Source organism: Bacillus sp. HY001, from assembly GCF_007558965.1.
GTDB classification, from domain to species: Bacteria; Bacillota; Bacilli; order Bacillales; family Bacillaceae_G; genus Bacillus_A; species Bacillus_A mobilis.
This window is the reverse complement of sequence record NZ_VLTE01000031.1, coordinates 1-57,671: the sequence shown is the minus strand read 5'-3', so window position 1 is coordinate 57,671 and position 57,671 is coordinate 1. Positions and strand designations below refer to the sequence as shown.

Annotated in this window: 62 protein-coding genes, 3 other RNA genes and 2 riboswitches; of the genes, 10 read left to right on the top strand and 55 right to left on the bottom strand. The window is 36.0% G+C overall.

Annotation, left to right across the window (positions count from 1 at the left end):
• Positions 1-161: 161 nt before the first annotated feature.
• From FOT98_RS15800 to FOT98_RS15780, 5 genes are all read right to left on the bottom strand, one after another.
• On the bottom strand, positions 162-1,028 hold the full coding sequence (locus FOT98_RS15800) for a 5'-3' exonuclease (protein WP_048527107.1): 867 nt from the start codon (positions 1,026-1,028) through the stop codon (positions 162-164).
• A gap of 131 nt (positions 1,029-1,159) precedes the next feature.
• Positions 1,160-1,885 (bottom strand): P-type ATPase actuator domain-containing protein, encoded by a 726-nt coding sequence (locus tag FOT98_RS15795; protein WP_063263214.1) that lies wholly within the window; start codon positions 1,883-1,885, stop codon positions 1,160-1,162.
• A 343-nt stretch (positions 1,886-2,228) separates the two neighbouring features.
• Positions 2,229-2,394, bottom strand: a riboswitch (M-box (ykoK) riboswitch).
• Between the two features lie 127 nt (positions 2,395-2,521).
• A complete protein-coding gene (locus FOT98_RS15790; protein WP_000606861.1) occupies positions 2,522-2,908 on the bottom strand; it encodes a DUF350 domain-containing protein in 387 nt (128 codons plus the stop codon).
• Positions 2,901-4,139 carry a glutathionylspermidine synthase family protein gene (locus tag FOT98_RS15785; protein ID WP_063263215.1) on the bottom strand — a complete coding sequence of 413 codons (1,239 nt, stop codon included), beginning with the start codon at positions 4,137-4,139 and terminating at the stop codon, positions 2,901-2,903. Before FOT98_RS15785 ends, FOT98_RS15790 begins: the two co-directional genes overlap by 8 nt.
• Positions 4,140-4,142: 3 nt before the next feature.
• On the bottom strand, positions 4,143-4,454 hold the full coding sequence (locus FOT98_RS15780; protein WP_063263216.1) for a hypothetical protein: 312 nt from the start codon (positions 4,452-4,454) through the stop codon (positions 4,143-4,145).
• 82 nt (positions 4,455-4,536) lie between these two features.
• Here FOT98_RS15780 and FOT98_RS15775 point away from each other — a divergent pair, with 82 nt between their 5' ends.
• The gene (locus FOT98_RS15775; RefSeq protein ID WP_063263217.1) at positions 4,537-4,986 is read left to right on the top strand and encodes a hypothetical protein; all 450 of its coding nucleotides are present in this window, start codon (positions 4,537-4,539) and stop codon (positions 4,984-4,986) included.
• Between the two features lie 175 nt (positions 4,987-5,161).
• Here FOT98_RS15775 and ssrS (FOT98_RS15770) read toward each other — a convergent pair.
• The 5 genes from ssrS (FOT98_RS15770) to FOT98_RS15750 form a co-directional block, all read right to left on the bottom strand.
• Positions 5,162-5,345: non-coding RNA, 6S RNA (gene ssrS, locus FOT98_RS15770), on the bottom strand.
• A 21-nt stretch (positions 5,346-5,366) separates the two neighbouring features.
• Positions 5,367-5,549, bottom strand: a non-coding RNA gene (gene ssrS / locus FOT98_RS15765) — 6S RNA.
• A gap of 116 nt (positions 5,550-5,665) precedes the next feature.
• On the bottom strand, positions 5,666-6,499 hold the full coding sequence (locus FOT98_RS15760; protein WP_061679492.1) for a sulfurtransferase: 834 nt from the start codon (positions 6,497-6,499) through the stop codon (positions 5,666-5,668).
• Between the two features lie 2 nt (positions 6,500-6,501).
• Positions 6,502-6,774, bottom strand: coding sequence for a YpbS family protein (locus tag FOT98_RS15755; protein ID WP_000451820.1), 273 nt, complete (start codon positions 6,772-6,774; stop codon positions 6,502-6,504).
• A gap of 30 nt (positions 6,775-6,804) precedes the next feature.
• Positions 6,805-7,263 (bottom strand): GNAT family N-acetyltransferase, encoded by a 459-nt coding sequence (locus FOT98_RS15750; protein WP_063263218.1) that lies wholly within the window; start codon positions 7,261-7,263, stop codon positions 6,805-6,807.
• Positions 7,264-7,335: 72 nt separating this feature from the next.
• Between FOT98_RS15750 and FOT98_RS15745 the strand changes: the two genes are divergently transcribed.
• On the top strand, positions 7,336-7,590 hold the full coding sequence (locus FOT98_RS15745; RefSeq protein WP_000369740.1) for a DUF3931 domain-containing protein: 255 nt from the start codon (positions 7,336-7,338) through the stop codon (positions 7,588-7,590).
• 3 nt (positions 7,591-7,593) lie between these two features.
• Here FOT98_RS15745 and FOT98_RS15740 read toward each other — a convergent pair whose 3' ends face one another.
• Entirely contained in the window at positions 7,594-11,253 is a 3,660-nt protein-coding gene (locus tag FOT98_RS15740; RefSeq protein ID WP_063263219.1) for a dynamin family protein, read from the bottom strand.
• A gap of 549 nt (positions 11,254-11,802) precedes the next feature.
• On the opposite strand from FOT98_RS15740, the gene FOT98_RS15735 reads away from it, so the two are divergent.
• Positions 11,803-12,966: a DUF418 domain-containing protein gene (locus FOT98_RS15735; RefSeq protein ID WP_063263220.1), complete on the top strand. Its 1,164-nt coding sequence runs from the start codon at positions 11,803-11,805 to the stop codon at positions 12,964-12,966.
• Positions 12,967-12,981: 15 nt separating this feature from the next.
• On the opposite strand, the gene pbuX is transcribed toward FOT98_RS15735, so the two are convergent.
• The 3 genes from pbuX to FOT98_RS15720 form a co-directional block, all read right to left on the bottom strand.
• Complete coding sequence (gene pbuX, locus FOT98_RS15730) at positions 12,982-14,304, bottom strand: xanthine permease PbuX (RefSeq protein WP_061679496.1); 1,323 nt, start codon at positions 14,302-14,304, stop codon at positions 12,982-12,984.
• A gap of 3 nt (positions 14,305-14,307) precedes the next feature.
• Positions 14,308-14,901 carry a xanthine phosphoribosyltransferase gene (locus tag FOT98_RS15725; RefSeq protein WP_000866491.1) on the bottom strand — a complete coding sequence of 198 codons (594 nt, stop codon included), beginning with the start codon at positions 14,899-14,901 and terminating at the stop codon, positions 14,308-14,310.
• A gap of 105 nt (positions 14,902-15,006) precedes the next feature.
• Positions 15,007-15,108: riboswitch (purine riboswitch) on the bottom strand.
• A 116-nt stretch (positions 15,109-15,224) separates the two neighbouring features.
• Positions 15,225-15,971, bottom strand: a complete 747-nt coding sequence (locus FOT98_RS15720) for a type I methionyl aminopeptidase (protein ID WP_063263221.1) — start codon at positions 15,969-15,971, stop codon at positions 15,225-15,227.
• 588 nt (positions 15,972-16,559) lie between these two features.
• Between FOT98_RS15720 and mphL the strand changes: the two genes are divergently transcribed.
• Positions 16,560-17,456: a macrolide 2'-phosphotransferase MphL gene (mphL, locus tag FOT98_RS15715; protein ID WP_063263222.1), complete on the top strand. Its 897-nt coding sequence runs from the start codon at positions 16,560-16,562 to the stop codon at positions 17,454-17,456.
• A 39-nt stretch (positions 17,457-17,495) separates the two neighbouring features.
• Here mphL and FOT98_RS15710 read toward each other — a convergent pair whose 3' ends face one another.
• The 10 genes from FOT98_RS15710 to FOT98_RS15665 form a co-directional block, all read right to left on the bottom strand.
• Positions 17,496-17,966: a GNAT family N-acetyltransferase gene (locus FOT98_RS15710; protein WP_063263223.1), complete on the bottom strand. Its 471-nt coding sequence runs from the start codon at positions 17,964-17,966 to the stop codon at positions 17,496-17,498.
• 46 nt (positions 17,967-18,012) lie between these two features.
• The gene (gene ypwA, locus FOT98_RS15705; RefSeq protein ID WP_063263224.1) at positions 18,013-19,530 is read right to left on the bottom strand and encodes a carboxypeptidase; all 1,518 of its coding nucleotides are present in this window, start codon (positions 19,528-19,530) and stop codon (positions 18,013-18,015) included.
• A 100-nt stretch (positions 19,531-19,630) separates the two neighbouring features.
• Positions 19,631-21,568 (bottom strand): ATP-dependent DNA helicase, encoded by a 1,938-nt coding sequence (locus FOT98_RS15700; protein ID WP_000493698.1) that lies wholly within the window; start codon positions 21,566-21,568, stop codon positions 19,631-19,633.
• Between the two features lie 138 nt (positions 21,569-21,706).
• Entirely contained in the window at positions 21,707-21,889 is a 183-nt protein-coding gene (locus FOT98_RS15695) for a DUF3921 domain-containing protein (RefSeq protein ID WP_000376898.1), read from the bottom strand.
• A 61-nt stretch (positions 21,890-21,950) separates the two neighbouring features.
• Entirely contained in the window at positions 21,951-23,090 is a 1,140-nt protein-coding gene (locus FOT98_RS15690) for a THUMP domain-containing class I SAM-dependent RNA methyltransferase (protein WP_000521229.1), read from the bottom strand.
• A gap of 180 nt (positions 23,091-23,270) precedes the next feature.
• Positions 23,271-23,661: RNase P RNA component class B (gene rnpB / locus FOT98_RS15685), an RNA gene on the bottom strand.
• 87 nt (positions 23,662-23,748) lie between these two features.
• Positions 23,749-24,087, bottom strand: coding sequence for a cell division regulator GpsB (gene gpsB, locus FOT98_RS15680; RefSeq protein ID WP_000622425.1), 339 nt, complete (start codon positions 24,085-24,087; stop codon positions 23,749-23,751).
• Between the two features lie 97 nt (positions 24,088-24,184).
• Positions 24,185-24,739 carry an SLOG family protein gene (locus FOT98_RS15675; protein WP_063263225.1) on the bottom strand — a complete coding sequence of 185 codons (555 nt, stop codon included), beginning with the start codon at positions 24,737-24,739 and terminating at the stop codon, positions 24,185-24,187.
• A 56-nt stretch (positions 24,740-24,795) separates the two neighbouring features.
• Positions 24,796-25,236, bottom strand: coding sequence for a CotD family spore coat protein (locus FOT98_RS15670; protein ID WP_063263226.1), 441 nt, complete (start codon positions 25,234-25,236; stop codon positions 24,796-24,798).
• Positions 25,237-25,391: 155 nt separating this feature from the next.
• Positions 25,392-25,895: a YppG family protein gene (locus FOT98_RS15665; RefSeq protein ID WP_063263227.1), complete on the bottom strand. Its 504-nt coding sequence runs from the start codon at positions 25,893-25,895 to the stop codon at positions 25,392-25,394.
• A 177-nt stretch (positions 25,896-26,072) separates the two neighbouring features.
• On the opposite strand from FOT98_RS15665, the gene FOT98_RS15660 reads away from it, so the two are divergent.
• A complete protein-coding gene (locus FOT98_RS15660) occupies positions 26,073-26,264 on the top strand; it encodes a YppF family protein (RefSeq protein WP_000242661.1) in 192 nt (63 codons plus the stop codon).
• A gap of 24 nt (positions 26,265-26,288) precedes the next feature.
• On the opposite strand, the gene FOT98_RS15655 is transcribed toward FOT98_RS15660, so the two are convergent.
• Together FOT98_RS15655 and FOT98_RS15650 are read right to left on the bottom strand one after the other, a co-directional pair.
• Entirely contained in the window at positions 26,289-26,633 is a 345-nt protein-coding gene (locus FOT98_RS15655; protein ID WP_061679504.1) for a YppE family protein, read from the bottom strand.
• A 15-nt stretch (positions 26,634-26,648) separates the two neighbouring features.
• Positions 26,649-26,891, bottom strand: a complete 243-nt coding sequence (locus tag FOT98_RS15650) for a hypothetical protein (RefSeq protein WP_063263228.1) — start codon at positions 26,889-26,891, stop codon at positions 26,649-26,651.
• 85 nt (positions 26,892-26,976) lie between these two features.
• Between FOT98_RS15650 and FOT98_RS32935 the strand changes: the two genes are divergently transcribed.
• Positions 26,977-27,153, top strand: coding sequence for a phage portal protein (locus tag FOT98_RS32935; protein ID WP_080467831.1), 177 nt, complete (start codon positions 26,977-26,979; stop codon positions 27,151-27,153).
• A 157-nt stretch (positions 27,154-27,310) separates the two neighbouring features.
• Here the strand turns inward: FOT98_RS32935 and FOT98_RS15645 are convergent, their stop codons facing one another.
• Positions 27,311-28,336: a DUF2515 domain-containing protein gene (locus tag FOT98_RS15645; RefSeq protein WP_063263229.1), complete on the bottom strand. Its 1,026-nt coding sequence runs from the start codon at positions 28,334-28,336 to the stop codon at positions 27,311-27,313.
• A gap of 103 nt (positions 28,337-28,439) precedes the next feature.
• Here FOT98_RS15645 and recU point away from each other — a divergent pair, with 103 nt between their 5' ends.
• Positions 28,440-29,042: a Holliday junction resolvase RecU gene (recU, locus tag FOT98_RS15640; RefSeq protein WP_000155592.1), complete on the top strand. Its 603-nt coding sequence runs from the start codon at positions 28,440-28,442 to the stop codon at positions 29,040-29,042.
• A gap of 66 nt (positions 29,043-29,108) precedes the next feature.
• Positions 29,109-31,814: a PBP1A family penicillin-binding protein gene (locus FOT98_RS15635; protein WP_063263230.1), complete on the top strand. Its 2,706-nt coding sequence runs from the start codon at positions 29,109-29,111 to the stop codon at positions 31,812-31,814.
• A gap of 20 nt (positions 31,815-31,834) precedes the next feature.
• Here FOT98_RS15635 and FOT98_RS15630 read toward each other — a convergent pair whose 3' ends face one another.
• From FOT98_RS15630 to panB, 10 genes are all read right to left on the bottom strand, one after another.
• Positions 31,835-32,353: a YpoC family protein gene (locus FOT98_RS15630; protein WP_063263231.1), complete on the bottom strand. Its 519-nt coding sequence runs from the start codon at positions 32,351-32,353 to the stop codon at positions 31,835-31,837.
• Between the two features lie 3 nt (positions 32,354-32,356).
• On the bottom strand, positions 32,357-33,004 hold the full coding sequence (gene nth, locus FOT98_RS15625) for an endonuclease III (protein WP_000933021.1): 648 nt from the start codon (positions 33,002-33,004) through the stop codon (positions 32,357-32,359).
• A 15-nt stretch (positions 33,005-33,019) separates the two neighbouring features.
• Positions 33,020-33,727 (bottom strand): DNA replication protein DnaD, encoded by a 708-nt coding sequence (gene dnaD, locus FOT98_RS15620; RefSeq protein ID WP_061679509.1) that lies wholly within the window; start codon positions 33,725-33,727, stop codon positions 33,020-33,022.
• Positions 33,728-33,848: 121 nt separating this feature from the next.
• Positions 33,849-35,036, bottom strand: a complete 1,188-nt coding sequence (gene aspB, locus FOT98_RS15615; RefSeq protein ID WP_000761547.1) for an aspartate transaminase AspB — start codon at positions 35,034-35,036, stop codon at positions 33,849-33,851.
• An 18-nt stretch (positions 35,037-35,054) separates the two neighbouring features.
• Positions 35,055-35,558, bottom strand: coding sequence for a cell wall elongation regulator TseB-like domain-containing protein (locus tag FOT98_RS15610; protein ID WP_061679510.1), 504 nt, complete (start codon positions 35,556-35,558; stop codon positions 35,055-35,057).
• Positions 35,559-35,565: 7 nt separating this feature from the next.
• A complete protein-coding gene (locus FOT98_RS15605; RefSeq protein WP_061679511.1) occupies positions 35,566-35,736 on the bottom strand; it encodes a YpmA family protein in 171 nt (56 codons plus the stop codon).
• Positions 35,737-35,986: 250 nt separating this feature from the next.
• Entirely contained in the window at positions 35,987-38,791 is a 2,805-nt protein-coding gene (gene dinG / locus FOT98_RS15600) for an ATP-dependent DNA helicase DinG (protein ID WP_063263232.1), read from the bottom strand.
• 128 nt (positions 38,792-38,919) lie between these two features.
• Positions 38,920-39,303 (bottom strand): aspartate 1-decarboxylase, encoded by a 384-nt coding sequence (gene panD, locus FOT98_RS15595; protein WP_061679513.1) that lies wholly within the window; start codon positions 39,301-39,303, stop codon positions 38,920-38,922.
• Positions 39,304-39,315: 12 nt separating this feature from the next.
• Positions 39,316-40,164, bottom strand: a complete 849-nt coding sequence (gene panC / locus FOT98_RS15590; RefSeq protein WP_063263233.1) for a pantoate--beta-alanine ligase — start codon at positions 40,162-40,164, stop codon at positions 39,316-39,318.
• Positions 40,164-41,000, bottom strand: coding sequence for a 3-methyl-2-oxobutanoate hydroxymethyltransferase (gene panB, locus FOT98_RS15585; protein ID WP_000853116.1), 837 nt, complete (start codon positions 40,998-41,000; stop codon positions 40,164-40,166). Before panB ends, panC begins: the two co-directional genes overlap by 1 nt.
• Positions 41,001-41,408: 408 nt before the next feature.
• Between panB and FOT98_RS15580 the strand changes: the two genes are divergently transcribed.
• Positions 41,409-41,798, top strand: a complete 390-nt coding sequence (locus FOT98_RS15580; protein WP_063263234.1) for a cupredoxin domain-containing protein — start codon at positions 41,409-41,411, stop codon at positions 41,796-41,798.
• A gap of 179 nt (positions 41,799-41,977) precedes the next feature.
• On the opposite strand, the gene FOT98_RS15575 is transcribed toward FOT98_RS15580, so the two are convergent.
• From FOT98_RS15575 to FOT98_RS15545, 7 genes are read right to left on the bottom strand one after another with little or no spacing between them, the layout of a single operon-like run.
• Positions 41,978-42,958 (bottom strand): biotin--[acetyl-CoA-carboxylase] ligase, encoded by a 981-nt coding sequence (locus FOT98_RS15575; protein WP_001192030.1) that lies wholly within the window; start codon positions 42,956-42,958, stop codon positions 41,978-41,980.
• Entirely contained in the window at positions 42,943-44,136 is a 1,194-nt protein-coding gene (locus FOT98_RS15570; protein ID WP_063262240.1) for a CCA tRNA nucleotidyltransferase, read from the bottom strand. The genes FOT98_RS15575 and FOT98_RS15570 overlap by 16 nt, the downstream gene beginning before the upstream one ends.
• Positions 44,123-45,268 carry an N-acetyl-alpha-D-glucosaminyl L-malate synthase BshA gene (gene bshA / locus FOT98_RS15565; protein ID WP_061677790.1) on the bottom strand — a complete coding sequence of 382 codons (1,146 nt, stop codon included), beginning with the start codon at positions 45,266-45,268 and terminating at the stop codon, positions 44,123-44,125. Before bshA ends, FOT98_RS15570 begins: the two co-directional genes overlap by 14 nt.
• The gene (gene bshB1 / locus FOT98_RS15560; RefSeq protein ID WP_061677791.1) at positions 45,265-45,969 is read right to left on the bottom strand and encodes a bacillithiol biosynthesis deacetylase BshB1; all 705 of its coding nucleotides are present in this window, start codon (positions 45,967-45,969) and stop codon (positions 45,265-45,267) included. Before bshB1 ends, bshA begins: the two co-directional genes overlap by 4 nt.
• An 11-nt stretch (positions 45,970-45,980) precedes the next feature.
• Positions 45,981-46,376 (bottom strand): methylglyoxal synthase, encoded by a 396-nt coding sequence (locus FOT98_RS15555; RefSeq protein ID WP_000684763.1) that lies wholly within the window; start codon positions 46,374-46,376, stop codon positions 45,981-45,983.
• A 14-nt stretch (positions 46,377-46,390) separates the two neighbouring features.
• Positions 46,391-47,191, bottom strand: a complete 801-nt coding sequence (gene dapB / locus FOT98_RS15550) for a dihydrodipicolinate reductase (RefSeq protein ID WP_061677792.1) — start codon at positions 47,189-47,191, stop codon at positions 46,391-46,393.
• Positions 47,191-47,532: a nucleotide pyrophosphohydrolase gene (locus tag FOT98_RS15545; protein WP_002108639.1), complete on the bottom strand. Its 342-nt coding sequence runs from the start codon at positions 47,530-47,532 to the stop codon at positions 47,191-47,193. Before FOT98_RS15545 ends, dapB begins: the two co-directional genes overlap by 1 nt.
• Positions 47,533-47,884: 352 nt before the next feature.
• Between FOT98_RS15545 and FOT98_RS15540 the strand changes: the two genes are divergently transcribed.
• Positions 47,885-48,766 (top strand): YitT family protein, encoded by an 882-nt coding sequence (locus FOT98_RS15540; protein WP_061677793.1) that lies wholly within the window; start codon positions 47,885-47,887, stop codon positions 48,764-48,766.
• Between the two features lie 28 nt (positions 48,767-48,794).
• Here the strand turns inward: FOT98_RS15540 and FOT98_RS15535 are convergent, their stop codons facing one another.
• From FOT98_RS15535 to FOT98_RS15485, 11 genes are all read right to left on the bottom strand, one after another.
• Positions 48,795-49,436, bottom strand: a complete 642-nt coding sequence (locus FOT98_RS15535) for a uracil-DNA glycosylase (protein ID WP_063262239.1) — start codon at positions 49,434-49,436, stop codon at positions 48,795-48,797.
• 99 nt (positions 49,437-49,535) lie between these two features.
• Positions 49,536-50,219: a zinc metallopeptidase gene (locus FOT98_RS15530; protein WP_073517780.1), complete on the bottom strand. Its 684-nt coding sequence runs from the start codon at positions 50,217-50,219 to the stop codon at positions 49,536-49,538.
• Positions 50,220-50,320: 101 nt separating this feature from the next.
• Positions 50,321-51,109, bottom strand: coding sequence for a sporulation protein YpjB (gene ypjB / locus FOT98_RS15525; RefSeq protein ID WP_061677795.1), 789 nt, complete (start codon positions 51,107-51,109; stop codon positions 50,321-50,323).
• A 107-nt stretch (positions 51,110-51,216) separates the two neighbouring features.
• Complete coding sequence (gene lit, locus FOT98_RS15520) at positions 51,217-51,903, bottom strand: lipoprotein intramolecular transacylase Lit (RefSeq protein WP_063262238.1); 687 nt, start codon at positions 51,901-51,903, stop codon at positions 51,217-51,219.
• Between the two features lie 25 nt (positions 51,904-51,928).
• On the bottom strand, positions 51,929-52,519 hold the full coding sequence (gene lhaT, locus FOT98_RS15515) for a lipoprotein heptaprenylglyceryl N-acetyltransferase LhaT (protein WP_116758367.1): 591 nt from the start codon (positions 52,517-52,519) through the stop codon (positions 51,929-51,931).
• Between the two features lie 121 nt (positions 52,520-52,640).
• Positions 52,641-53,408, bottom strand: coding sequence for a menaquinol-cytochrome c reductase cytochrome b/c subunit (gene qcrC, locus FOT98_RS15510; RefSeq protein WP_000554603.1), 768 nt, complete (start codon positions 53,406-53,408; stop codon positions 52,641-52,643).
• A gap of 43 nt (positions 53,409-53,451) precedes the next feature.
• Positions 53,452-54,126 carry a menaquinol-cytochrome c reductase cytochrome b subunit gene (gene qcrB, locus FOT98_RS15505; RefSeq protein ID WP_000932700.1) on the bottom strand — a complete coding sequence of 225 codons (675 nt, stop codon included), beginning with the start codon at positions 54,124-54,126 and terminating at the stop codon, positions 53,452-53,454.
• Positions 54,127-54,639, bottom strand: coding sequence for a menaquinol-cytochrome c reductase iron-sulfur subunit (gene qcrA, locus FOT98_RS15500; protein ID WP_001290420.1), 513 nt, complete (start codon positions 54,637-54,639; stop codon positions 54,127-54,129).
• Between the two features lie 143 nt (positions 54,640-54,782).
• A complete protein-coding gene (locus tag FOT98_RS15495; protein WP_061677797.1) occupies positions 54,783-55,238 on the bottom strand; it encodes a YpiF family protein in 456 nt (151 codons plus the stop codon).
• Between the two features lie 154 nt (positions 55,239-55,392).
• Positions 55,393-55,929 carry a ReoY family proteolytic degradation factor gene (locus FOT98_RS15490; protein WP_001095929.1) on the bottom strand — a complete coding sequence of 179 codons (537 nt, stop codon included), beginning with the start codon at positions 55,927-55,929 and terminating at the stop codon, positions 55,393-55,395.
• A gap of 73 nt (positions 55,930-56,002) precedes the next feature.
• Positions 56,003-57,265, bottom strand: a complete 1,263-nt coding sequence (locus FOT98_RS15485) for a tetratricopeptide repeat protein (protein ID WP_063262237.1) — start codon at positions 57,263-57,265, stop codon at positions 56,003-56,005.
• Positions 57,266-57,671: the final 406 nt, after the last annotated feature.

The window sequence follows — 57,671 nt, the reverse complement described above, 5'->3', positions numbered from 1 at the left end:
GGATAAAAGATAAAGTATTATCTGGTTGCCCTTATAATAATTGATTGTTGTGAATTCTATTTGAACTTCATATGAAAATTCCGTTTATTTTCTGACAACTTTGTGAACACGCAAAAAAAGAAAGACCGATTCATTTTACTTATAATCGGTCTTTCTAGTATTTATAGCATATTGATTAATATTTCAGGTCTTCCCCAATTCATTTCTTCACAAACGAATCTAAGTTTTTCTTCATCCATTGTGTGTAATCCTTCTTCTAGTGAACATGAAATTGGAACTTCACAGTGAATTTGCGCTAATTGTAATGAAATATTTAAGTTCTCTAAATCACTTTCAATCTTTGTACGCTGCGCTTTCGTTAATGATGCTACATTTTCTAGTACAGTTGCTACTGTTCCGTGCTCTTGAATCAGTTTATACGCTGTTTTTTCACCGATACCTTTTACACCTGGGTAATTATCGCTCGTATCTCCCATGAACGCTTTCGCATGCACGATTTGCCAAGGCTCCACACCTTTTTCTTCCATGATTTTCTCTGGTGTATAATATTCGTAATTTCCGATACCTTTGCGCAAGAGCATAACTGTAACGTTCTTATCAACAAGCTGAAGTAAATCCGTATCGCCTGTTAAAATATATACTTCTGCTTCATTACAGTATTGTTTTGCAAGCGTACCGATACAATCATCCGCTTCATACCCTTTCATACCGATAACTGGAATAGACAATTTCGCAGTCATTTCTTGTACTAAATCAAATTGCGGAATTAATTCTTCAGGCGGCGCTGCACGATTCGCTTTATAATTTGAGAACGATTCTGTTCTAAATGTCGTACTACCCATATCCCAGCATGTTACGATATGTGTCGGTTCAATTGCTTGCATAGCTGTTAATAAATGTTTCATATAACCATGAATCCCGTTTGTAGGGGTACCATCTTGTCGTTTCATAAATTGTCCGTAGACACTTGTTGCGTAAAAAGCACGAAATAGTAGTGCCATACCATCAACTAATAATACTTTTTTCATAATCCCTCTCCTACTACAAAAAATAATAACCCCACGTCATCACGTAAGGTTATATAAATAGATTACCATTCTACGTTTTTTCAACTTTGTCTATTATACATTGTTTTTGTATATTTAGCATCATTTACACATTAAGACATTCTACTACAACAAGTATGAAGAATTCCTGAATACGTATTTTTCCCAGTCGAAACAACTACAGCCTTTGCATTTCCGCCAACAATATACGTCCCTTTGAAACATACATTTTCAAGTTCAAGTGGATTGTAGTCTTTCATTCGTTTTAAAGGAATAAATCTTTTGCGCTCAAGGTGATAGCAGCTTTCAAATTTCTCAATATTTGTATCTTTTCCTGTTAGCACAGATTCATTTACTAATAAATCATTCGCGTAAATGATACGTACATCTGCTGGTACTATATCACCTTCTGAAAGAAAAATCATATCACCAGGAACAAGCTCTTGTACTGGCAAATTCATCATTTTTAATTCACCGTTTAACCCTGTTACACTAGAACACTCTACTCGAGACACGGTAATTTTCTCACATTGTGATCCATCACGCACATGTTGTTTTGAAAAACCTGGAATCATTCCACTTAGCTTCATCATTACTTCCGCAATACGCGCTCTTTTTGAAGTTAATTCATTTCGGCCGTATACTTGAATACGTTTTTGTGCCTCTTTCATAGATAATCCGTCTCTTGTTGTTTTAAAATATGCAAATACAGATTTTACATCTCTCGTTGCGATTTCAATTAATAAATCTTTATTTTTTTGAAGCATTGTTTGTTCTTTCATTGATTTTTTACTTAATTTATATGACGTGTTACCCACAGTTTTGTTTGCATATAACATATTATCGTCTCCTCCTGTACAACATAGGAAGAAACGCTTTGTTTCTCAATTTATCCACTTTACCGTAACAGTGTCTAGCGCTTAAACATGCATATAAACGCTACATTATGATAAATATAGAGGGAGGAACAAGTCGTTTCCTGCCTACATCATATATTTTTGAATTGAAGTATATGGGTAACGGAACCGAGTCAGAATTTGACATGCTCCTCACCTCCTCGTTTAATTTTATAGTTTATACTATGAAATTACTCATAGCTTTGTAACAAAAAGACCCTTACTCCGAAAAGAGTAAAGGTCATGACATACACAAATAAACGATTCCTAATACAATTAGAAATCTACGGACCTCTCCCTCGCCGAGTTTTAGCACTGTATAGCATAGGTACATTACCAGCTACGTTAAGAAAAACCTTAATTCGATCATTCCTGTTGACCCATTGGCGTCTCTCGACATTTTTGGGCAGTAGCATTTCTCTATACAGGAGCCTCACCTAACAGAGACTTATTTTTTATTACATAGAAAATGTTACTCTTATTTAAAATAGATGTCAACAGTAGCCTACAATTTTTTCAAACGGTATGGCAAACTAACATATATAAAAATAAAAAACTTTACGTTTGAACGTAAAGTTTTTAATAAGTTATACAACCTGCAATTACAATCCCAATGGAAAGTGATAAAAACATAAGAAACAGACCGACTGCTTGATTATCTTCTTCAAGACTTTTGTTTATATTAAAGCGTGGTGTAAGCCATTCCGCTAAATAATAAACAATAATTTGAGCCAAAATACCAACTGCTCCCCACGAAACCATATCAAGAAGTGAGATGGAATTAGCTGCTGTCGAATATAAAACAATAGCTAACCCAAGTAATCGCCCTCCAAGTACATAGCTTACCGCCTTATTTCCTTGAGCCATTAACTTAAATTCTTTTACTTTCGTTGTCACTTCCATCAGGAAAAGACCAATGCATAAAAGTCCCAGTGTTACTGCTAAATATAATAAAAAATTAATCATATACTTTCCTCCTTTTTATTCCTACCGGTAAATAGTACGATTCATTCCCCGTAATTTTTTCCCCAGCGCGAATACCGATACTACTTGCTTTTCCAGCAATTAAAAACGAACCAAACACATACGACAGTTTCTCCATCCCTTTCTCTGTTTCCAAGGATACGACTGGAAGTTCTATATATTTTTGAAATATCGGCAGTGACGCTTTATACGTTTGGTGTGCATTTTGCATCATAATATTTTCGTCCTTATCTCGAACGGTAATTGTGTCCCCTTCCCTACCAAATGAAGGTTTTTGAACGAAAGAACCTTTTCCTACAAATACATCTCGTTCTAAATATGTAGGTAACATATATTCTTTAATCCACTGTTGTTCCTCATTTGTATAAAAGGCCTCTTCTTCTGCTAATCCCCAAATTAGACACTGAATTGATTTGGGCTGAAGTAAAAATGCTGACAAAGGATTTATTATAAAAAGCTTTCCCGCTTTTACAAGTTGCAACAGTTCCACACCTACCAAGTCTCCTGTTTCAGGATCTTGATCCTCAATTAAATCTTCTATCGGATATGTTTGACGATATAAAACATCAATCGGTACTCCATCGCTATCCACTAAAGCATCTTTTGTAATTCTAAGTTCTGAAATTGGCACTACTTTATTTTCAACATGGCATAACTGACTCAAATACATAGTCGTATTCCAATCCTCAATATGTTCATGATGTGCTGTAAAAACAACATTTGGGTTATCTATTCCCTTTGTCGCTTCCATAACGGCTTTTGTAACACCAGAAGATAGCAATCGTTCTTGATCCAAGTTTGGATTATCGTAGCCTAGTTTTTCGCAAACTTTGCCATTCATTTGAAAGCATTCCATAATAAAAGTTGGCGTATCACTATTAAACTCAAGCATTTTAATTTGGTTATCATCAGTTAAAACAAAATCAAATCGTGAAATAACAGATTCAGGATATAATCCTTTCATTCTAATGAACGTTAAGCTCGCAGGAGGAAAACCAAGTTCAAGAAGCTGTTCGTCACTTAAATTACGCAAAAGCCTAGCAGTCTTAAAAAATATTTTCCCCATTCGTTCAGTTGCTACTTGTAATTGTTTCATAGTCTCATTTGTTATAGAGAAAACATGAAACAAACTATACTCACATTCATATAAATCCGACCAGAAATTCGGATATTTCGAATAAAACTCTTTTCGTTCTCTTATGTATTGCGACATATGTTAGCCCCCAAATCCTCCCTTTGAACCGCTCCCAATTCCACCTTTAAATTCCGCAGACGATTGATACGATTTAAACGCCGATGAATTTTTAAAAGCGGATTTATTTTGATAGTATCTCCCACCATAGAAGTAATGCCCACGATAACCTGAACTACTATCATCACACTGCCATACCCCAAGTTCATCATCCCAATCCCAATCTGAACAACTAGTATCATTCGGTTTTGAGGGAAGATCTTGTGCGCAGCCAAATAAGGTGCCAGTCATTAAAGACGTTACAACACCACCTACTAGCCATTTCGTTTTCGTCACCTTCGCACTCCCCTTTTTAAATTCTATTCCTATTATATAGGATGTCATGATAAAGTAGAAGAAAAAGGAAGAAGAGGATAAAATGCGCTTAGAATATCGACTTAATGATGAAACGAAAGGGTATCCTGCTTTATGGAACTACGCAAATATTTCTAATTCTGAAATCATCGCACGCATGACTTGTGAATATTTTATAAAAGATAAAAATACATATGTTGTTACTGCAACTTCAGTAGATCCAGACGGAACAGCAGTTATATATATTCAGCAAGAAACCTTTTCTAACGATCCTTCAGATCCTACTTACTTCCACATCGGTTTTGAAATTAGAGAGCTAAAGGATACGAGTTCAAACTTAATTGAAAGTAAAGATGTATGGAACTATGAAGAAATTTTACCATCTCTTCATTCAGATATTATATATATTAAGCGCGACGGCACGCATATGGAGTTCACTTTAGATTCAAGAGAGATTGATGAAGACAGAAAGTGCTATATTTATTATGGAAATTTCACGGGTGAATCGAGATAAAGTGAAACTTTAATCAGCCCTCACCAATCGGACTTTAATGGGCAGCCCGACCCCCACCTAACTTCTTTGCTTTCGCTACATTTTGAGGTGGGGGTCTTACTGCCCATTAAAGCGGGATAACATGAATATATATATGCAACAAAAAAAACCTTACGTATAAAACGTAAGGTTTTTATTTAGCCCCACATATGCCGTTCTCTCTAGATGTCCATAAACCTGCTCTCACAGGTGGATGCTCTCACAAATGTTTGTAACTTCCTTCTTAAAAAGATGGCATGTTAGCTACATTTAAATATTGAACTTCCATATTAAACTTATTGGTTTAAGACATACATAAGCTACGTACACCGTAGGAATTTTATATAATGTTAGTTGAAATAAGACCCCCGCACGTGCCGCTCCTCGTAAATGTCCAAAAACCCGCTACTCGCAGGTGGATGCCCTCACAGTTACCGTACATCTTCCTCCACTAGGAAGGCTTGATGATGGTCGCTAAATATTGAGCTTCCGTATAACTAACATCGGTTTTAGACATAAATAAGTTACGTACACCGCAGGATGTATTATTTACTTGTCGTTATATTATCACATTGTTTCCAATGTGTAAAATACAAAGTTTTTCGAGCAATTTCTTGCTTGTGACCTTATTTTAATACAAATTATTTTTGCATGCAAGTGATTAATCTTCTTCTTTTGCAATTTGATTTTCTGGGTAAGAAATCCAATCACTCCAGCTACCTGCATACAATTTAACATTTTGGAATCCAGCTAATTTCAATGCAAGAATATTTGGACATGCTGTAACGCCAGAACCACAATATACAATTGTTTCCTTATCTTTCGAAAGATTTTGGAATCGTTCTTGTTGCTCAGCTTCATTCTTAAATTGTCCTGATTGGACAATTCCATCCTTCCAAAAATAGTTTACTGCTGTTGGAATATGTCCCGCTTTTGGATCCACAAGTTCCTCTACACCAGCATAACGTTTTGGTTCTCTAGAATCAATTAACGTAACATTTGCACCTGCATGAATATTCTCTCTCACCGTTTCCATCGTTACAAGCATATGATCTTGTACATTTGCTTTGAATGCTTTCCGTTTAGCAACAGGAATTTCCGTTGTTATCGGTAGTCCATTCTCTTTCCAAGCTGGAAATCCGCCATCTAATATATATACTTTCTCATGTCCTACATAGTTTAATAACCACCAGAGACGAGAAGCATTTGCACCTGCTTGACTGTCATATGCAATTACTGTCGTATGTTCATCAATACCAGCTTGCGAAAGCTTGTCTGCAAACGCCTCAATATGCGGCAATGGATGGCGACCACCATGTTCTGTTACAGGACTTGATAAATCTAAATTTAAATCAAAATATAACGCATGAAGAATATGTTCTTCCTCATACTTTTCTCTACCCCAATTAGGATTCGCTAAATCAAAACGACAATCGATTATACGGACATTCTCATCTTCTATATGCTCACGTAACCATTCGACTGTAACTATCATCTTTAACGACCTTCTTTCTCTTGCAAACGACTTACATACTCCATAACCATTTCTTCTGTAACATATTTACGCTGCAAGGTAACACCATTTTTTGCAAGATCATTAATTTGCTTTGTTACAACATTAATGACATCAACCGAAAATTCTTTCCCATTTGACGCAAGAGATACGGCTGCTTCAATAGCTGCTTCACGCTGCGCATCTAATTGTAAACATGCTTTTACACTTTCATTTTGTTTACGAGAATGTGCTGTAATTGCTTTATGTACTTCCATCTTCTCTTCCCCCTAAATAAGTTATACGTTCTAATTCAATTCCATTGCAAGCCGAATCATATCACGGCATACAATCCCATTTTCAATAATCTCTTCTTCATAATGCTTCGAAAAGTAATCAAAATCAATAGAAAAAATACGAAATCCACATTTTTGATATAAAGCAATTTGTGAAATACTAGAATTGCCTGTACCAACTTCAAGTTTTGACATACCATATCCTTTAGCAGTTTCTATGGCATGACTTATTAGCTTCTTCCCAATACCTTTTCCTTGCAAATGCTCTACAACCGCAATATTCATAATCTCCATCGTCTTCGGCCTTGTTTCCAAAAGAACATATACACCGATAACACGCTCCTCTTGCTTAGCTACATATGTTAAGCCTCTTTGTACATATGCATCAATTTGCCCCTCACTTGGATCAGCAAGCAATAATAAAGGTTTCGGTATAGCTTCTTTCGAAACATACTCTATTACTACACTCATAAAAAATTCCCCTTTCTCTATTGTTCTAATCCCTCCTTGTCTACCATAAGTAATAGAAAGGAGGGATTCACCATGGACAACAATGAGAAAAAATGCAACGTCATCTCTATTGATGGAAAAAAGAAGAAAAGCGACACGTATTCCTATCCAAAATTAGTAGTAGAAAACAAAACATATGAATTTTCTTCATTCGTCTTATGCGGTGAAACACCAGACGGCAGACGACTCGTTCTTACTCATATGATTTCTACCGATGAATTTGCTGGATTTGTCAAATCTTTAGATACAGTACTGCAAAAGAAAATTGAACGAATCTTTTTCTCATAACAATTAAATCACATAAATTTCTTTTTCAATCTCAACTAACTGCTTTTGCAATTGTTCTTTACTTTGTTCATATAGTGATACATCAATCGTTTCCGCTAATGCAAATAATATACTTTCATAGTAGTTCATCACATCTTGCTGCATCACTTTTTGGAATAAGTTCCATTTCATATCCCATTCTTGCTCATAATGATGAACAAATAAATCTTTTTCATCAGCTACATAGTTTGATACGAAAGGCTCTAATACAACTTTAGCCTCTTCTTGCATGAAAGCTTTATCATTTTTTTCAAAAAAGCTTTTTTCATTTTTAAAATGCGCCAATGCTTTTTTGAAATCTTTTATTTCAACTGATGGGAACGGTTCTTTATGTGTAATATCTTTATATTCATAATCCACTGTTCCACTCATAGAAATTGATTCATTTTCTACTTTACAGTTCACCACAATTTCGTTCTTTGCACGTTTCATCGCTTCATCTATCCATTTTTCAAGGCGTAATGATGTCGCACGCATTTCTTGTAATAAATCATGCTGAATAAATGCTACTAATTCCATAACGCACTGTTGCAACTGTACTTTCACATTTCCATCCGTTCGAAGGGATGCTGGATTAATAAATTCAGTAAACACATCGTTATAGCGTAGGAATAGACGCTGTTGCACGTAATACAGCAATTCTTTCACTTCATTTTGCATCGCCTGCTCTTCAGCAAGCACACTATATGATGAAATAATATGAAGTAGCTGATCACGCTCTGCTTCATATTTTTTCGTTTGCTTCTCTTTCTCTTCATTCCCTTGCTTTGCACCATTTATCATATTTACTAAAAGCTGATCTGCTCCTTGCAATGCACCATATAAAGCATGAACAGATACGAGCATTAAATCTCTCATCATAAAGGATGTAAATGATTCCTCGAACTTCGCAATCCCAGAGTTTTGTAATATACCGTACTTTTCTTTTTCAATATTCTTTCCTTGTTTCTCTTCAAGCGCACATAAACTTGAAATTGCGAATAAACGTGGATTTCTAATACCGTATTGCAGTAGCTGGTCTGCGATATACCCTTTTACCATTTCAAGTTCTTCTTCAGACTCTGCTAAATCGGCCGCATTAATTAAGAAGAACATTTTATCAAGAGCAAACGTATCCTTTACACGACCAAGCTGGATTAAAAATTCACGGTCAGCACGAGAGAACACATGATTATAATACGTTACAAATAAAATAGCATCCGCGTTTTTAATATACTGGAACGCAACGTCCGTATGGCGGGCGTTAATAGAATCCGCTCCAGGTGTGTCTACCAGCGCTACTCCTTGCCTTGTTAAAGCACAATCATAATACAGCTCCATGTACTCAACAAAACATGATTTTTCTTCATTCGCTACATAATCAGAAAACTCTTCTAACGTAACTTGTACTTGCTCCCCTAAATGAGCAGAAACTGTATCATACCCTTTTTGTACCGCTCGTAAAAAGCTAAATGTTGTTTTTTGCTTCCCAGTTGGTGAAGGATATTTCATAACTTTATCAATTTGTGCTAACGCTTCATCTAACGTAGTAATCTCATAATGAAACAGCTTATAAACAGCTTTCATATCTTCTAATAGAGCTTGCTTTGATTTAAATTGAACGATTACTGTTCCGTGTGGTTTTTCCTCTGTAACTGGCAAAATTTGATTGATCGTTGCCGTCGTCGGATTTGGTGACACAGGAAGTACCTTCTCACCAAGCAATGCATTGGCAAATGATGATTTCCCAGCACTAAAAGCTCCGAATAACGCTACTGTAAATTGTTTTGTTTCCACACGACGCCTTTTTTCTATTACCTCTTGCTGTACATGTTTCAGCGCTGGCAATGGCTCTAATATCGTTTCAGCTTTCTTCACTTTCTCTAATATACGCTGAATATTTAAAGCTGCCGTTCCTTTTATCTCTTCCTCACGAGCCATTACGTTACTGTTTACGCTTTCCTGTTCTTGTAGTGTGAATTTCTCACTAACAATTTGTGTTTTACTTTGCAATATCTCCTCTATTTGCAATCCTTCTGGTGTAGCAATACGCTCGTGCCAAACATTTTGCAAATAACTTTCATATGCCTCCAAATTGTTACTGTATTGCAACTTCGTTTCTTTTGCTGTTTGCAACATCGTATATTTTTCTATCTCTTCTTCAATACGAGTAACTTCTTCCTTCACCTTTTGCTTTAAAACAACTGCACTTTTATCAAAAATTTGCTGTGCTTTTGTAAAATAACGTTTCTTCAGTTCATTCGCTACATCCGCTGTATAAAGAAGTAAGTAATCCCCTGTGAAACCTGCTCCTTGTTTAATGACTTCAGCTAACATTTCTGGTCCAAAAGCTATTTCTAAAGCATATATGTCTTTCCCAATTTCCTCTGTAAACAATCCTTCTTCCTTTAAGAAGGTAACAATAAATTCTTTCACATGGAAATCAAGTTGCGTTTCAACAATCTTTTGTAAGGCAGAATAAAAGGCATCTAAACGTCTCTGCTTTTCTTGCTCCGTCTTTCCTTTCGCAAATAGCAAACCGACCTTAAACTTAGTTAATTTCGTTTCTAAATACGCATTTGCCAATTCTCTCATTTCAAATGGCATTAAATACGCGTTATCTAATATAGCTTGTAAGCCTTTTATAAATTCGTTTCTCACGTGAGACTCTTTACTAGCCTCGTGATGTTTAGTTTCCGTTAGCTCTTCTTTCTTTTCCACTATCTCTAAAATGGAAAGCGGTGATGTTAACTCTTCCTCATATTTCAAAAGAGCTTTTTCATTTTCAGAAAGAATAAACGAGAAATGTTCCCCCATTAAATATTCTGTTTCTCGCTCCATTCCATCTCTTACATACTGCTCTTTTTCTTTCATAATAGAAGTAATTAATGTTTCTAAACTTCCAATTTCATTATGTGTATGGTTCATCATTCGTAATGAAGTATAATACACTCCATCTACTTCAATATCCCAGTTAGAGAACGATTGTTTTACACTATCTTTATAATCCTCAAACGATAATTCATTTTCTTTATGTTTATCTATTTGATTTACAACGAGATAAACCGTTTTATTACGTTGTTTCAATTCTTTAACAAATTGTAAATTCACTTCCGATTGGACGTGATTATAATCCATCATATAAAAAATTACGTCTGCTAGATGCAGTGTTGATTCTGTCGCTAGTTGGTGGGCATCATCTGTTGAATCAATCCCTGGTGTATCAACTAACATAACACCCTCAGGAATTGGCGCATCATTCCGATAAATGTGAACACCAATTACCTCATCACCGTCTTTACAAATTTGTTTTAATTCTTCAGCTGAATATGCACCGTCATACTCGTACTGTTCTCCAGATTTAACCGTTACAACAACACGATCCATCCCTTTTTCAATTTTGACAACGTTAGCACTTGTCGGAATTGGACTTGTCGGTAACAACTGCGCTTTATATAGATGATTCATCATCGTTGATTTCCCTGCAGAGAAGTGACCGCAGAACGCAATCATAAGTTGCTCTTGCTTATATTTTTGAATCACCTCAAACAACTTTAAACTATTCTCTGCATCGCCGTGTTTTTGCCACTCTTCATAAAAACAAACAAGTTTTTTCATACCGTTTGTCTGTACTATGTTTGTCATCCCCTTGTTCCCCTTTATCCAAGATGTATATACTTTTCCTCGCTATTTGCGAGCTCATAATCAACGGGACATACATCCTCTCATTGATTACAGTTTCACTTTACTATCATACTAAATTTTCAGCATATTCTCATTAAAAATAAAAAATCCCTTTCATTCTTTTTACAAATGAAAGGGATTTTATGTCATATCACTCATTTTGCTGTTCCTACTCCATTTAAAACATACTTTGCAATAACTGCATATACAGCTACCGTACCTGCTACTAATGCATATACCATACTCATGCACCAACCTTTTTTGATAATGATTATCACTTTTAAATACATTTTATCATTAAAGAGAATCATTATCAACACTTTTTATAAAGAAAGCCCCTTATAAGAAGGAGCTTTACTGCCTGTTTTGAAGAAGGTTAAAACTTGTTGTGCACTCTTATTATATCTCATCTTACATAACTTAATAGTAAAAAAAAATGGAAATCTCCCCTATACCCTCCACCTTACATTTTGTATAATAAAAGGGAATTACTTAACAAGGAGGAAAATAATGACACAAAATATTACACAAGGCGAGAGGATACGCTCCATCGATATTATTAGAGGAATAGCTGTATTAGGTATTTTTCTTGTGAACTGGCCTGTTATCGCCGGGATTGACTCACGTGATATTTCAGGGATTTACGAAGGGATAGACAGCTACATTCGCCTATTTTACGATATGTTTATTCAAACGAAGTTTTATACTATCTTTTCGTTTTTATTCGGCCTAGGCTTTTACATTTTTATGACTCGTGCTGAAGCGAAAACCGATCGTCCAAAAACTTTATTTGTTCGTCGCTTACTTATTTTATTATTATTTGGTTTCTTACATTACGTTCTTTTATGGGACGGAGACATTTTACATACGTATGCAATCGCTGGATTTTTCTTATTTTTATTTTATAAGAGAGAACCTCGTACCATTTTAATATGGTCAATTGTACTATTAAGTTTCATGCAATTGTTCACATTATTAGGTTCTCTTCTCATGCTATTAGTGCCGGTAGATGAACTAGGTCTTTCCACCGCAATTATGCCGTTAGAAAATTGGAGCTTACAAATTACAGACAGATTCCATTCTTTCTATTCTGAAGCAATAAGTAACAGCCTTATTATGCTCCCTGAAACACTAGGATTGTTTTTACTAGGATTATATGCTGGTAAAAAAGACATTTTCCGCCGTGCTAAAGAATTAGATCCAAACCTTAGAAAATGGCAAATCATTATGTTCATTTTAACATTACCGATGTGGTTTATTATGGTTTATTTCTTTATGAACAATCAACCATACACACCATTTTCACTTATGGGTATTACAATGATAAGTGGAAAAACATTATTCATCTTCTACATTGTCACGCTTATGCGTTTATTACAAAAAGAAAAATGGCAAGCATTATTACGTCCGTTCCAATACGTTGGTCGAATGGCGTTAACAAACTACATTTCACATACAATCGTCACGTTACTTGTATTCGGACTATTGTTCAAAAATGATTATCTTGCTCCATTATGGGTAGGACCACTATTCTGCATCGGTTTCTACACGTTACAAATCTTTATTAGCCGCTGGTGGCTGTCACGTTATCAATACGGCCCACTTGAGTACATTTGGCGTCTTGGTACTTACGGGAAAATGATGCCACTTAAAAAGAAAAGCAAGGTCTCATAACGAGACCTTGCTTTTTTATGCTTCTCTTACTGCACTTTGTATAGACACTGGCTCTTCTTTTACTTTCGCTTTACGCTGCGGCACCATATTAAATACGATATTTAAAAGTACTGCTGACGCACTTCCAAGTACAATTCCGTTATCTGTTAAAATACGAATGCTTTCTGGAAGTTGTGAGAATAATGTAGGAACAACTGTAACTCCAAGTCCAATTCCGACAGAGCATGCAACGATTAATAAATTTTCTTGTCTTCCAAAATCAACACTACTTAACATTTTAATACCATATGCCATAACCATACCGAACATTGCTAACATTGCACCGCCAAGTACTGATTTCGGAATGATTGTTGTAATAGCTGCGATTTTTGGAATGAAACCAAGAACGATTAACATACCACCACAAGTATAAATAATAACGCGATTTCTTACTCCAGTTAATTGAACAAGTCCTACATTTTGAGAGTATGTTGTATATGGGAACGCGTTGAAAATACCACCTAATACCATCGCTAATCCTTCTGCGCGATAGCCTTTTGTTAATTCTTTTTCACCGATCTTTTTATTGCAAATATCAGATAATGCAAAGTAAACACCTGTTGCTTCTACAATCCCTACACAAGCAACTAAAATCATCGTAATAATTGGCGTCAATTCAAATGTTGGTGTTCCGAAGTAAAATGGCTGAATACCATGGAACCAATCAGCCTCTCCAACTGCTTGCAAGCTTACTTTCCCCATAAATGCCGCAACGATTGTACCGAACAATAGACCTAGTAAAATAGAGATCGAACGAATAAATCCGTCAAAAAAACGATACATAATGATGATAAATAGTAACACACCAAATGCTAACGCTAAATTTTCAAGACTACCGAAATCCTTACTTCCTACTCCTCCAGCCATATCATTAATTGCTGCTGGAACAAGTGTAACTCCAATTACGGTAACGACAGATCCTGTTACAACAGGTGGAAACAGTTTTACAAGCTTTCCAAATAATTTCGCAAAAATAACAACGAATAACCCGGCAGCAATAATTGCTCCATAAATAGAAGATACGCCGTATTGTTTTCCGATTGCAATCATCGGCCCAACTGCTGTAAATGTACAACCAAGTACAACTGGGAGTCCAATACCGAAAAAGCGATTTGATAATGCTTGTAAAATTGTCGCAACGCCGCACATTAATAAATCAATTGAGACTAAATATGTTAACTCTTTTTGATTTAAACCAAGTCCGCCGCCCACAATAAGCGGAACGATAATTGCGCCAGCGTACATAGCAAGCATATGCTGCATACCAAGCGATGCAATTTTAAATGGATGTTGCTTCATTGCTTATTTCACCTCCGCAGTTTCATGCTGTACAAATGTAACTGTGCCGTTATCAAGTGATGCAATTTCTGCTAGTGACTCAACACGAACTCCTTGTTCACGCAGCTTCTTTCCTCCATCTTGAAATGCTTTTTCAATAACAATACCAATACCTGCAATACTTGCTCCTGCTTGCTCTACTAAACTCATTAAACCTAAAGCAGCCTGACCGTTCGCTAAAAAGTCATCGATAATTAAAACGCGATCAGTTTCATCGATATGATTTCGAGATAATGAAATTTCATTCGTTTCTTGCTTCGTAAATGAGTATACGTTTGCAACGTACATATTATCTTGTAACGTTAACGATTTACGTTTTCTTGCAAAGATTACTTTTACACCAAGCTCTAATGCAGCCATAACTGCTGGTGCAATGCCTGAAGATTCAATCGTCACGATTTTTGTAATGTTCTCTTCTTTAAAACGTTTAGCAAATTCTTTTCCGATTTCTTGCATAAGTACTGGGTCAATTTGATGATTTAAAAATGCATCTACCTTTAATACGTCACCAGATAAAACCTTTCCTTCGTTCAAAATCTTTTCTTGTAATACTTTCATGTTTGTTCCCCCTCTTATGCAATAAAAAACTCCAAAAGCCGCCACCACTCGTTACAAGTGAGAGACGCGCTTTTGGAGTTTCGCAAAAAAGAATGCTAAACAAGCAATATATTCGTCCTCACTCATAGTCAAAGTATTTACGGTACTTCGGTAGAAACTTGCAGGCCATATCCCCGCGATTATATGAGTGTAGCTAACTATTTATTTTATAGATGGATTATAACGCACTTTTTACATTTTGGAAAGCATTTATTAAAAAAACACGTACAAATTTTATAAAAACAATATTTTCGTTCGAGTTTTGCAAACTCTTACATATTATTTTAAAGCGTCGTTAAAACGATTGGCCCATCTTTTGTAATCGCAATTGTATGCTCATATTGAGCTGATAATTTCCCGTCCATCGTTCTTGCAGCCCATCCATTTAAATCTACTTTCGAATAGCGCATGCCTACATTTACAATAGGCTCAATTGTAATTACCATTCCTTCTTGTAACTCAGGCCCTTGTCCTTGTTTCCCAAAATGAAAAATTGCTGGCTCTTCATGAATCTCTTTACCGATCCCGTGTCCTGTAAAATCTCTTGCGACAGAAAAACCTTCCTTTGCTACGTAACTCTCAATTGCATAGCCAATATCTCCTACATGATTACCGATTACTGCCTGATCAATTCCTTTATACAATGCATTCTCAGCTACTACTAATAACCTTTCTGCTTCATCAGAAACTTTTCCAACTCTATACGTCCAAGCAGAATCTGAAAGACCACCATTTAAGTTTACTACCATGTCAATTGTTACAATATCGCCCTCAGTTAAAGGTTCATCCGCCGGAAAGCCATGACACATTTCATCGTTTACAGATGCACACGTTGCATATGGATACCCGTTATATCCTTTCTGCTGAGATATTGCACCATGCTTTTCTAAATACGCTTCAACAAACGTATCAATTTCTTTTGTCGTCACACCCGGTTTCATCATTTTCGCAATTTCTCTATGACACGAAGCAAGTAACTTCCCAGATCCGTGCATCAAATCTATTTCATTTTTTGTTTTAATTGTAACCATGCTTACCTCTACCTTCCTTACTAAACTTACTATTTACTACTAATACAAAGCTTCTAATTATAAGAGCAGACATCCTTTTTTCTATTTTTCGAATGTAAATTTGTATTTCATTCGTTTTTACATATTACATCTAGTATTTTTTGTTGATGTTTATTTATAAACAAAGTATAGTAACACTATACTATTAAAAGGAGGATTGTTAAAGATGATGCATGCAGGAAGACTACGTCAGCAAACTTTGAACACTAAGTAACTTAATATGTTCAAAGGCTCTGTTTTCATAAAGCAGAGTAAACGGGATTAGTCTGCACATTTTTAATAATCTTCAACGGAAGAATACACTTTCCACATGAAGAAAGGCAGATATACGTCTGTCTTTTTTTCGTATATTTTTTCATACAAAGAGAGGCGTTTATTCATTACATCCTCGTTTACTCTTAACCACAGACAGAAGCCCGTCTGTGGTTTTTTATGATTACATTTTCTTATATCTTGCTACTTTAATCATATGGATGTAGTTAGAAACAATTCGTAACAGAAAACGTATGAAAACATTGAAATTAGAATAAACATTTGGAGGCAATAATAATGAATACACTTAAAGTGAAACAATTAGCAACTAAGGAAGGGCTAAATATATTAGAAGATTCAATAGAAATTAATGAGTCTGGCGTTGACTTTCAAGTAGCACACGTGAAAGAACAAAACGGAGATAAATGGATACTACGAATTCCTCGTAGACGAGAATCTATGAGACATGCTCTACTTGAAAAAGAAGCATTAGAAATCATGAAACAACATGCAGAATTCCAAGTTCCTGATTGGTCTATATTTTCTGAGGAACTAATTGCTTATAAACAACTAAGTGGCGTTCCTGCCGCTACTATCGATATAGAACGACAAGAATATGTATGGAACTTTAATGAAAAGAATGCACCGACTGAATACAATATTTCATTAGGAAAAGTTCTAGCGAATTTACACTCATTACCTCAGCAAAAATTTAACAATATAGGTGTTGAAATGCTTACTGCTAATGAATTAAGAACTTCTATGAAACAAAGGATGAATCGAGTGAAGGAACAATACGATATCAATCAAAACTTATGGGATCGTTGGCAAGCATGGCTAGCTGAAGACTCTTTTTGGCCATCTCATGTAGGAGTAAAGCATGGGGATATACATCCAGGTCATATCCTGATTGATAATAAAAATAATGTAACAGGCTTAATCGATTGGACAGAAGTAGGGGTAGGTGATGTATCTATAGATTTTACATCTCATTATCTGCTCTTTGGGAAAGATGGACTAACAAATTTAATTCACTCTTATGACAACGCTGGCGGTAAAACTTGGTCAAGAATGGATGAACATATTATCGAACTTCTAGCAACGAGTGGTATCACTGTTGCTGAATACGCTCAAGTGTCAGGTTTGAAAGACATGCATGAAATAGCTGTACACATGCTAGCAACTGAAAGTTAATGAAGTTACAAAAAAACAGAAGAAGATTCTTCTGTTTTTTTATTTTTTACATATATAACTCATTCTCAAAAACTCAAAACAACTACCATTCGTCTTCTGGACAAACGTACCAACTGCTTCAAATCCTGCTCTTTTATACACTGTAATCGCTCTCTCATTAAATGTCGCTACTGATAACGTTATATAATTGCATCCGTATTTTTCTTTACTAAAAGCTAGTCCAGCATTTACGAACTGCAAACCAAATCCATTCCCAGTTATATCAGGTTTCATTCCAAGACCTATATCAACTGTTCCTTCATTCACGTTACAAACAGTTAAAAAACCAATGAGAGTGCCATTTTCCTTCACAGAAAATGTATGATTCCCTCTACTCTCCTCATGTAAAAACTCAGCTAAATCTTCTTCATCTGCCTCTATATCGTAAAAAGAATGTTTCCCTTCATAATGCCAGTTATATGCAATTTCTTCTGCTTCTTCTTGCGTCATTACTGTATATGTATAAATCATTCTTCTATCCCCTTTAAAAAAAGAGCTGCAATTAAGCAGCTCTTTTTTATAACTCATAAATTTCTTTATACTTCGCTTCTAAATAATCCGCTAAGTAGTTTGCATTTAACCCTTCACCTGTCACATCTTTTAAAATTTCAAGTGGCTTTTTCGTTTTGCCATATTGGTGAATATTTTCTGTTAACCATTCACGAATTGGTGTTACGTTTCCTTCTTCTAATAATGCATCAAAGTTCGGAATGTCTTTTAACATTCTTTGCTTAAATTGCGCTGCATACATATAACCAAGCGCATAAGATGGGAAGTATCCAAATGAACCACCAGCCCAGTGAACATCTTGCAATACACCTTGTGCATTGTTTTCCGGACGAATTCCTAAATATGCTTCCATCTTATCATTCCAAGCCGCTGGCAAGTCTTTCACTTGTAATGTACCATCAAATAATTCTTTCTCAAGTTCATAACGAACCATAACGTGAAGCGGATACGTAAGCTCATCTGCTTCTATACGAATGAATGATGGCTTCGATTCGTTAATTGCATCATAAAACTCGTCTACTGATATATCATTGAATTGGCCATCGCTATACTCTTTTAATAAATCATAATTTTTCTTCCAGAATGATTTATTACGACCGATAAAGTTCTCAAAGAATAATGATTGTGACTCATGAATCCCCATAGATGTTCCACTACATAGCGGTGTACCTTCAAATTTCTCTGCAATATTTTGCTCATATACAGCATGACCACATTCATGAATTGTTCCAAACACAGCCATACGGAAGTCTTTTTCGTCATAGCGTGTCGTAATACGAACATCCCCTCTATTTAATGTAATCTCGAATGGATGTACCGTTTCATCAAGACGACCTGCTTCAAAGTCATAATTTAATTGCTTTAATAGCTCTAATGTAAAGTTTTTTTGTTTTTCTTTTGAAAAATGTTCTGATAAAGCACTTGTCTTTAGTCTCTTTTGCGACTCCGATATTTCTTTTACGAGCGGAACGATACGCTCACGAAGCTGACCAAATACATGATCTAACACTTCTACTGTAATACCCGGCTCATACATATCTAATAATGTATTATATTTATATGTTTCGTAACCCCAATATGTAATGAATTTCTTTTTATATTCAACTATTTGTTCTAAATACGGACGGAACATTTCGAAATCAGATTTTTCGCGAGCCTCTTCCCACACACTTTCCGCTTTCGCTTCTAATTTCACATACGCTTCATATTCCGCTTGTGGAATTTTTTTATTTCTATCATATTCTTTACGACATTCTTCAACCATTTTCTTCGTCGTTTCAGAAAGTTTATCTTCACGTATTAAAGCTTCAAGTTCTGTTAAATAGTTCCCCATCTCATCTGAAGTCGACATTACAAATACTTCTGATGAAAGCATACCAATTACTTCTGAACGCTGGTCTACACCTTTTTTAGGCGCACCTGTTCTTAAGTCCCAAAACATTAAGCTTAATGCTTCTCCGTAATTTTGTATCTTCTTCACATATGTTAAAAATTGTGTTTCTACTTCATATGTAGCTACTGTCATCGTATAAAACCTCCCTTTTCTACCTCAAACTTAATTCGACATGGAAATCTAAATTCCTTTTATAATAGAAAAAAAGCTTGGCAAGCGCCAAGCTTTCTCCTTATAATTCTTTACCTTCTACTGGTAGTACGTTTTTCACCGCTTCTATCACTTTCTCATCTTCTGTATCAGATAAGAAGATTGATATAGCACCTTTATCGTCGCTCGTACGAATTAAACGTCCAATCCCTTGACGAAGACGTAAAATCATATACGGTACATCTACATCCCAGAATGGATCATTTACATGTTTACGCTTCGCTTCAAACACAGGATCGTTTGGAGGGAATGGTAATGACCAAATGATAACATGTGATAATGATGAACCAGGAATATCTAAACCTTCCCATAAATGAACGGCGCAAAGTACAGTCTCTTCTTCATTTTGGAAACGAGAAACGAGCTGACTAATTTCTTGATCCCCTTCATATAGGAACGGAACGGACATTTGTTCTTTACTTACATATTCTTTAAACGCTGCAAGTTCTTGTGTTGTACGGAATAATACAAGTGTACGTCCATTTGTTTTCTGTATATTTTCAAGTGTATATTGACACTTTCTTTCCCATTCATTTTCTTTCGTATGCGATAGTAAGTTTACTGCCATTTGCTCCTCATAATCAAACGGTGAAGCAACCGAGAATGACAAGTAATCTTTTACTCCTAAGCTATTTGCTGTAAATGCGAATGAATCGTTATTAGATAATGTAGCAGAAGAGAAAATATACGGGATTTTCTTCGAGAATACTTTCTCTTGTAATACTTCTTCAACTGCACGTGGCATAATCACTAACGTGAAGGCTCCATCACCTTCTTCACCCCATGTAATTACATTTTTCTCGTGCATGAACAGACGAAGTGAATGTTCTAATACATCTAAATGTTCATCAACGATATTTAAGTCATACGTGTTTACTGTATGCATTTCACTTTCAAATACTAATGCATCACCAACTTCACCAATTTTCGCATAAAGTCGCTTCGCTTCAGCAGTTACTTTTTCTGTCACAGTAATTTCTAAACGATCAGAACCGGCAATTTCTTTTTTATTTTCTTGTAACACATCAAAGAATCGCTCTGTTTGCCAAATTGTTTCTTCTACTAAATGCGCAAACTCTTCACGAATATCGTTTTGCAACAATCTTGTTAAGAGTTGCTCCATCATCGTCTGCTTTAAACGATACGTTAAAGCTTTTTGAGCTGCATATTCTACAAGATGTCCTTCATCGAATACAACGCAGCTACTTTCTGGTAATAACGGAATTTGCCCTTCACGTTTACGTGCATCGTACGTCCAAATATGATCCATGTAGAAATCTTGAGAACAAATAATTAAATCTGCCGCTTTACGATAATGTTCACGAGAAAGAGTTTGACCACAACGATGGCGAGAATCACAAGTGAAGCAATCTTGGAAGTAATCCCAATTTACTTTTGACCATTCCTCATCATTTAAAAGAGGAAATTCTTTTCTGTCACCGTAGTGGGTAAAGTTTTGCATCGTACCATGATCGAATACAAACTGCGGTAATTCGTAGTATACATCTTCAATTACTTCTGGAGCTCGTCCACTCATAACATCTTCAAGTTTACGTAAACATAAATAATTATCCATTGATTTCGCAAGTCTAACATCAACAGATAGCCCTAATGCTTCAGATAACTTAGCAATGTCCCCTTCTTCTTTCACAAGCTGCTCAATTAACGTTTCATCAGCACAAGCGATAATAGCTGGTTTTCCAGTATAACGCGCATAGCAAATTGCATATAGAAGATATACAATTGTTTTCCCTGTTCCTACGCCCGCTTCTGCGAACATTACTTTCTTTTCTTGGAAAGCACGTTCTAATTGAAACGCCATAAAAATTTGTTCATCACGCTCTTCAAAACCTTTTTCCGGAAGGATGTCGTAAAACACATCTCCAATCCACTCATTCAACTTATCATAAAAATTATCTTGTTTCCCTACTTCAAATGGTAATCTCTTCTCAGTAAACATCCTTAGCCTCCAACCAAAAAGTTTTTCTATAAAAAAATATAGCAACTGCTACTCATATGTGTGCAGCCACTTTCCCCTGTTGCCATACATAGAAATACACGAAAAAAAATTTTCCTTTCGAAAAAGGAAAATTTTCTTCTATATTAATGACTTTAAATACCGTTTATCAATCGCTGTTTCATGCGAAAGAGCTGACAAATATTCTTCTTGTGCTTTTTGTATTTCATCTACAATCACACCTTGACTATCCACTTCTTTTCCGAGCTCGTCATACGTACGGTGAATAGCTTTTTGAATCATTGATAATTGGAAACTATCCATACCACTTCCTCCTTTACGCACTACATAATAGCCAGTATATGCGTGCTGGAGGAGTTTTATACTATGAATTACGCGGCGGACGTTTTCCGAAGTATTGGTAGTAATCTGTACGGATAAATCCGTTAAACAGTTTACGTTTCTTTGATGCATCTTTTCCGTAGCACTTCTCAAACGCTTCGTAACTTGTTAATACATACGCTGACCATGTGTCTAATGGGCGGAATACTTGTCCCATTTCTTTGTACAATTGCTCAACGAGTGCTTTTTCACTTAAACGTTCTCCGTATGGAGGATTCGTTACAACATAGCCATAATCCTCTTTTGTCGTGAAATCTTTTACTTGCATTTGTTTAAATGTGATTAAATCACCTAAACCTACTTCTTCAGCGTTATCTTGAGCAACTCGAATCATACGATGATCGATATCTGATCCAATGATTTGTAGTGGTTGATTGTAATTCGCTAAATCTTCAGCTTCTTGACGAGCTTCACGCCAGTTTTGTTTACCAACCCAACCCCACTCATCTGATGCGAAGCCACGGTTAAATCCTGGTGCAATATTTTGGCCAATTAATGCTGCTTCAATCGGAATTGTACCTGATCCACAGAAAGGATCCACGAAAGGACGATCTGGCTTCCAGTTTGTTAACTTAATTAAAGACGCAGCCAATGTTTCTTTTAATGGCGCTTCCCCTTGATCCATACGGTATCCACGTTTATGAAGTCCAACACCACTTGCATCAATTGTTAACGTTGCAATATCCTTGAGCATTGCGATCTCAATACGGAATAACGGACCATCTTCTTCAAACCAAGTTGTACGTTTATATGTTGTTTTTAATTTTTCAACGACAGCTTTTTTAACGATACGTTGGCAATCCGAAACACTGAACAACTCAGATTTTAATGATTTACCAATTACCGGGAACTCTCCGTTCTCTGGAATATAATCTCCCCAGTTTAATGCTTTCGTTTTTTCAAACAGCTCATCAAATGTTGTCGCTTTGAATTCGCCAACTTTAATTTTCACACGGTCCGCAGTACGTAACCATAAGTTCGTGCGACAAATCGCCTTTTCATCTGCTTCAAATGTTACTTTGCTGTTTTCCACTTGGCATTCATAACCAAGATCACGAACTTCTCGGGCAACTAATGCTTCAATACCCATTGCCGCTGTTGCGATTAAAGTAACTTTTCCCATTTGCATTCACCTCTTATGTATAGTCAAACAATAATTAATAGCAATTAGTCCTATTAATCATTACATTTTACGAAAAATTTTCTCATTAACCATTTTAACTCATAATTTATAACTTCATACAAATAAAAAGCCCTCCTCTAACAAAGGAGAGCTGAGTTATTTCATAGTTGGTTCATAACGTTCTGTAAGCCATGTTCTGTTCCTTTGTACTGCAAACGGCCCACGCCTCGTACTCCGGTGGCAATCATCTATCTACAGGTTATACAACCTGTCCTTTCCCATCGTTCATTTCCTTGGAAAAGATTCCCCTACCATTATTTGGGTTTCTCGCTCGTGGGGTTTACCTCGTTCCACTCCTATCATTTCTTCAAGGACTTCGTCACTGTGGCACTTTAAAGGTAGTCAAACCATATCCGAAAGGACTTAGGTTTTTTCCCTGCCGTTAAACCAGCCTTACAGCCAGAATACCCTAGCTTATGAATTGGCTAGGCACGAACACTACAGCCATCTCAGGCCGTGCGAGCATGGACTTTCCTCTACAACGTTGGCGTTGCAGCGATTACCCAAACGTTATGACATCCATTAGTATAGTGGAAACAAAAAGATTTTGCAATGTTTTTTTCTATGTAAAATGCTTTAACCTTTTTACCACTAGAAATTATTCGTATAACTTACTTCCAAATACAGCTTTTTCTAAATTAGATAGACGTTTCAAAATGTCCGTATTCGTGTTGTTATATACAGGTTGTGCAACTGGCGTTTGTACAACTGGTTGTTGTGGCACTTGCGTTGCTACTAGTTTTTGTTCCTCTAATTCACGCTTTAAACGAGCATTTTGTTGCTTTAATTGGTCAAACTCCTTGTGGAAAGCTTCATAGTCTTTAATGATCATATCAAGAAACTTGTCTACTTCTTCTTGTTGATAACCTCTCATGCCTGTTTTAAATTCTTTTTCTAAAATATCTTTCGCCGTTAATTTAATTTTATCCGAAATCATTTTCTTCACCTCAAATTTTTGCCAAAACTTTCATTACCTAAATTTTTTCAGAAACAATGCCTTTTGTCAATCATATATACGAGTACTATATTACATATTACTCAGCATTATTCCACTGTTCCTCTTCTATTATATCTTGTAAATCGGAAAAAAGAATAAAATAACTGTGATAATTTTCTATTTCTCCTTTTTTCTTTGCTGCTTCTACAATATATTTAGGACTCCCTGGTTTTTCTTCATCATATACAGCTAAAAGTGCATCACTTTTTTCAATAAAAAATTGATTTTTTAATTTAAATTGCTCTGGGCTTTCGTACTTCCGTTTCGTAATACTATCAATATGGTCTGCTTGAGAGAGAATATATTCGTAATATTCACGGTTATCTTCCTTCCAGCTTTCTTCCTGTTCTAAAAACGGAGTAAATACCGCTAATTTTAAATCTGGATATTCTACTTGAATGTCAAAAACAACTTCAGCAGCCCATAATTCGACCCCTAGCTGTCCACTTATTATCACCCATTCCAAACCTTCTTCTACAAAAGCAGTTAATTTTCGGTGCAATGCTTTTTTTATACAGTCCACCCCTGGATGATCATTTTTAAATATACCAAGTTCAAACGGCTTATATCCCGTTATAGCAATAACTTTCATATCAACACTCCAATTACAAAAAAAGAACTAGCATTTCGCTAGTTCTAACATATCATTTACTTTTTAAACATTCCACCAACATTTGGTCCAATATTCGGACCTACTGGTGATACATTGTTTGGTAAAAATGGTGATACATTTGGCCCGAATGGAGATACGTTTGGTCCAAACGGAGATACATTTGGTCCTGGACCAAATGGAGATACTTGATGTCCATGATGGCCATGATGACCATGACCACATGGTCCACATCCGCCGCCGAATCCTGGATCGATTGGGTCTACAACATTTACATTCGAGTTTGTTTGCGGGAAGAAGTTTTGGTTTTTAATTTGTTGATGGTGTACATGTGTTGTATGCGTCGGGAAAATGTGTGGCACCACCGTTGTTGAAAAAGAATGTGTTACGCATTGTTTCGTCGGATGAATGACAGGAGCAGTTGTACAAATAGGTCCTGTAGGCTTATGCCCTCCAAAGCAAGGATGACAATGATGCATAGTTTTTTCTCTCCTCTCTCATAAAAAAAATCTGATTACACTTTACAATATGAGAAAGGAGGTTAAGCCGCTTGTTATATATACCCATTTATTATAAGGAAATTTGTCTAGTCCCCACTTCCTATACAATGTTTTTTATAGACAATCCTTCAAAATTACTTACCAAAAAAACCTCCAACTTGCTTTACAATACCTGTCACTTGATTCATCGCATTCATCATTTGTCCAGCTGTATTCATCATTTTATTTACATCATAGTTCCCATCTGACGTTTTAAATTGGGAAACAAAACTAGAAAACTGACTCGGTTGCTGTTGTTGTTTTTGTTTGTTCTGCGTCGGGTACGGCTGTTTTGGTGGATAAAACATCGCTTGCTGATTTCCATAGGGAGATGGTGGTGGCATATAGTATTGCGAATTCATATAAGGTTGCTGTTGTGGATCCATATAAGGCTGCTGTTGTGTATTCATATAAGGTTGCTGCTGTTGCTGAGGTTGATTCATAAACGACACTTCAAATGGCTGGTAATAATTTTGATTTCCATAATGAGGCTCGAAAGGATACATATTATACCGTAAATATGTATCCGTATTATATTGGTACATATTTTGCTGTGCATATGGATTAGATTGCTGATATACGTTAGATTGTTGAAACATGCATTCTCTCCTCCTTCACATAAGTTTCTACATATATAATATGTACTTGTAAAATAATTTGTGTGACGGAGTATCTGTCTATTTTTGTCGGAAGTTTAAATTTTTAAAAAATTAAAAAAGAAAACCCTTCCATGCTATGATAATGAAGAAGAAGATTCTCATGGGGGAGGAATCAACATGGTATTAGGGGATTTAAAACAAGCGTTTTCTCAAAAAAAGGGGTATTACACAGAGAATGTAAATGAATTGTTAGACTTTGCGAGACATTGGTATCTCGAAGGAAAAATATGCATTTCAGATTACCGAACATTAATAAAAGAATTAGAAATAAACGGTGCAACAAAACCTACAACTATGACAGAAGCATAAAAAACAAGAGGGTTTCCCCTCTTGTTACTTACATTGCTCAATTATATTTTGCAAAGTATACGAAATGGCTTGATGTGTTTCAAAGAATCGCTTACCTTTACCTTTATTTACAAAACATTGCAATACATTTGTCTGTAAATTATCGTACACTTGATCAATTTGCTGTACATGTATATACTTCGGTTTTTCTTCCTTAATCCATTTATAAGCTAATTCTTTCCACACTTTTAATTCCTCATCTACCATATCTACAAATGGTTTCATATCCTTATAAAAATCGTACTCAATCATTTCTCTTTTTTTCACATTCGCTTCATTATTATACTCCATGAGTTTTTCTGAAGATTGTATTAATGCTTCATACTTCATTTTATTCCCACCTTATTATGCACTCACTACGACGTTTTGAAATGCCTTCACCCAATTCCCTTTTTCTTCGTGATGCACTAATTTATTTTCCATATGTTCAATATGCATTTCTGTTATTTCTATCTTATTGCATATTTTTTCACTCTTATCCTTCAATGCATGATTCATTCTAATCCCCATATTCATTTCCAGCAAATCGAGAGAACTTAACATTTGATCCATTGTTTTCATTACATCTTCCTTCTGAACCATCGCCATATACAAAACGCCCCCTTCTTTGCTTTTCCTTTGTCATGTAATTTCGCCGAATGATTCCCCACTCCTGCTCACATGACAAAACTAGTTGTTATTCGTCAAAGAAATCATTTTGTATGCCATCGATAGAAATGGTAACAATACAAAAAGGAGGTGTATGAAAATGGCAAAGAACAAAAACGAAAAAAAGAAAAAACAAAACAAACAAAATAAACCCGAGACTGGCAATCCAAAGTTAGATGGTCCAAACTTCCCTGCTACATAAAGTGAAACTTTAGCACTTTTACAAAAAGCTAATTTCTGAAGCATCCTTAATCTCTTATGTTCATTACGTTTTGAGATTAAATTTTTCGCACACATGGCAGGATTACTTCACATTAAGAAGTCCCGTCTTCATAAATGAAGACGGGACTTCTTTTCTATTATATCACGAACTCACCCATCCTTTTAACAAAACGATTTACAATAGAAGCAACATAGATTTGCTCCCTCTTTCTTTTATACCATTCTGTTATATCAACTTCCCCCTTATACTCTTCCAGTAAAAACAACTCATTTATTTCCGTATCTCTACAAAACCAATCTCCCATGCTTATTTCCTTATGTGCAACAACAGGATAAACCTCTCTAAGGACTGGCGTACAAGATTTTCTAATTTCTCTTACAAAACATTCATAGTCTGCTCTTGATCCTGTGTGTATAGTTTGCAATGCAAACCTATGGAATAAACTTTTATAATTCGGATGAAACAGTAAATCCGCTAATTTCTTCCCTAGTTCTATACGCTTTTGTAGCGTTTCAAATTGATACACTGAAAACCCATACATCCCCCCTTCAACGGTGGGAAAAATAACAGCACTTATATGAAGCATTTCTTGCAATTTAAAAAATGCAGTATGAAATACATGTTTTTTAAAATATGTATTCTCAATAACTGGTTTTTGAATTTTATTTTGCTCATTTATAATAAGCGCTGTCATGAGCCTACTTCTATCTTTTTTCTCCCAAAAATAAATCCATTCTTTTTCCATAAAAATTGATACGTTGAAATATTGTAACAAGTGGAATAGCGGTACTTGTCTCCTCTTACTTTCTTCGTATAACAATAGCTGAGGGAATGCATCTAAAAAAATAATCCAATTCGCTTCTTCATAAGTCAGAAACAAATGTTTTTTTACTGTTTGAGGTAAAACGGTAGCATAATACCTCCCTTTTAAATCAGTCATATTCCATCCCGCATTTCTTGAGACCATACTTGCTAAAAAAGCCCACCTAATTTCATCATTTCTTACATAATATTCTTGATAGGACTGTGTTCGAGAAATATTGTCCATATTAGCTATTTCAATTTCCCTCTTAATGTTGTAAACGATTGCTTTCTCTTCTTCTGAACAAACCATATTTTTACGATATTGTTCAATTTTTTCATAATCATTCCATGTAAACATGAGCTAGTCATCATACCTTTCTTCAAAAAGGTCACATCTTTTTTCATTTTTTGTTATAATCACCTTTGTAAGTAATTCTTAACAAGTTGGGAGTGGACACACTATGACCATTCGTTACCCAAATGGAAAACGGTACAATCAAGCTTCACAACCTCATAAAACACCAATTAAAAAACATACTTATAGTAATAGAGGTATGTCCCTTGAAGAGGAATTAAATGAAACAAATGAATATTACTTAACCCATAATATTGCATGTGTACATAAAAAACCTACACCTCTTCAAATTGTAAAAGTAGATTACCCCGCTCGAAGTGCTGCAGTGGTAAAAGAAGCGTATTTCAAACAACCTTCTACAACAGATTACAACGGTGTATATAAAGGGAAGTACATCGATTTTGAAGCGAAAGAAACAAAAAATAAAACCAGCTTTCCACTTCAAAACTTCCACCTTCATCAAATTGAACATATGAAGCAAGTAATCGCTCATAATGGGATTGCATTTGTTATTATTAAATTTACACTTTTTGATGAACTTTATTTATTAGATGCAAAACATATTATTGCATTTTGGAATCGTCAAAATACTGGTGGACGAAAATCGATTACGAAAGAAGAAATAGAAGAGCATGGATCTTTATTATCATGCGGTTATCACCCTCGGATTGATTATATCCGTGTACTAGACACGGTTTATTTTTCGTGATAGAGTCATCACTAAGGCTCTTTTTTCGACTTTTGGGGGAGAGAATGAAAGGTAGGAGAAAGTATAATGTCAGATAATTATCGTTCTCGTACAGAACGAAATCATGTAAAAAATCAAAAGCAAGAAACAAATAAAGAGAAAAAACCAAAGAAAAAAGGCTCCTTTTTTAAGAAATTCCTTATAGGTTGTCTACTTCTTGGTATCGTTGGTCTTGTAGCTAGCGTTTCCGCTTTCTTTGTTATGGTGAAGGACGCTCCAAAATTAGACAAATCAAAACTTGTCAATCCTTTATCAACAAAGTTTCTTGATAAGAATGGGAATTTTTTCTATGAATACGGTGCTGAAAAACGAACCCACGTTACGTATGATCAAATTCCAAAGGTAGTTGAAAGTGCATTCCTTGCAACTGAGGATTCACGTTTCTATGATCATAATGGAATTGATTTTAAACGAACTACAAAAGCAGTTATGGAAAATGTCACTGGAGGATTCGGATCTCAAGGTGGTAGTACGATTACACAACAAGTAGTCAAAAACTATTTTCTAACGATGGACAAAACTGCAAAGAGAAAAGTACAAGAGTGGTACCTATCTTACAAATTAGAGCAACAATACTCTAAGCATGAGATTTTAGAAATGTACTTAAATAAGATTAACTTAGGTAACCGTTCGTATGGTATTGCAACAGCAGCCAAAAAATATTATGACAAAGATTTAAAAGACTTACAGTTGCATGAAGCTGCAATGCTTGCAGGTTTACCCCAAGGTCCTAATATTTATGATCCAACAAAACCAGATAACGTTGAACGAGCTACACAACGTCGTAACGTCGTATTATCATTAATGAATCGACATGGTTATATAACAAAAGATGAAATGAATAACGCAATGAAAATCTCTGTAACTGAGGGTCTTCAACCATCTTCAGAAGTAACAGAGATGAAGTATCAAGCATTTTTAGATGCTGTTGTAAAAGAAGTTGAAAAAGAATATCCGGATGTAAATATCGGTTCAGATGGTTTAACAATCCATACAACACTTGATCAAGATGCTCAAGATTATGCTGAAAAAATTATGGATGGTAATCTTATTAAGTATCCGAACGATCAATTCCAAGGTTCATTCGTATTTATGGATACACAATCTGGAGAAGTTCGAGCAATTGGAGCTGGGCGTAAAGAAAGTAAGTCTACTTTCAAAGGTCATAATATGGCCACTGATTTAAAACGCCAAGTCGGTTCAACAATGAAACCAATTTTCGACTACGGTCCAGCAATTGAGAATTTACAATGGTCTACATACCATCAATTAAATGACTCAGAGTATACGTATTCCAATGGGAAAAAAATACGAAATGCAACAAATAGTTATAAAGGTGACGTTTCACTACGTGAAGCTTTGAAAAAATCATTAAACATTCCGGCTTTAAAGACAGCTCAAGCGGTTGGCCTTCCTAAGTCACAAGCGTTTGCTGAGGGTTTAGGTATGACATTTAAAGACGGCAAAACATATGAATCAACAGCAATTGGTAGTAACGATAGTTCACCATTACAAGTAGCGGGGGCATATGCAGCCTTTGGTAACGGTGGGAACTACAATAAACCGCACTTCGTAAAAGAAGTTATCTTCCCAGATGGGAAAAAGAAAAGTTTTAAACCGAAAGAACAACGTGCGATGCAAGACTATACAGCTTACATGGTGACTGACGTTCTTCGTGACGTAGTAAAACCTGGTTCTGGCGGTACTGGTCCAACAGCATACGTTTCAGGTGTTGATGTTGCCGGTAAAACAGGAACACAAAACTTTGATGCAGACGTTATAAAAGAATATGGTATTCCGGCTGATGCAAACAGAGATAGCTGGTTCGCTGGATATACACCGCAATATACAATGGCAGTATGGACTGGTTACGAAAAAAATGGCCCAGAAAACTACATTAGTGATCGTTATACTAGAATTGCACAACAAATGTTCCAAGTAATGATGAGCAAATTCGCTACAGATAAATCTCGTTTCGAACGCCCTTCTTCTGTACAAGAATTATATGGTGAATTGTACGTAAAAGGTGCTAAGAAAGATGCGGTTAAACAAATTAAAGTAGATGCACCTAGTGGTCTTAATGTCGCTTTCGATGGCGCTAGCACAGTTACACTAAACTGGTCTGGACCAGCAGAAGTTGATGCGTATGCAGCAAGCTATAAAGCGACTGATGGTTCAAGTGGTAGCCTATCAATAAGTGGTACGACAGCTACTCTTGGTGGTATTAAACCAGGCGTTACTTACAGCTTCTCTGTAGTAGCGAAAAAAGGTAATGGAACAAGCCCTGCAGTTGGTGCATCCTTCACTGCACCTGGCGGAACTCCAGACCCGAAAAAAGCTGAAGACGACGCTAAGAAGAAGGCTGACGAAGAAGCTCAGAAAAAAGCTGCTGAGGACGCACAGAAAAAAGCTAATGAAGATAAACTAAAACAAGAAGAAGCTCAGAAAAAAACTGCTGAAGAGCAGCGTAAACAACAAGAGCAACAAGAACAACAACGTAAACAACAAGAAGAAGCTCAGAAAAAGGCTACTGAAGAAGAAGCCGCTAGAAAGAAAGCTGACGAAGAAGCTGCTAGAAAGAAAGCCGAAGAAGAAGCTGCTAGAAAAAAAGCTGAAGAAGAGGCTGCTAGAAAAAAAGCTGAAGAAGAACAACACAAGCAACAAGAACAACAACAAAATACCGGAGGAGATACACCTCACGCAGACGGAAATGTTGTTATAACAGAGTCTTAACAAAAAAGAAGTCCTTTCTCTTAACGAGAAAAGGACTTCTTTTTTGTTATCATTTTCTTTACGTATAGCTTTTCTATTTCAATATACAACTGCGCTAACTGAATATAGGAATGATAATTATTCGGTTTCTTTATAATGAACGAATATCGCTCCATAAAATTAACTGGTTGTACTTCTAAATTATTCGTATAAGCTTCCAGTTCATTCAAACTATGAACAGGTTGCTCATTTAGCCAATATACAATCGATAACAAATGTGCCGCAAAAAGAATCATTGGACCTTCAGCTTCCTGCTTATTTCTGTTTCGAAATAGTGTAGCGATGTCTTCATGCTTACTTTTCCATACGTTCAACAGTACAGGAACACTATTTTCAATTTCACTCCACGGCTCATCTTGTCTTTCCATATCATATATAAAGTAAGTATTTTGTATGATTTCTTCAAAAGATTGTTCTGTATGATACGTAATCGAATCCATACTTTCTTTAAAAAATGGTAAGCACCGAAATTCTTTCGGTATTTCTATCACTCGCTCCATCCTTTATTTCCCCTTCATTCGCTTCTTTCCTTCACGACATACTTCTAGTAAAGGGCACTCTTCACATTGTGGTCGCTGTGCTTTACAGTGATAACGTCCAAAGAAAATCATACGGTGATGTGTAACGCTCCATTCATCCATCGGAATTTTCTTCATTAATGTCTTTTCTACTTCTAACACCGAATCTTTCCATCTACAAATCGCTAACCGTTTACTCACTCTCTCTACATGCGTATCAACAGCAATTGCCGGAATGCCATATGCTACCGAAACAACTACATTTGCTGTTTTTCTCCCTACTCCTGGTAACTTCGTCAACTCGTCACGATCTTCTGGAACTTTTCCATCATAATCATCCAGCAACATTCGGCACAATTTTTGAATGTTTTTTGCTTTATTTCTATACAACCCAATAGAACGTATATCTTGTTGTAACTCTTCTAGGGAAACACTTAAATAATCTTCTGGTGTTTTATATTTTTGAAATAAATTTTTCGTCACTTTATTTACAAGTGCATCTGTACATTGTGCAGATAATGCCACCGCAATTACTAATTCAAACGGATTATCATGAATTAATTCACAATGTGCTTCTGGATACATATCCGCCATTGTATCTAAACAATAGCGAATTTGCGTTTTATTTAACATATACTTCCTCCTACGTTACTGCTCCAACCAATTATAAAAAGGTACTTTCCCAGTAAATTTCGTCTCTTGTTTTGTCGCTTGCTGCGTTCGTTGTTGATTTGCTCTAAATTTTCGTCCTTGGTTTTGGGCTTGATCTACTGTTTTAATACCATTCTTTTTCCACTCAAATAAAATACGATCAATATATCGGAAATTAAGCTTACCACTCATTACAGCTTCCCTGAGGGCCGCTTGAATTAAATTCGGATGATGTTGATCTTGATCCTCCCACATACCTAACGTTTCACATTCAAACGGAGAAAGTGGTCTTCCAAATTCTTTTTCAAATACTGTATATAAATTTACTTGCAGTTGTTTTATTTCTTTTTGTTCTTCCTCTACTGATTCATTCATTAAGAAATGCAATATTTTTTCCCATAGCGGTTGTAAAGAATAGCTTTCACACATCATTGCTTCTGATTTTTGTCCACCTTCTAGTGATAAAAAACCTTTTTGAATCAATGCCTGAATGACTTCCATACATTTCATTTCAGTAATCGTCATCCGTTCTGAAATCTCTGACGGAGTCGGAAACGAATTGCCCGATTCTAAAAATGTGTGTACATGAAGTACAACCATAAATTCCATTTCATTTAACCCTAATTTTTTATAATGCATCATAAGTAATTTTGGAATTGCAATGCTTCCCTGCTCAAACCACTGTAACATCATTTTCTTTTTCATCACCAAACACCTCGCTCTCTAGTATAACACACCTTTCGCTATTTCTTTTTGCCACAATTCGTCAAAAAAACCTCCCTATTATGTAGGAAGGTTTTTTGTATTGCGTTACTAAAATATACAATTAAGCTTGCACTTTACTTTTCATAAACGTATGAATGCGTTCTAATGCTTTCTCTACTTGTTCAAGAGATGTCGCATATGATAAACGAACGTTATTTGGAGCACCAAATCCTGTACCTGGTACAAGAGCCACTTTTTCCTCTTCTAATAGAGCTTTTGCCCAATCATCAACATTTTCATATCCTGATAAAGCCACAGCTTCTTTTACATTAGGGAATAAGTAAAATGCACCTTGTGGTTTAATGCAAGTAAAGCCAGGGATTTGAATTAATTTATCATAAATAATGTTTAATCTCTCTTCAAATGCTTGACGCATTGTTTCTACAGGTTGTTGTGAGCCTGCATATGCCGCGATTGCGCCGTATTGAGCGATTGAAGTAGGGTTTGACGTACTATGACTCGCTAAGTTCGTCATCGCTTTAATAAGCTGCTTATTTCCTGCTGCATATCCAATACGCCATCCTGTCATAGAATGAGATTTAGATACACCATTAATAATAAGTGTTTGTTCTTTTAATGCATTAGAAAGCTGGGCAACCGAAGTATATTCTGCTCCACCATAAATTAATTTTTCATAAATCTCATCTGAAACGATTAAAATATCATGTTCTAAACATACTTCTCCAAGCTGTTGTAATTCTTCTTTGCTATAAATCATTCCTGTTGGATTGCTCGGTGAATTAATAATAACTGCTTTCGTTTTCTCTGTAATTGCCTCACGCAGCTGCTTCGCTGTAATTTTGTATTCATTATCTTCCAGACCTTCTACATAAACTGGCTTACCACCAGCAAGCTTTACTTGTTCAGGATAACTTACCCAGTAAGGCGTTGGGATGATAACTTCATCTCCTTCATCAAGTAATACTTGGAATAATGTATATAATGCATGCTTTGCACCGTTACATACAATAATTTCAGATGGATCATACGCAATTCCTTGATCACGTGTAAACTTTTTCACAATTTCTTGTTTTAACGCTTGTAATCCACCTGTTGGTGTATACTTCGTATGTCCTTCTAACATCGCTTTATGTGCAGCATCCATAATATGTTCTGGCGTATTAAAGTCAGGTTCTCCTGCCCCTAATCCAATTACATCATGACCTTCTGCTTTTAATGCTTGTGCCTTTGCTGTAATTTCTAAAGTTGCAGATGGTGTTAAAGCAGCTACTCGCTTTGCTAATTTCATTTGTAGTTCCCCCTACATCTATTTTTCAATGCTGTAGTGACCAGCATAATCCCCATTTTGAAACTCTAAATAATAATACGTATAACGATCTTCCTGATCAATATATGTAATTTCCCACAACGGAATATCGTTTTGAGCACCTAATTTTACTTTTATAATTTCTTTTGGCTTTGGCTTCGGCTCATCGCCTTTTCCTGTAGCTTGTTCAGCCAACTTTTGCAAAGCTTCTTTTTCAGGAATACCTTCACTCTTTTTCTTCACAAGGACATTCCCTTTTTTATTCGGCACCCAAACAATAATTTGTTCTCCTTTTTCGTCTACACCTTGTACGACCGTATATGAAGAATTTCCGTTATAATAATCAACAGATTTTACTTTTGTAAGCTTTGCCTTTTCTTTTGCAATTTCTACAGATTTTTCCTCTTTAGAGATTTTCTTTTCCATTGCTTTATTATAAACATACGCCCCATATATTCCGCTAGCAACGATTACGATAACGATTGCAAAGATCCACTTTTTCATTGTATCACTACGTTCTGTAAATCGTAAATACAGCTGTTTCTTTGTCTTTTTCGTCTAATGCTAATCCGAACATGAGGTCCTGCTCTTTTAACGTACGATTCAAACTATCAACGACTTTATACAAGTCAGACGAATATTTAAGACGCGTCGTTGATAGGACTTCGATTTTCTTATCCATGAAAAAACTCCTCCGTTACACAAAAATTTCTAATTATAGAAGAACGCAATGCGGTTACAATAAGAGTACATTCTTTACAACCCCTGCTTCATCACCCATCTATTATAGCAGGACATGTACTGCAAAAAAAGGTTTCAAGTCGAAAACCAATACATTTTGTATACAAGAAGTAAGAAAAATAAAATTCCTCCTACCCACATTTTTTACGCCTGAAGTTTAAATGTACTTCAGGCGTATTTTTCTTCCAATTTTATTCAGTTGGCCGTTCTTTTAATTGTTCTAACAATTCTTCTAAAGGGCCTTCATAAAGCGGGACAGTTGGGATTGATTGTAAAAAACGTTTCCCATAATAAGCGCTTGTCAAACGACGATCTAATACAAATACCGTTCCGGTATCTGTACTTGTTCTAATCAGACGACCAAATCCTTGTTTGAAACGCAAGATTGCTTGCGGGAGTGCTAACTTAGCGAATACGTCTTCTCCTTGATTTTTTAACCACTCTCCTTTTGCTTCCATCATCGGTTGATGAGGAGGCGTAAAGGGAAGCCGGACAATAACAAGACAACTAAGGGCATCTCCAGGTATATCTATCCCTTCCCAAAAACTACTTGTTCCTAACAAAATCGATTTGTCGAACTCTTGAAATTTACGAATGAGACGACTTCGGCTCTTATTATTCACACTTTGCGTTAATAATAAATAACCTTCTAATTCCTCATCATTTTTCAAATTCGTATACGCTTCTTTCAACATTTCATACGAAGTGAATAAAACGAGCATTCTACCTTTTGTAGCTTTCGCTATTTTTGCAATATGGGCCGACACAGATTCAATATACTCTTCATTACTTGCTTGCTTAATAAACGGCACATCTGTTGAAACCATTAATTTCATCTGTTCTTCAAAACGGAATGGTGACGGAACCTGTAATGTATTTGGAGCGAAATCATGTAAACCTAGCTCCTCTTTTATATAGTCAAATGAATCATTTACCGTTAACGTTGCTGATGTAAAAATAACACTCTTTTTCTGTGTTAAAAATTCATCCGCAAACCTTTCACCAATATGAACAGGCTGTGCATATAAAACTGTTGAATGAATTGTTCCTTTCGTTTCAGTCTCCATCCATGTCACGTATGAATTTTTTTCTAAAATGAGTAATTGTAAAGATTGTTCCATCTTTCTCAACAACTCAATTAAATGCATAAATTCACCTGTAACAACATGCATCTCCCATTCTAATTTACTTTGTAATATGTCAACTTGCTTCTCAAGTGTAGTCAACAATTTCCTTACATCGTATACAAAACGATTTGTTAACTCGGTAATGCTATCCCATAACTTACCTTTCTCTACTTCCGTGTTATATCGATAAATGAGTGGCATATTGCTTATCCCTTGTTCCTGCTTTGTTTGCTTAAAGATGAAAGCACGTAACATTTGGAATAGCTCATCTGCATCAAATTTCAATTCCTTTAAAGTATGACTCACCATACGGAAAGTTGAACGAGAGGCTTGCTCTGATTTTTTCATCATTTTATATACTTTAGAAAGTACATCATCTGTTTCTAGCGTACCAAGACGAGATAAAACTAGCTGGAAATACATACAGGAGAACTGTTCACCTAATGTTCTACTCGCCGCTTCCTCGATATGATGAGCTTCATCAAAGATAATATGTTCACATGAAGCAAAAAGTGGTTCTTCACTTGAAAAATCTTGAAATAATAACGCATGATTTGTAATAACGATATCTGCAAATAAAGCTTTATTCTTTGCTCTTTGATAAAAACAACGGCTATACCAGTTGCTTTGCATCCCGCCTGGACTATGCACATCACTACAAATACGGTTCCAAAGTAACTTTCCGCCCTCAGGAATATTTAACTCATCCCGATCACCAGTTTCTGTTTGCAATAACCACACTAAAATTTTTGCCTTTGTGAGCGCCATATCATAATTTTTCTCTTCCTCTTGCAAAGCATATTCAAATTTATGTAGACAAAGATAATGCTTTCTTCCTTTCAAAAGAGCTACTTCAAATGAAAATGGCATTATTTTCTGTAATAATGGAATTTCTTTTTCTAATATTTGTTGTTGCAATTGTACTGTATGGGTACTAATGATGACAGGTTCTTCTTTTTTCGTTGCAAAATAAATACTTGGAAGTAAATATGCAAGAGTCTTTCCTGTTCCTGTTCCTGCCTCAATTAGTGAAAATCTAGAATCTCTTAGTGCTGTATATATTTCCTTCATCATAATCTGTTGGCTTTCTCTTTTTTCAAACTTTGGCATATTCAATTCAAGTTTATCGATTGTCTTATGTAAGAAAGCATCAAATTTAGATGAACATGTTTCACTGAGATTTAAAGAATAATTGCGCTTTCGAAGCGCAATATTTCGATACACTTCATACCCCTCTGCTGCTTTTTTACCATGCATCATTTTCTTTAAAATATTTTCAGAAAGTACATCCGCTATATCACTTTGAAAAACATCACTCAATTCGTAGAGCGATTGCAAGGTGACAAGTGGTAACTTTTCAATCTCATTTAAAAATTGTAAAAACAATTCCGCTGTTGCAAGAGCATCACTATCCGCACGATGCGGTTGATCGTGCTCTAGTTCATGTTGTTTAGCTAAATCACGTAATTTATAACTATCAGCCGTCGGCAAAAGAATTTGCGCCAACTCAACTGTATCAACTTTAGGACAATGTACTTCTGTATATCCAGCCTGCCTTAATTCTTCCGTTAAAAAATTCCAATCAAAGTGAACGTTATGTGCAACGAAAGCTGCACCTTGTAATAGCTCAACAACCATCGGGGCTACATCTTGAAATAACGGGGCTTGCTTAACCATACTCTCATCAATCCCTGTTAGTTCTGTAATAAATGGCGGAATCTCTCTCTTCGGATTAATAAAAGATGAGAAAATCTCTAATATCTCTCCATCTTCCACTACAACAGCTGCAATTTGGGTAATTTTATCCTTCCCATCCTTCCAGGAGTTCCCTGTCGTCTCTAAATCCACAACGACATAACGCTTACTCATATATGTAACACCTCAATTTCTTACCTATCAAACACAAAATTATATAATGTTACTATACCACGTTTTATCTCATCTTAATGAAAAGATGCACAAAAAAGCTATCTCCGTAATAGAGATAGCCTTCTTACTTATAATATCGTACCCGCTTTTTCAGCACCTAACATTTCAATAATTTGATTCTCATCGTCTAATACTGCAATTTTCGGCGCTTGTTTATGAATATTTTCTTCTGCCACTAAACCGTAGCAAATGATAATAACTTTATCCCCTGGCTGTACAAGCCTTGCAGCTGCACCATTTAAACAAACAACACCGCTACCACGTTCGCCCTTAATAACATATGTCTCTAATCGAGCACCATTATTGTTATTTACAATTTGTACTTTTTCATTTTCTACAATATTTACTGCATCCATTAAATCTTCATCAATTGTAATACTACCTACATAGTTTAAATTTGCCTCTGTTACTGTTGCGCGATGTAACTTCGCTCTCATCATTGTGCGAAACATAGTTGCTCCCCCTTATTTAACCGTTACTGTTATATTGTCAATTAATCGTACATTCTCAAATTTAACTGCAATTGCTAAAATGATTCGTCCTTCAATTTTATCCATTACTTGTAGTGAAGGATAAGCATATAAATCAGCATAATCTACAGTGCCTTTCGTATACGTCTCAATATACTCTTTCACAAGAGTTGTAATGATTTCTGCATTCCGTTCGCCTGCTTCAATTTTTTCTTTCGCTATACATAGGCTGCGGTATAATTGAGGAGCCTCTTCACGCTCTTCTTGTGATAAATACACATTACGAGAACTTTTCGCTAATCCATCGTCTTCCCTTACAATATCCACTGGTACGATCGTAACCGGAATATTAAAATCAGCGACAAATCCTTCAATGACAGCAACTTGCTGTGCATCTTTCATACCGAAATAAGCACGCGTTGGCAATGTAATATTAAACAGTTTCATTAGCACAGTCGCAACTCCAGCAAAATGACCAGGTCTTTGTTTGCCACATAATACATCGGTACGCTTCACAACTGCTACTGTTGTCGTTTGTTCTGCTGGATACATTTCTTCTACGCTCGGATAAAATAAATAATCTACACCGTTTTCTTTTGCTACATTTTCATCTCTATCAATATCACGAGGGTATCGATCTAAATCTTCATTCGGTCCAAACTGTAGCGGATTGACAAACACGCTTAAAACTACAATTTCATTTTCTGCTCTTGCCTTACGTAATAAAGTCGCATGACCTTCATGTAAGTAACCCATCGTTGGAACAAAACCAATACTTTTTCCACTTGTACGAAGTTCGTTTGTAATTTGCTGCATCTCTTGCACTGTAGTTACAATTTTCATTATTGTTTTCCTCCGTATAACGCTAAGCATTCTTCCTCTTTCATTGTGAATGAATGTTTTTCTTCTGGAAATTGCCCTGTCTTTACTTCCGTAACGTATTGTGAAATCCCTCGCACAATCTCCTCTTGAACAGACGTATATTGCTTCACAAATTTCGGAACACGATTTACTCCGTATGAGATAAGATCATGATAAACAAGTACTTGCCCATCTACTTTTTTCCCTGCTCCAATTCCAATCGTTGGAATTGTTAGTTGCTTCGAAATTAATTCTGCTAACTGCATTGGCACACATTCTAGCACAAGCGCTATCGCACCAGCTTCCTCACATCTCTTCGCATCTTCTATTAATTTTTTTGCACTTTCAGCATCTTTTCCTTGTACTTTATACCCACCTAGTACTCCTACAGATTGAGGAGTTAAGCCTAAGTGCGCCACGACAGGAATTCCCGCGTTCGTCAAGTAATGAATCGTTGATACTACTTCCCCTGCACCTTCTACCTTCAGTGCATGAGCACCACTCTCTTGAACGATACGGCGTGCATTCACCATCGTATCTTGAGGCGACACATGATACGACATAAATGGCATATCAGTTACAATAAACGTCTCTTTCGCTCCTCGGCGTACAGCTTTCGTATGATGAATCATATCCTCTACTGTTACAGGTACTGTTGAATCGTATCCGAGCACCACCATCCCAAGGGAATCTCCAACTAGAATCATATCAACTTCAGCTTCTTCTGCTAATTTAGCAGATGGATAATCATACGCCGTTAGCATCGTAATCGGCTCACCTTGCTCTTTCATCTTCAAAAAATCTGTTTTTGTTTTCAAAAACTACTCCTCCTTTATGCAGGAGAGAGGAGATGGCCGAAATCATATAAAAAACCCCTCTGGCCATAAAAGGGCAGAAGGGTTGTGTGTTAGTCGGCATTATTCATCCCTCTGTCCCAGTCCATTATTGGATCAAGGCAGAATCCAAGTTATTATTTTTTCGGATTGCTTCGAATGATGGTGCAGTTCGCTCTGATACTGCCCACATTCGAACTAATTATAGCAAAATCCAAAAAGGAATTACTACATTTTTTCGAAAAAATAATTTTTTATTCTCATTACAGTATGTGAAATTTTTTATAAATAACTCAATCATAGAAAAGCAAACCTTTGTTTAAGCCCCGTATAACTCTTAAACTAATGATGCAGGTTAATGGAAGAACATACTTAACAAAAGGAGAATTACGAATGTCTATGAACAAATGGTTATTTCAATTCACCGTTCTGCTTGTGATAATTGTAGGGATGATAACTCTTAGCTCCTTCCATGCATTTGCCTCAGTTAACGTCGTAACACAACCTATCGATTCAACGAAAGTAATTGAAGTTGAATTAAACGATGATTACTTTCAGCCAAACGTCATCACAATTCCAATTGAAGAGTCAACAACATTGCTCTTAAAAAACAAAGGTAAGAATGAACACACCTTTACAGTGAAAAAACTTGGCATTGACGTCGTAGTTGAACCCGGAAAAAATAAAAACATTACCGTGAAACCTACAAGTACTGGTACATATGAATTAATATGCCGGTACCATCTTCTAAAAGGAATGGAAGGCAAAGTAATAGTCAAATAAAGTGAAACTTTAATCAGTGGGGGTTTTCTTCATCCCCCACTAATTATCAGCCCTCACCAATCGGACTTTTATGGGCAGCCCGACCCCCACCTAACTTCTTTGCTTTCGCTGAATTTTGAGGTGGGGGGCTTACTGCCCATTAAAGCGGGATAAAAAGAAGTTCCAAAAAGGAACTTCTTTTACTTAATTTCGATATCCGCAGAATGAATGTGATGTACTTTCCCTTCATGATCCTCCAGAAGCAATACACCATCCTCTGTAATTCCTTTTGCTACCCCTATAATTGTCTCTCTCATCGTTCGAGCGGTAATTTCTTTCCCGATGCTAACAGCGTAACTTTCCCAAAGAATTTTAATAACAGAGAAACCATTTTGTAAATACTCTTCATATAATTTTTCTAGTTGTAAAAAGATTTGCTGCATAAGCTCTGCACGAACAATTGGCTTACCGGACTCAATCGCTAAAGAAGTAGCAATATGCTGAATTTCCTCATCAAAATGTTCTTGCTTTTGATTTGCATTAATACCAATACCCATAATGACAGCATTAATTTTATCAGGATCCGCCTGCATTTCTGTTAATATACCTACAGCCTTTTTACCTTGAATTAAAATATCATTTGGCCATTTTATTCCTACGTTTACACCCGTGCACTTTTCAATTGCTTGTGCAACGCTAACAGCCGCTAACAAAGTAAGTTGTGGTGCATGATGAACCGGGATTGATGGACGTAAAATAATACTCATCCAAATTCCTGTTCCTTTTGGTGAATACCATTTCCTACTTAAACGACCTCTGCCCGATGTTTGTTCTTCTGCCACAACAATGGTTCCTTCTTCTGCACCTTCATAAGCAAGTTTTGCTGCAATGTGCTGTGTAGATTCAACAGATTCTTCAAAATATACCGTTCTACCAATATGTTTCGTTTGTAACCCTAACTGAATTTCATTAGCAGTTACTTTGTCTGGCTTACCCGCAATGCGATAACCTAATCGACGCACAGCCTCAAGTTCATATCCCTCATTCCGAAGGTCCTCCATATGTTTCCACACAGCGGTTCTTGAACAACCAAGTTTATCACTAATCGTTTGGCCAGATACAAACGCGCCATCCGCTTCCGAAAAAACTTGCAATAACTGCTTTCTTATAGTAGATTGCATTCTTGCAGCCACTCCCTTATACACTCTTTCTCATTAACTACGTTTCCTTGTACGATTGCTTCCTCAATTTTTTGAATCATTTCAGCAACCCATGGACCAGGCTTTTTATTTGCCCAGTTTAATAAATCATTCCCAGTCACATTCATTTCTTGGCGACTCTTGATTGGCAATGCTTCAAACAACGTTTGTACTCGTTTAACAGATGTATGATCATAGCTTTCAATCATCGCTTCATATACTCTTTCGGCCATTTCAGCGATATGAAGTCCCGTTTTATAAAGAAGGACTGTATCCCAATCCTTCTCCTTTCTCGTACGAATTGTTAATAAAACTGCGACGATATCTTTTATTTTTTTATTCGAAAACTTCCATTGACGTAAAAAGACAGATGGATGCTCTTCTCCGATACAATATAAGAAGAATGCCCATGCCTCAATGTCCGTTTCAAAAGAATCCCAGTTATACTGCGTAGCTTTTAATAATCTCTCTTCTGACATTTGTAAATATGGCAGATGAGAAAATAGCTTCGTTTCTACTAATTCTTGCAAACCCTTCACGCAATATGTACCAGTTAACAGTTTCTCAAATTCCACTGTAATTCGCTCAATTGCAATATGTTCCAGTAAATGTCCATATGTTTCAATTGCTTGTTTCGTTTTCATTTCTAAAGAAAAACCTAACGTACTTACGAAACGAATACCACGCATCATTCGCAGGGCATCTTCTTGAAAACGATCCGCAGCATTGCCGACTGTCACAATTTCTCTCTTTTGAATCGCTTCCTGTCCAGCAAATAAATCAACCATTTCGCCTTCTTCTGTCATCGCAATTGCATTCATTGTGAAATCACGACGTTTTAGATCCTCTTCTAATGAACGAACAAATTGAACACTACTAGGTCTTCGAAAATCTTCATATTCGCTCTCTGTTCGAAAAGTGGTTACCTCATAAGGTTCACCATTTTCTACCACAATTACAGTTCCATGCTCAAGACCAACAGGAACATGTCTTGGAAATATAGCCATCACTTCTTCTGGTAAAGCAGATGTCGCAATATCAATATCTCCAATCGGCCTATCGATCATAAGATCTCGTACGCTTCCACCGACAAAGTAGGCCTCATGTCCTTGTTGCTTTAAAGTCTCAATAATAGAACTAGCTTTTTTAAATCTTTTCATTTTTGTCATCCCTTAGTACATCATAGTAAATCGTTTCATATTGTGAGACGATTTTTTCAGAGCGGAACTGCTCGTAAACACTTGCTCTTGCTCGCTCTCCCATATTACGGTGAAGTTCTTCATCCTTTAATAGCTGAATGGCTTGAGTTGCCACTCCTGCTGGATTGCCAACTTCACATAAATATCCTGTTTCACCATGTTGAATGACTTCTGGAATACCTCCAACCCTTGTTCCGATACAAGGTACACCACACGCCATCGCTTCTAATAAAACAAGACCAAAACTTTCCTTCTCTGATAGAAGCAGCATTAAATCACTCATCGCAAGTAGCTCTGCAACATTATCTTGCTTCCCTAAGAATAAGACGCGATCTTCAATATGTAGATTTTTCACTAATTGTAAAATCGTGCAAAATTCTGGTCCATCTCCTACGAGAAGCAACTTCGCATCTACTTCTGTAACAATTTTAGCAAATGCCTGAACAACATCTTGCACACGTTTCACTTTACGGAAATTTGAAATGTGAATGAGTATCTTTTCACTCTCACTTATACCGTATTCTTTCTTTAATTGAGACATATCACGCTTGAAATATACACGTTCGTCTATAAAGTTATACACCGTTTGAATATCTTTATTTGGTTTTACTAGCTCATGTGTTTCGCTAATTAATGAATGCGAGACAGCCGTCACAACATCAGATTGCTCAATACCAAAACGAATTAAATTATTTAGCGAAGGGTCGGAACCTAACACAGTAATATCTGTTCCATGCAAGGTTGTAACAATTTTAATACGCTCTCCAATCATTTGTTTTGCTAAATAAGCACAAATTGCATGTGGTATTGCGTAATGCACATGTAAAATGTCTAAGTTTTCTCGTTGTGCAACTTCTGCCATTTTACTAGCTAACGCTAAATCGTATGGTGGATATTGAAATACAGAGTATTGATTTACCGTCACTTCATGAAAATAAATGTTTGGATACACTTTGTTTAACCGGAATGGTAAACCCGATGTAATAAAATGAATTTCATGCCCGCGTTCCGCTAATTGCTTTCCTAATTCTGTTCCAACAACTCCAGAACCACCTACAGAAGGATAACATGTAATACCTATTTTTAATTTCATTTACATCCCCCTATTAAATCAGCATGTAATAAAACCGGTTTCTTACTCATAAATCCCTCGGCATATAAAACTCCAACTTCTTTTCCAAACATTTTCTCACGAGCAACCACAGTTTCAACATAACCTTCTGTTAACGGCGTTTTCACACCATCGCTCCCTGTTGAAAACTGACTTTCATATGCTTCTAATGCCTCCACTTTTATAGAAAGGTACTCACTTATATCTATACAAAAATTCGGTTTATGAAAACCATTAATCATATAATGATAAAAAGACTCTACACGATGTGGTGGAACCTCTGGCATATATTTACGAATTCCCGCTGAAAAAATAGCTTCTTCCACAATTTTTGCACAATTCGCATGATCTGGATGACGATCTTCATAATACGGTGCAAAAACTAGTTTTGGTTTATATGTACGAATCACCTTTACAATTTCACGTATATACTCTTCTTTCATATACAAACCACGGTCTGGCATCGCTAAATTCAGTCTCGTTTTTACTCCCATTATACGAGCTGCCGCCTTTGCTTCTTCTTTTCTCAACTCTATCGTTCCATTAGAAGAAAGATCAGCTTCTGTTAAATCACAAATACCTACTTCATACCCTTGTTTCGTATATTTAGCAATGGTACCAGCCATGCCGATTTCAACATCATCGGCATGAGCACCAAACGCTAATATATGTAATCCACTCATAATTGTTCCCCTCATTTTCTTAACTTGCGGTAATCTAAATCTCCTCGCTCTAATGCGTGCATTAACATTTCAGCACTTGCCATATTCGTTGCAAGTGGAATCGCATATACATCACATAGACGAAGCAATGCATTTACATCTGGTTCATGCGGCTGAGCAGTTAGTGGATCCCGGAAAAAAATCACCATATCCATATCATTTTTTGCAATCATTGCACCAATTTCTTGATCGCCACCAAGAGGACCCGATTGAAATCTTGTTACAACTAAACCGGTCGCTTCCATAATACGAAGCCCTGTCGTTCCTGTTGCAAATAATTCATGTTGTTCAAAAATTGGTTTATATGCGTATGCAAACGAAACCATGTCATTTTTCTTTTTGTCATGTGCGATTAAGGCAATTTTCATCCGTTGTCTCCCCTTTAGTCGATAATATTTTCTAAACCGTACACAAGATGATCTAGATTCATTACTGTATCAATTGATAGTTTTACACCCGACATAAATGATTCACGATTGAATGAATCATGACGAACCGTTAACATTTGTCCATTTCCACCAAACATTACTTCTTGATGTGCAATAAGTCCTGGTAAACGTACACTATGAATGTGAATGCCGTCTACATTTGCACCACGAGCTCCTTCTAGTTGCTCTACTTCATTTGGATGACCTTGCTGCTTTGATTCACGGTTTTGACGAATTAATTCTACTGTTTTTACCGCTGTACCAGATGGTGCATCTAACTTTTGATCATGATGCAATTCAATTACTTCAACATCTTGGAAATACTTCGCTGCCATTTGTGAGAATTTCATCATAAGAACTGCACCAATTGCAAAGTTTGGAGCGATAATTGTTCCTACTTCTTTTTCTTTCGCATTCTCTGTTAATTGCTTTAGTTCTTCTTCTGTAAATCCAGTTGTACCAATAACAGAACGAAGTCCACGCTCAACTGCAAGTGTAACGTGTTGTTTCCCAACTTCTGGCGTTGTTAAATCTAATAACACATCAGCTTCTACTTCCTCTAAACAAGTATGTAAATCTGCGTAAATAGGTGCATCTAGCGCTGGCATGCCTGGTAAATCAGAGATTTTCTCTCCGCCATGCTTATAATCCACTGCTGCTACTAAATTAAAATGTTCCGTTCTTTCCATAAGAAGGACTGCTTCATGTCCCATACGTCCCCTTGGTCCAGCGATAATTACTTTAATTTCTTTCATTATTCTTTCTCTCCCTCATCAATACGTGTCCAGCGATCTTTATCGCGAGTATTAAATTTATTCATTACAATGTTATGTGCTGTTTCTAAATCAATATTTAAACTATTTGCCATACAAATCATAACAAATAATACATCTCCAAGCTCTTCTTCAATACTACGTTCTTTTTCAGTTGTTTTCTTCGGTTTCTCACCATAATAATGATTAACCTCTCTTGCAAGCTCCCCCATTTCTTCCGTTAAACGAGCCATCATTGCAAGTGGACTGAAATAACCTTCTTTAAACTGACCAATATATGCATCTACTTCTTTCTGCATATCCTTCATCGTTTTCGCTTCCATACAATTCACCTCTAATCCTTCCTCTTTCATGTTAGCCAATTCATCGCGATTTGACAAATATTATTCCCTGTTAAACACCTATTTGCGACCCTTTTTTGGATAGACTATAATGAAGTGAAACTTTCTTTTGCGGTTTTTGCAAAAGATTAGCCCGAACCATCGGGTTCCTACGGCTGGTTCACCCTGCTTCAGAGCTTTATCTCCTACCAGCCGTTGGAACGGGGGAAAGGGAAACTTCTTTTGCATTTTTTTATAGCCTGCACTATTTTTACTAACAACTAGAAATTACTTATCATTATGTTTTACCGTATCAGCGGAGCAATGCAATCTACATAATTAGGGGGATTTCTATATGACATCGAATTTGAAGATTCGAAATATCATTTTTATTTTAATCGGTTCCGCTATTTTTTCTTTCGGTATTGTGAATATCAATATTGAAAATCACCTAGCAGAAGGTGGATTTACCGGCATTACACTATTATTGTATTTTCTATTTAAGTTTGATCCTTCTTACTCAAACTTAATTTTAAATATCCCTATATTTTTCATCGGTTGGAAGTTACTCGGAAGAACAACATTTATCTATACACTAATCGGCACCTTTAGCGTATCTTTATTTCTATGGATTTTTCAACGTTACGACGTTCTCAACTTACATTTAAACTTACAAAATGATATGACACTCGCGGCTTTATTCGCCGGGGCATTTATCGGTATCGGTCTTGGAATAATATTTAAATACGGCGGGACTACCGGCGGTGTAGATATTATCGCGAGACTCGCTCATAAATACGTTGGCTGGAGTATGGGGAAAACGATGTTTATGTTTGATGCTATCGTCATTATCGTCTCGATTCTTACCTATTTATCATACCGCGAAGGCATGTATACGTTAGTTGCTGTTTTTATCGGGGCGAAAGTCATTGATTTTATGCAAGAAGGAGCCTATGCGGCAAAAGGAGCAACTATTATCTCAGATAAAAATGATGAAATTGCTGCCAAAATTTTATCTGATATGGAACGCGGAGCTACTTTTTTAAAAGCTGTTGGATCGTATACAAAGGTGGAACGGAACGTATTATATTGCGTTGTTGCTAAAAATGAAATCGTGAAATTAAAAAATATTATTACTTCTGTTGATCCTCATGCCTTTGTTGCTGTAAGTGATGTACATGATGTAGTTGGTGAAGGTTTTACATTAGATGAAAATAAAAATCCGTTACATACATAAATGCAACTAGAAAAGCTAGAAAGCTTTTCTAGTTTTTTATTACATATTTTTTAAGTTTCTCTAGATCCTCATAAATAAGCTCCAATAAACTCCGATTATAAAAAATGGAAGCAGGATGAAAAGTCGGGAAAATACGATATTCTTTCTCTGACCATGTAAACTCTGCACTTTGCATATCCTTTAATTTTTGAATAGGCTGTTTTAATAATTGCCCGTGCACATCTGTGATTTTTGTATTTTTTCCTGTTAAACGTTGAAGGCCGATATTTCCAAGCGTAACGATAAGCTTCGGGTTTATGTTCTCTAATTCATAATCTAACAAAGGTGCATGTGCAAGTATTTCTCCTTGATTTGGCGTTCTATTATACTTTTTCTGTATGATTTCACCATTTCGTTCTTTTTTCTCTCGCCACTTATAAGGCCTACTCCGAACTGCGCTCGTAATATATACGTCTTCCCTTGTAACGTGAATCCGTTCTAAAAACTCCATTAACTGTTTTCCCGCTCTCCCGCTAAATGGAATCCCATTATGAATTTCTGTTTCACCAGGCGCTTCTCCTAGCAACATAAATTTTGGATTTTCAGGACCTTGTCCACTTAAAAAGCCTTCTAACTGATAAAGAGCACTACGTTCTTTCACTTGTTTTACTAAATGGCTTGGATATTTCATTTCCCCCACCGCCTTTCTGCATTACTTCTATTATTTCTATTTACAATCCATTATATAATTCAATCCACAAAACAAAAAAAGACTATCAAATGATAGTCTTTAGTCGTCGCTACGCTGCATACCAGTATACATTAATACGAGACGTAATAATTCAAATACCGCTACAGCTGCAGCTGCTACATATGTTAATGCTGCCGCATTTAATACTTTACGAGCTTGGCCATATTCATCTGTTGATACGATACCTAACGCTTCAATTTGTTGCATTGCACGCTTTGATGCATCAAACTCAACTGGTAATGTAACGAGTTGGAACACAACACCTGCTGCCATTAAAATAATTCCTAATAACAATAGTTTTGACATTGTCGCAAATATACCAATCATAATAAATACCCATGATATATTCGATCCAAAATTCGCCACAGGCACTAACGAATGACGAATACGCATAAAGTTATAATCTTTTGCATCTTGAATTGCGTGTCCTACTTCGTGTGCTGCAACTGCTGTACCAGCAACTGAATGACCGTAATAGTTATCTGTTGATAATCGAACTGTTTTGGCAGTTGGATCATAATGGTCTGATAAATGACCTGGTGTTTCTTCTACAGCTACGTTGTATAATCCATTTTCATCTAAAATTTTTCGAGCCACTTCCGCTCCTGTCATACCTGATGTTGAATAAACTTGTGAATACTTGCTATAAGCACTACGTACTCTTGACTGTGCATACAACGGTATGATCATTATGATCGCGAAGTAAATTAAATAAAACATCATGAACCTCCATTGAAGTTTTAATTATAGTACTTCTCATTCTATTTTCTTCTGCCATCATTGTCAATGAATAAACCTTACAATCCGTATCTTTATTTATTGTATTATCTATTTTTAGAGTGTACATTACTTTTTCTTTTTTCTCTCTCTCCTTTATACTTTCTCCACCCAACATAAGTTAATGTGAATAAAATAAGACCTCCAGTAATTGTCATAAACCAAATGAGCGAGGGTGCAATTTCATCTTTTTTTACTGTGTGAAATATTTTTTGCAAATCCCCTTTAATGATTCCTAATTGCATTTGCCCACCTTTCGTTTTTAACATAACGTTACGAAATTCATCCAAATAAGATAAATGGGCATTTACACGCTGCACTTCGTTTTCTGGCAAAGCAATCATTAAGCTTGGATAAATAATATTAAACTCATGTAAAAATGTGTTTAACGTTTGTTGAAACTGTCCCGTGTCTTCTTTTTTCATCGCTTTTTCCATTTGTGAAAAGGCACCCATTACTTTTGTTTCTCTTTCCATCCAAAGCGGTTGATATTTCGACACTTGCGCATCAACAGCGAGCTGCAGGGCTAACACATTATCAATTTTAACTTGTTTACTTAAATCTGTTTCCGCGAGAGATTGTTTCGCCCTGTCGTAAGCTAAAGAAATAACTCTAACTTGATCTGGTGTTACTTCTTGCTTCTTTTCATTTCCCTTTATGACAAACTGCTCCGAGAAACGTTGTAATACTTGTACTGCTTTTTCATCTTCATTACGCTTCACTAATTGTAATGAGTCGTCTAACAACCCTGTTAGTTCACTCCACTCTTCAGCATATATACGTAACGGAAACATTATAATTAGAAATGCTATCAATCCAATTAATGTTCTCTTCATCACGGTCCCCCCTATAACTACTAGTACAAAATATGTTAATTTGGACAAGAATAGAACAGAACTGAACCGAAAAATATATTATCGTTTTACAAACAAAAAAATTCTCTTTAAGCAGAGAATTTTTCCTTTGAAACCCTTTTCTTTTTTACGAAATATCTATACAAGCTATAACAAAGTATGCTACCACATAAAATAAATAATAAAATAGCACACGCTGCATGCATAAAGAATTCTTCTGGTAGCATTAATATAATCGGATCCGTTTCAATATCAAACATCCAATAATCATTACTGAATAAAAGCTTATGGAATAACACAAAACTTTTTTCAAAATTAATAGCAATCGGTAACATCAGCGCAATCGGAAAGATAATTGTTAAAATCGATCCGTGCAGTAAAAACTTTTCACTTTTCTTTTTTAGTAAATAAATCCCGCCTATTATAGCAATCATAGTTGTCGCATACATCACATATTGAATCTTTACTAAAATATTTTTAACATCTACAAAATGAATACGGCCATTTGTAGACATATCTAATGTTGGCAACTGCAATGCACCATCATAAAACGGCGATAAATAGGTGATAAGCACATCATAATTTCTTTTAATATCATCCTTCGTCATATCCGCTAAATCTGGAATGTTTAAAAAATCAATTTCAAAATAATACAGCCATTTTCCGTATACAACCGCCGTTGTCGCGAGTGCAAATATAGAAAATGCTATGCTGTATGAAACAGCTATCGTAACCAATCGATCCCATATTTTTGTACCACTCTTATTTTTCTTCATTTTCTCCCCCTACGTATTCTAACTATCATAAAGAAAACTGTTTTCGGTTCTCACGCAAGCAAGAATAATATGTAATACATAGTGTAGCGATGCTTAGCCAGAACGTAAAATAACCAATTTCTTCTACAAACAAATGCATAATTCCATATCTCGGCATTTGCCAAAATAAATAATCAATTGCATCATTATGTAATGTCCATATAGCTGCTACCGCAAAATGCCATTTTTTTATACGGTAAAACGGTGCATATAACAATCCTTGTACTGCCATCGCAAAATGCGAAAGCATTAACATATACCCCATAACACCAATAGGACCTTTTACATAGATCATAATTGCATTTACAACAACAGCCCATATACCATATTTTATTAAAGTAACAATTGCTAGTGCCTCTATTAATCCCCAATTTCTCTTTATTAAAAAAGCAAATAAAACAAAGACAAAAAAGAGACTTGCCATCGGGCTATCAGGTACAAACGGCCAAAATATAGGTGAAGTTTCTTTTAATTGATTTCCATACCATATAAATCCGTATATTGTACCTAATATGTTAACAACTAATAAAAATAATAATACAGAGCGTTGTCTTAACATTGCATACAAGTAAACCAAGCTGTATGTCCAACACCTTTCAAACAAAGTCATTCTTTCCTCAAACTCTACTCTATTATATAGTAAACTTTCTTTCATCAAAATAAAAAGCTGACTACAATTTTTTGTAGTCAGCTTTTTATTATTTTTTATTATACTTTGCAACGAATTCCGAAAGTTTCTTCAGTTCCTCATCTGTACCTTTAAATACACCTTTAGGCATTGAACCTTTTCCTTCTTTCGCAATTTTAGCAATTTCTTCTGGCTTTAAAGTTAAGTTTTGCAGTGCAGGCGCTGCTGCCCCGCCCTGTAAATTGTCACCATGACATGTTAAACAAGTATTTTTTTGCATTAATTTATAGCCGTCATCATTTTTATCAACTGGTGCTGTTTTTACAATTGCTCCTTGTTTTTTTGCAGCTTCCCAGTCGTGGTGCGCTACAGATTCCCAAGTTAAAAAGATAATCGATGCAATTGCTAAAAGCATAAATCCAGTTGCTACAGGACGCTTTAACGGGCGTCTTTCTGGTCCTCGATCAAGAAATGGAGCTAACAGTAATGCACCAAACGCAATCCCTGGCATAATAAACGCTCCAATTACAGTGAATGAACCAGAAGCATAAGAATACTTTAATAGCTGATACAAGAATAAGAAATACCAATCTGGAAGTGGTATATATCCGGCATCAGTTGGATCCGCCATTCTCTCAAGTGGTGACGGATGCGCCACTGTTAAACATAAATAACCGATTAAAAAAACTGCACCAACCATCCATTCTTTTAACAAGAAGTTCGGCCAAAATGCTTCTGTTTTTCCTGGGTATTCAGAATAGTCTTTTGGAATATTTGGTTTCCGAGCTACTGGTACCCGAGAATCTCCTACAAACTTCATCCCTTTGCCGCGATGCATAATCTCCCTCCTTTAGTTCTTTCCCCTTTTATTTAGCAATCTCTTATAGCGGACCGGAAATACCTTGTTTGCGAATCATGATGAAGTGGAAGGCCATTAAACCTAGAAGTGCTGCTGGTAAGAAGAAGACGTGAATAGCAAAGAAGCGAGTTAATGTTTGAGCGCCAACAATTTCGGAATGACCAGCGAGTAATGTTTTAATATAAGGACCAATGAGCGGCGTTTGCTCTGCAATTTGAATCCCTACTTTCGTAGCAAATAATGCTTTCATATCCCACGGTAATAAATATCCAGTAAATCCAAGACCTAGCATAACAAAGAAAATAAGAACACCAACAATCCAGTTTAGCTCACGAGGCTTTTTATACGCACCCTGGAAGAAAACTCTAAGTGTATGTAAAAACATCATTACAATGACGAGACTAGCACCCCAGTGGTGCATACCACGAACAATTTGCCCATATGCAACTTCATTTTGTAAATAATAAACCGATTCCCAAGCATTTTTAATATCAGGCACATAATACATCGTCAAAAACATTCCAGATAAAATTTGAATTACAGTAACGAAAAAGGTAAGTCCTCCAAAGCAATAAACGAATGCAGAAAAGTGATGTGCTGGGTTTACATGTTCAGGTACTTCATGATCAGCGATATCACGCCATATTGGTGTAATATCTAACCTTTCATCTACCCAATCATAAATTTTATTTAGCATCTACTTTGCACCCCCTCTTGGCTTCGCTTTTCCTAAATACAGCGTTCCATCTTTCACTTTAGACTCGTACACATCAAGTGGAGCAAGGGGCGGCGTGCCTTTAATGTTCATCCCGTCTTTTGTGTAACGGCCCCCGTGACATGGACAAAAGAATTGATTCGGATGTGCTTTGTCCGAATTCCAGTTCACTGTACATCCTAAATGTTTACATACCGGAGAGAACGCCACAATGTCTCCGCTTTCATCTTTATGAACCCAAGCTGATTTTGGCTCTTCGGACTTGTACCAACCATCAACCTGCTTCACCTTAAAGTCGAAACGTTTCGGCTCTGTTGTAATATCCTTTACTTGTGCAACAGCAACCATATCCGTTCCCGCTTCTTTTCTTAACACCGGATCAAGCGCAAATCGCGTCATCGGCATTAAAATACCCGCTGCCATAAAGCCTCCTACCCCTGTAAGGGTGTAATTTAAAAACTGTCTTCTTGACACACGATGTTCTTTCTCGCTCACGAAAATTTCCCCCCTCTATCAGAAATTGTCCCCTCGTGATAAATTATATAAAAAATAAAAACTAGGACACTATCATGATATAATACGCTCATGCACAGGTCAATATCATACTACTCATAATAATAAGAACTTTCTGTTTATTATTACTTTCCCCATTTTTCTTCTAGCATTACCATTATATTTTTTATATGCGCATGAATAACTTCTCTTTTCGCTTGATCACTAAATTGTTCTAACGCTAATGAAGGGAACCAAAATAAATCTCCCTGCAACTCTTGCATATCTTCTTTCCATGAAAAATCACTTGTAACATAAGCAATATGTTTAAAACCTTGCTCTTGTAAATGATTTGTCCATTCTTGCAAACGACCTTTTTCGTTTTTTTGACTTTCTACTAAATACGTAAATGCAGGTAGTAACAGCACTCTTCCTTTATATTCTCTTTCCAGCTCCATACTCAACAATTCGATAAATTCACCTTGTTCTACTACCATTTTCATTTCTTTCGCTGCCGAAATTGATAAAAGTGGTATAACACCTGTATCTACATACTCTCTTGCTTGCTCAAACTGTTCCACATCTTTTACAATCCATTTCAAATTTCTTCCCTCCTCTCACCTACAAATGACAGAACTTTCACTTTATATATATTAAACCATACTAAAAGAGGTAAAAAAAGAAAAACTACCTATATTAAGGTAGTTTTTCTTAAAAAGTCTGAAATTTTTAAAATTTTATGAATCCAAATGAATTCTATAGCATCTTTAACTCAGCTGTTAACCTATGAAACGCTTCCTGATCTTGCTTATCTAGCGCTTCATCAATTTGTTTCAAAAGACGTTCTCTTCTAAAAGAAAATACACTTTCTTCTAAAAATCTTTCTGCAAGTAAACGATCTTTTTCATTTACTTCAATATGCTTTGGTAAATACGGGTTTTCTTCTAATACAGCTACATAATTGGCATTTTGAAATGATGATTTAAAATTGAGTTGAATATAAATATCCTCATCTCGATTTAAACGAATATCATGAAACGATTTTTCAGCATCCGTTGTCATGACATTTTGTTTAAAAAAGTGAAACGGTGTATCTTTTACACAATTCGCGGACATCACTAAGCCACGCGGACAATATTTTGCATGCTCTACGAAGTGGACTTTATGCATCAATTGGTCGTGACTCATTAAATAATTCAAAATCCATACACATTCACGCTGTTTCAGTTGGTAATTATTCAAAAACCATTTTACAAAATCCTTCTTCTCGTTTACAGAAACAGGGGTATTCATAGCAATTAAGTCCCTCCTCTGTCTTTCTCTTTTCTTTTTAGATTCAAGAAGCGGCATTCAGTTTCCTTCCAACTTATGAAAAATCCTCTAAATTATATAACAATTCTTCAATATGAATTTGTGTCGGGTCTAGTTGTATTAACTGAGTAAATACTTCTTTCGCCTCTTTTCGCATACCTTCTTCCAATAAGAAATAACCGTACTCTTCCAAGAAGTCTGGATGATTCTTAAAAGAAGTATATGCACTTTCATAGTGTTTTAATGCATCCGAATACATTTCTAATTGTTTTTTTGCAAACGCAAGATCCCAAAGTAGTTGTGTATCTGGTTCTCCGCTATCAATCGCACGCTCTACAACTGCAATTAGCTCTTCATACTTTTCTTGTTCTTTTAAAATATAAGCATATTTTAATATTGCACCTAAATGTCCTGGATCTAACTCAAGCGCTTTTTGAAGCACTTCCTCTGCTTCCGCTATTTTTCCTAATTTCGCCGCAATGTTCGCTAATTCTACATAAAATGGTACAGAAAGCTCATCTACTTTAATTCCTTCTTGAAGTGTTTCATAGCTTTCTTGAAGCATTCCTTCTTTTTCATAGCTTTTCGCTAAATACATGTAAAGTGATGCATACTCCGGATCTAACTCTTTTAATTCTTGCCAAGCACCAATGGCTCTTTGGTATTCTTCACCTTGATACAATGTGAAGGCATATCCAAATAATGAGTGGATATCTTTTTGTTCCTCTAAACCTGCTTCATAGTAAGAGATCGCTTCTTCCCAATTTCCAATCGCACTTAACGTTTCTGCGAGGCGAAGTGCAATGACAACACCACCCATTATTTTATGTTCCGCTAATAGCGCCTCATAATAAGTGATTGCCTTTTGTTCTTCCCCTTTACTACTATATAACTCTGCTAATCCAAACGTAATAACAGGCTCGTCAGGCATCATTTCTTTCGCCTTTAATAGTTTTTGTTCTGCTACATCATCGAAACCTTGCATTTGGAATAAATCCGCAACAAGTAATAACGATTGAACATATAAATCATCATTTTCTGGAATATCATGAAGCACTTCAATTGCTTCATCTTCTTTGTCTAGATCAATATATAATTCTGCTAAAAATACAGTGAATTCACTTTCTTCCGGGTACAATAAACGCAAATCTTCTGTAATTGCTAACGCTTCATCCATAAATCCAAGTGTATGATAATAGCGAGCGACATCATACTTCTCTTCATCATTCGCAATTTTTAATTGTTCTTTTAATAATTGTAATCCTTTTTCCGCTTCACCATTTTCAATATATGAAACAGCTTGTTCAAAATTTTGCATAAACGTCTCCTTTAATTCTAACAAATATTATTTTCTGTTCATTTACCCCGATTTATGCGGGCTAATAATCAGTGGGGATGAGTATCCCCTCACTGATTAAAGTTTCACTTTATCATAAGCAACTAGGTGTAAGAACGCAACCTTTAGAATGAGCATACTTCTTCTTGTACTTTCACTGATAACGATTCGAATATGACACCGATACCGCATTACTACTTTCTATTGTACCGTTTTCTTTCATTACCGTGCAAATAACTTCCGATACGATAAACTTAACTAAATCTATACAATTCAATCAAATTTATACAAGTTAGTGCTTCATCGTGTTCTCGCAACCCCGAAGGGACGAGGGGTATAACACTCCACACGAGGCAGTATCGTTACCTCCTATTATCAAGCATTTATT

Excerpts from the sequence above, each read along its gene's own strand:
- FOT98_RS15800 (WP_048527107.1), bottom strand. The coding sequence starts at position 1,028 with ATGAAAAAAGTATTATTAGTTGATGGTATGGCACTACTATTTCGTGCT.
- FOT98_RS15795 (WP_063263214.1), bottom strand. The coding sequence starts at position 1,885 with ATGTTATATGCAAACAAAACTGTGGGTAACACGTCATATAAATTAAGT.
- FOT98_RS15790 (WP_000606861.1), bottom strand. The coding sequence starts at position 2,908 with ATGATTAATTTTTTATTATATTTAGCAGTAACACTGGGACTTTTATGC.
- FOT98_RS15785 (WP_063263215.1), bottom strand. The coding sequence starts at position 4,139 with ATGTCGCAATACATAAGAGAACGAAAAGAGTTTTATTCGAAATATCCG.
- FOT98_RS15775 (WP_063263217.1), top strand. The coding sequence starts at position 4,537 with ATGCGCTTAGAATATCGACTTAATGATGAAACGAAAGGGTATCCTGCT.
- FOT98_RS15760 (WP_061679492.1), bottom strand. The coding sequence starts at position 6,499 with ATGATAGTTACAGTCGAATGGTTACGTGAGCATATAGAAGATGAGAAT.
- FOT98_RS15755 (WP_000451820.1), bottom strand. The coding sequence starts at position 6,774 with ATGGAAGTACATAAAGCAATTACAGCACATTCTCGTAAACAAAATGAA.
- FOT98_RS15750 (WP_063263218.1), bottom strand. The coding sequence starts at position 7,263 with ATGAGTGTAGTAATAGAGTATGTTTCGAAAGAAGCTATACCGAAACCT.
- FOT98_RS15745 (WP_000369740.1), top strand. The coding sequence starts at position 7,336 with ATGGACAACAATGAGAAAAAATGCAACGTCATCTCTATTGATGGAAAA.
- FOT98_RS15740 (WP_063263219.1), bottom strand. The coding sequence starts at position 11,253 with ATGACAAACATAGTACAGACAAACGGTATGAAAAAACTTGTTTGTTTT.
- FOT98_RS15735 (WP_063263220.1), top strand. The coding sequence starts at position 11,803 with ATGACACAAAATATTACACAAGGCGAGAGGATACGCTCCATCGATATT.
- pbuX (WP_061679496.1), bottom strand. The coding sequence starts at position 14,304 with ATGAAGCAACATCCATTTAAAATTGCATCGCTTGGTATGCAGCATATG.
- FOT98_RS15725 (WP_000866491.1), bottom strand. The coding sequence starts at position 14,901 with ATGAAAGTATTACAAGAAAAGATTTTGAACGAAGGAAAGGTTTTATCT.
- FOT98_RS15720 (WP_063263221.1), bottom strand. The coding sequence starts at position 15,971 with ATGGTTACAATTAAAACAAAAAATGAAATAGATTTGATGCACGGATCT.
- mphL (WP_063263222.1), top strand. The coding sequence starts at position 16,560 with ATGAATACACTTAAAGTGAAACAATTAGCAACTAAGGAAGGGCTAAAT.
- FOT98_RS15710 (WP_063263223.1), bottom strand. The coding sequence starts at position 17,966 with ATGATTTATACATATACAGTAATGACGCAAGAAGAAGCAGAAGAAATT.
- ypwA (WP_063263224.1), bottom strand. The coding sequence starts at position 19,530 with ATGACAGTAGCTACATATGAAGTAGAAACACAATTTTTAACATATGTG.
- FOT98_RS15700 (WP_000493698.1), bottom strand. The coding sequence starts at position 21,568 with ATGTTTACTGAGAAGAGATTACCATTTGAAGTAGGGAAACAAGATAAT.
- FOT98_RS15695 (WP_000376898.1), bottom strand. The coding sequence starts at position 21,889 with ATGGATAGTTTCCAATTATCAATGATTCAAAAAGCTATTCACCGTACG.
- FOT98_RS15690 (WP_000521229.1), bottom strand. The coding sequence starts at position 23,090 with ATGGGAAAAGTTACTTTAATCGCAACAGCGGCAATGGGTATTGAAGCA.
- gpsB (WP_000622425.1), bottom strand. The coding sequence starts at position 24,087 with ATGATTTCGGATAAAATTAAATTAACGGCGAAAGATATTTTAGAAAAA.
- FOT98_RS15675 (WP_063263225.1), bottom strand. The coding sequence starts at position 24,739 with ATGAAAGTTATTGCTATAACGGGATATAAGCCGTTTGAACTTGGTATA.
- FOT98_RS15670 (WP_063263226.1), bottom strand. The coding sequence starts at position 25,236 with ATGCATCATTGTCATCCTTGCTTTGGAGGGCATAAGCCTACAGGACCT.
- FOT98_RS15665 (WP_063263227.1), bottom strand. The coding sequence starts at position 25,895 with ATGTTTCAACAATCTAACGTATATCAGCAATCTAATCCATATGCACAG.
- FOT98_RS15660 (WP_000242661.1), top strand. The coding sequence starts at position 26,073 with ATGGTATTAGGGGATTTAAAACAAGCGTTTTCTCAAAAAAAGGGGTAT.
- FOT98_RS15655 (WP_061679504.1), bottom strand. The coding sequence starts at position 26,633 with ATGAAGTATGAAGCATTAATACAATCTTCAGAAAAACTCATGGAGTAT.
- FOT98_RS15650 (WP_063263228.1), bottom strand. The coding sequence starts at position 26,891 with ATGGCGATGGTTCAGAAGGAAGATGTAATGAAAACAATGGATCAAATG.
- FOT98_RS15645 (WP_063263229.1), bottom strand. The coding sequence starts at position 28,336 with ATGTTTACATGGAATGATTATGAAAAAATTGAACAATATCGTAAAAAT.
- recU (WP_000155592.1), top strand. The coding sequence starts at position 28,440 with ATGACCATTCGTTACCCAAATGGAAAACGGTACAATCAAGCTTCACAA.
- FOT98_RS15635 (WP_063263230.1), top strand. The coding sequence starts at position 29,109 with ATGTCAGATAATTATCGTTCTCGTACAGAACGAAATCATGTAAAAAAT.
- FOT98_RS15630 (WP_063263231.1), bottom strand. The coding sequence starts at position 32,353 with ATGGAGCGAGTGATAGAAATACCGAAAGAATTTCGGTGCTTACCATTT.
- nth (WP_000933021.1), bottom strand. The coding sequence starts at position 33,004 with ATGTTAAATAAAACGCAAATTCGCTATTGTTTAGATACAATGGCGGAT.
- dnaD (WP_061679509.1), bottom strand. The coding sequence starts at position 33,727 with ATGAAAAAGAAAATGATGTTACAGTGGTTTGAGCAGGGAAGCATTGCA.
- aspB (WP_000761547.1), bottom strand. The coding sequence starts at position 35,036 with ATGAAATTAGCAAAGCGAGTAGCTGCTTTAACACCATCTGCAACTTTA.
- FOT98_RS15610 (WP_061679510.1), bottom strand. The coding sequence starts at position 35,558 with ATGAAAAAGTGGATCTTTGCAATCGTTATCGTAATCGTTGCTAGCGGA.
- FOT98_RS15605 (WP_061679511.1), bottom strand. The coding sequence starts at position 35,736 with ATGGATAAGAAAATCGAAGTCCTATCAACGACGCGTCTTAAATATTCG.
- dinG (WP_063263232.1), bottom strand. The coding sequence starts at position 38,791 with ATGAGTAAGCGTTATGTCGTTGTGGATTTAGAGACGACAGGGAACTCC.
- panD (WP_061679513.1), bottom strand. The coding sequence starts at position 39,303 with ATGTTTCGCACAATGATGAGAGCGAAGTTACATCGCGCAACAGTAACA.
- panC (WP_063263233.1), bottom strand. The coding sequence starts at position 40,164 with ATGAAAATTGTAACTACAGTGCAAGAGATGCAGCAAATTACAAACGAA.
- FOT98_RS15580 (WP_063263234.1), top strand. The coding sequence starts at position 41,409 with ATGTCTATGAACAAATGGTTATTTCAATTCACCGTTCTGCTTGTGATA.
- FOT98_RS15575 (WP_001192030.1), bottom strand. The coding sequence starts at position 42,958 with ATGCAATCTACTATAAGAAAGCAGTTATTGCAAGTTTTTTCGGAAGCG.
- FOT98_RS15570 (WP_063262240.1), bottom strand. The coding sequence starts at position 44,136 with ATGAAAAGATTTAAAAAAGCTAGTTCTATTATTGAGACTTTAAAGCAA.
- bshA (WP_061677790.1), bottom strand. The coding sequence starts at position 45,268 with ATGAAATTAAAAATAGGTATTACATGTTATCCTTCTGTAGGTGGTTCT.
- bshB1 (WP_061677791.1), bottom strand. The coding sequence starts at position 45,969 with ATGAGTGGATTACATATATTAGCGTTTGGTGCTCATGCCGATGATGTT.
- FOT98_RS15555 (WP_000684763.1), bottom strand. The coding sequence starts at position 46,376 with ATGAAAATTGCCTTAATCGCACATGACAAAAAGAAAAATGACATGGTT.
- dapB (WP_061677792.1), bottom strand. The coding sequence starts at position 47,191 with ATGAAAGAAATTAAAGTAATTATCGCTGGACCAAGGGGACGTATGGGA.
- FOT98_RS15545 (WP_002108639.1), bottom strand. The coding sequence starts at position 47,532 with ATGGAAGCGAAAACGATGAAGGATATGCAGAAAGAAGTAGATGCATAT.
- FOT98_RS15540 (WP_061677793.1), top strand. The coding sequence starts at position 47,885 with ATGACATCGAATTTGAAGATTCGAAATATCATTTTTATTTTAATCGGT.
- FOT98_RS15535 (WP_063262239.1), bottom strand. The coding sequence starts at position 49,436 with ATGAAATATCCAAGCCATTTAGTAAAACAAGTGAAAGAACGTAGTGCT.
- FOT98_RS15530 (WP_073517780.1), bottom strand. The coding sequence starts at position 50,219 with ATGATGTTTTATTTAATTTACTTCGCGATCATAATGATCATACCGTTG.
- ypjB (WP_061677795.1), bottom strand. The coding sequence starts at position 51,109 with ATGAAGAGAACATTAATTGGATTGATAGCATTTCTAATTATAATGTTT.
- lit (WP_063262238.1), bottom strand. The coding sequence starts at position 51,903 with ATGAAGAAAAATAAGAGTGGTACAAAAATATGGGATCGATTGGTTACG.
- qcrC (WP_000554603.1), bottom strand. The coding sequence starts at position 53,408 with ATGCATCGCGGCAAAGGGATGAAGTTTGTAGGAGATTCTCGGGTACCA.
- qcrB (WP_000932700.1), bottom strand. The coding sequence starts at position 54,126 with ATGCTAAATAAAATTTATGATTGGGTAGATGAAAGGTTAGATATTACA.
- FOT98_RS15490 (WP_001095929.1), bottom strand. The coding sequence starts at position 55,929 with ATGAATACCCCTGTTTCTGTAAACGAGAAGAAGGATTTTGTAAAATGG.
- FOT98_RS15485 (WP_063262237.1), bottom strand. The coding sequence starts at position 57,265 with ATGCAAAATTTTGAACAAGCTGTTTCATATATTGAAAATGGTGAAGCG.